The organism is Actinomadura keratinilytica (assembly GCF_039539665.1).
Lineage (GTDB): Bacteria > Actinomycetota > Actinomycetes > Streptosporangiales > Streptosporangiaceae > Spirillospora > Spirillospora keratinilytica.
Genome location: NZ_BAABDO010000031.1, coordinates 1 through 57,671 on the forward strand (window position 1 = coordinate 1; position 57,671 = coordinate 57,671).

General features: G+C 73.6%; 39 protein-coding genes, 1 other RNA gene and 3 pseudogenes (1 of these 43 running past the window's edge). 33 read left to right on the forward strand and 10 right to left on the reverse strand.

Annotated features, from left to right (window positions below; translation table 11 throughout):
• Both ABD879_RS13100 and ABD879_RS13105 read left to right on the forward strand, forming a co-directional pair.
• Positions 1-732 (forward strand): annotated as a pseudogene (locus tag ABD879_RS13100) (hypothetical protein); the annotation flags it as partial.
• Positions 733-981: 249 nt separating this feature from the next.
• On the forward strand, positions 982-5,820 hold the full coding sequence (locus ABD879_RS13105) for an NAD-glutamate dehydrogenase (RefSeq protein ID WP_345021033.1): 4,839 nt from the start codon (positions 982-984) through the stop codon (positions 5,818-5,820).
• A 90-nt stretch (positions 5,821-5,910) separates the two neighbouring features.
• Here the strand turns inward: ABD879_RS13105 and ABD879_RS13110 are convergent, their stop codons facing one another.
• Both ABD879_RS13110 and prfB read right to left on the reverse strand, forming a co-directional pair.
• Positions 5,911-6,879, reverse strand: coding sequence for a DUF8094 domain-containing protein (locus tag ABD879_RS13110; protein WP_345021035.1), 969 nt, complete (start codon positions 6,877-6,879; stop codon positions 5,911-5,913).
• 99 nt (positions 6,880-6,978) lie between these two features.
• Entirely contained in the window at positions 6,979-8,106 is a 1,128-nt protein-coding gene (prfB, locus tag ABD879_RS13115) for a peptide chain release factor 2 (RefSeq protein ID WP_345021037.1), read from the reverse strand.
• Between the two features lie 165 nt (positions 8,107-8,271).
• On the opposite strand from prfB, the gene ABD879_RS13120 reads away from it, so the two are divergent.
• A complete protein-coding gene (locus ABD879_RS13120) occupies positions 8,272-9,333 on the forward strand; it encodes a DUF8094 domain-containing protein (protein ID WP_345021039.1) in 1,062 nt (353 codons plus the stop codon).
• 86 nt (positions 9,334-9,419) lie between these two features.
• Here ABD879_RS13120 and ABD879_RS13125 read toward each other — a convergent pair whose 3' ends face one another.
• Positions 9,420-9,602 (reverse strand): hypothetical protein, encoded by a 183-nt coding sequence (locus tag ABD879_RS13125; RefSeq protein WP_285492261.1) that lies wholly within the window; start codon positions 9,600-9,602, stop codon positions 9,420-9,422.
• A gap of 1,927 nt (positions 9,603-11,529) precedes the next feature.
• Here ABD879_RS13125 and ftsE point away from each other — a divergent pair.
• The 6 genes from ftsE to ssrA all read left to right on the forward strand — a co-directional run bounded on the left by ftsE (position 11,530) and on the right by ssrA (position 17,860).
• Positions 11,530-12,219, forward strand: coding sequence for a cell division ATP-binding protein FtsE (gene ftsE / locus ABD879_RS13130; RefSeq protein WP_285492260.1), 690 nt, complete (start codon positions 11,530-11,532; stop codon positions 12,217-12,219).
• A 169-nt stretch (positions 12,220-12,388) separates the two neighbouring features.
• Positions 12,389-13,294, forward strand: a complete 906-nt coding sequence (gene ftsX / locus ABD879_RS13135) for a permease-like cell division protein FtsX (protein ID WP_345021041.1) — start codon at positions 12,389-12,391, stop codon at positions 13,292-13,294.
• 90 nt (positions 13,295-13,384) lie between these two features.
• Positions 13,385-14,638, forward strand: a complete 1,254-nt coding sequence (locus tag ABD879_RS13140) for a S41 family peptidase (RefSeq protein ID WP_345021043.1) — start codon at positions 13,385-13,387, stop codon at positions 14,636-14,638.
• 4 nt (positions 14,639-14,642) lie between these two features.
• Positions 14,643-15,116, forward strand: coding sequence for an SsrA-binding protein SmpB (smpB, locus tag ABD879_RS13145; protein ID WP_345021045.1), 474 nt, complete (start codon positions 14,643-14,645; stop codon positions 15,114-15,116).
• A 9-nt stretch (positions 15,117-15,125) separates the two neighbouring features.
• Positions 15,126-17,150, forward strand: coding sequence for a penicillin-binding transpeptidase domain-containing protein (locus ABD879_RS13150; RefSeq protein ID WP_345021048.1), 2,025 nt, complete (start codon positions 15,126-15,128; stop codon positions 17,148-17,150).
• A gap of 336 nt (positions 17,151-17,486) precedes the next feature.
• Positions 17,487-17,860, forward strand: a transfer-messenger RNA (tmRNA) gene (ssrA, locus tag ABD879_RS13155).
• 573 nt (positions 17,861-18,433) lie between these two features.
• On the opposite strand, the gene ABD879_RS13160 is transcribed toward ssrA, so the two are convergent.
• Positions 18,434-19,672: an MFS transporter gene (locus ABD879_RS13160; RefSeq protein WP_345021050.1), complete on the reverse strand. Its 1,239-nt coding sequence runs from the start codon at positions 19,670-19,672 to the stop codon at positions 18,434-18,436.
• Positions 19,673-19,716: 44 nt separating this feature from the next.
• On the opposite strand from ABD879_RS13160, the gene ABD879_RS13165 reads away from it, so the two are divergent.
• Together ABD879_RS13165 and ABD879_RS13170 are read left to right on the forward strand one after the other, a co-directional pair.
• Positions 19,717-19,917, forward strand: coding sequence for a hypothetical protein (locus ABD879_RS13165; RefSeq protein WP_345021052.1), 201 nt, complete (start codon positions 19,717-19,719; stop codon positions 19,915-19,917).
• A 49-nt stretch (positions 19,918-19,966) separates the two neighbouring features.
• A complete protein-coding gene (locus ABD879_RS13170) occupies positions 19,967-22,081 on the forward strand; it encodes a WD40 repeat domain-containing serine/threonine protein kinase (protein ID WP_345021054.1) in 2,115 nt (704 codons plus the stop codon).
• A 38-nt stretch (positions 22,082-22,119) separates the two neighbouring features.
• On the opposite strand, the gene ABD879_RS13175 is transcribed toward ABD879_RS13170, so the two are convergent.
• Positions 22,120-22,836, reverse strand: a complete 717-nt coding sequence (locus ABD879_RS13175) for a GntR family transcriptional regulator (RefSeq protein WP_345021056.1) — start codon at positions 22,834-22,836, stop codon at positions 22,120-22,122.
• 253 nt (positions 22,837-23,089) lie between these two features.
• Between ABD879_RS13175 and ABD879_RS13180 the strand changes: the two genes are divergently transcribed.
• From ABD879_RS13180 to ABD879_RS13230, 11 genes and pseudogenes are all read left to right on the forward strand, one after another.
• The gene (locus ABD879_RS13180; protein ID WP_345021058.1) at positions 23,090-24,274 is read left to right on the forward strand and encodes an ABC transporter substrate-binding protein; all 1,185 of its coding nucleotides are present in this window, start codon (positions 23,090-23,092) and stop codon (positions 24,272-24,274) included.
• A gap of 32 nt (positions 24,275-24,306) precedes the next feature.
• Complete coding sequence (locus ABD879_RS13185) at positions 24,307-26,070, forward strand: ABC transporter permease (protein WP_345021060.1); 1,764 nt, start codon at positions 24,307-24,309, stop codon at positions 26,068-26,070.
• Positions 26,063-27,196 carry an ABC transporter ATP-binding protein gene (locus tag ABD879_RS13190; RefSeq protein WP_345021062.1) on the forward strand — a complete coding sequence of 378 codons (1,134 nt, stop codon included), beginning with the start codon at positions 26,063-26,065 and terminating at the stop codon, positions 27,194-27,196. The genes ABD879_RS13185 and ABD879_RS13190 overlap by 8 nt, the downstream gene beginning before the upstream one ends.
• Positions 27,197-27,262: 66 nt before the next feature.
• Positions 27,263-28,342 (forward strand): isocitrate/isopropylmalate dehydrogenase family protein, encoded by a 1,080-nt coding sequence (locus ABD879_RS13195; protein ID WP_345021064.1) that lies wholly within the window; start codon positions 27,263-27,265, stop codon positions 28,340-28,342.
• A complete protein-coding gene (locus tag ABD879_RS13200; protein ID WP_345021066.1) occupies positions 28,342-29,049 on the forward strand; it encodes an aspartate/glutamate racemase family protein in 708 nt (235 codons plus the stop codon). Before ABD879_RS13195 ends, ABD879_RS13200 begins: the two co-directional genes overlap by 1 nt.
• Entirely contained in the window at positions 29,046-30,320 is a 1,275-nt protein-coding gene (gene otnK / locus ABD879_RS13205; protein ID WP_345021068.1) for a 3-oxo-tetronate kinase, read from the forward strand. The genes ABD879_RS13200 and otnK overlap by 4 nt, the downstream gene beginning before the upstream one ends.
• Entirely contained in the window at positions 30,317-30,967 is a 651-nt protein-coding gene (gene otnC, locus ABD879_RS13210) for a 3-oxo-tetronate 4-phosphate decarboxylase (protein ID WP_345021070.1), read from the forward strand. The genes otnK and otnC overlap by 4 nt, the downstream gene beginning before the upstream one ends.
• Positions 30,964-32,025: an Ldh family oxidoreductase gene (locus tag ABD879_RS13215; RefSeq protein ID WP_345021072.1), complete on the forward strand. Its 1,062-nt coding sequence runs from the start codon at positions 30,964-30,966 to the stop codon at positions 32,023-32,025. Before otnC ends, ABD879_RS13215 begins: the two co-directional genes overlap by 4 nt.
• A pseudogene (locus ABD879_RS13220) lies at positions 32,025-32,368 on the forward strand (putative quinol monooxygenase). The gene ABD879_RS13215 and the pseudogene ABD879_RS13220 overlap by 1 nt, the downstream one beginning before the upstream one ends.
• Positions 32,369-32,408: 40 nt before the next feature.
• Positions 32,409-35,099: an aconitate hydratase AcnA gene (gene acnA / locus ABD879_RS13225; protein WP_345021077.1), complete on the forward strand. Its 2,691-nt coding sequence runs from the start codon at positions 32,409-32,411 to the stop codon at positions 35,097-35,099.
• 299 nt (positions 35,100-35,398) lie between these two features.
• Positions 35,399-35,806 (forward strand): cysteine dioxygenase, encoded by a 408-nt coding sequence (locus ABD879_RS13230; RefSeq protein ID WP_345021078.1) that lies wholly within the window; start codon positions 35,399-35,401, stop codon positions 35,804-35,806.
• Here ABD879_RS13230 and ABD879_RS13235 read toward each other — a convergent pair.
• The gene (locus ABD879_RS13235) at positions 35,746-37,992 is read right to left on the reverse strand and encodes a hypothetical protein (RefSeq protein ID WP_345021081.1); all 2,247 of its coding nucleotides are present in this window, start codon (positions 37,990-37,992) and stop codon (positions 35,746-35,748) included. The two genes, ABD879_RS13230 and ABD879_RS13235, sit on opposite strands and share 61 nt — an antisense overlap.
• A gap of 143 nt (positions 37,993-38,135) precedes the next feature.
• On the opposite strand from ABD879_RS13235, the gene ABD879_RS13240 reads away from it, so the two are divergent.
• The 8 genes and pseudogenes from ABD879_RS13240 to ABD879_RS13275 form a co-directional block, all read left to right on the forward strand.
• The gene (locus ABD879_RS13240) at positions 38,136-39,029 is read left to right on the forward strand and encodes an EI24 domain-containing protein (RefSeq protein ID WP_345021083.1); all 894 of its coding nucleotides are present in this window, start codon (positions 38,136-38,138) and stop codon (positions 39,027-39,029) included.
• A 52-nt stretch (positions 39,030-39,081) separates the two neighbouring features.
• Positions 39,082-40,278 (forward strand): hypothetical protein, encoded by a 1,197-nt coding sequence (locus ABD879_RS13245; RefSeq protein WP_345021085.1) that lies wholly within the window; start codon positions 39,082-39,084, stop codon positions 40,276-40,278.
• 117 nt (positions 40,279-40,395) lie between these two features.
• Positions 40,396-42,516, forward strand: a complete 2,121-nt coding sequence (locus tag ABD879_RS13250) for an acyl-CoA dehydrogenase family protein (protein WP_345021087.1) — start codon at positions 40,396-40,398, stop codon at positions 42,514-42,516.
• 41 nt (positions 42,517-42,557) lie between these two features.
• Positions 42,558-44,270: an MmpA family trehalose lipid delivery protein gene (locus tag ABD879_RS13255; RefSeq protein ID WP_345021089.1), complete on the forward strand. Its 1,713-nt coding sequence runs from the start codon at positions 42,558-42,560 to the stop codon at positions 44,268-44,270.
• The gene (locus tag ABD879_RS13260; RefSeq protein WP_285492230.1) at positions 44,270-44,401 is read left to right on the forward strand and encodes a hypothetical protein; all 132 of its coding nucleotides are present in this window, start codon (positions 44,270-44,272) and stop codon (positions 44,399-44,401) included. The genes ABD879_RS13255 and ABD879_RS13260 overlap by 1 nt, the downstream gene beginning before the upstream one ends.
• Before the next feature lie 43 nt (positions 44,402-44,444).
• Positions 44,445-45,257, forward strand: coding sequence for a glycosyltransferase (locus ABD879_RS13265; protein ID WP_345021092.1), 813 nt, complete (start codon positions 44,445-44,447; stop codon positions 45,255-45,257).
• Complete coding sequence (locus tag ABD879_RS13270; RefSeq protein ID WP_345021094.1) at positions 45,254-46,567, forward strand: glycosyltransferase family 4 protein; 1,314 nt, start codon at positions 45,254-45,256, stop codon at positions 46,565-46,567. The genes ABD879_RS13265 and ABD879_RS13270 overlap by 4 nt, the downstream gene beginning before the upstream one ends.
• Before the next feature lie 57 nt (positions 46,568-46,624).
• A pseudogene (locus ABD879_RS13275) lies at positions 46,625-49,738 on the forward strand (alpha-(1->3)-arabinofuranosyltransferase domain-containing protein); the annotation flags it as partial.
• Between the two features lie 1,069 nt (positions 49,739-50,807).
• Here ABD879_RS13275 and ABD879_RS13280 read toward each other — a convergent pair.
• A complete protein-coding gene (locus tag ABD879_RS13280; RefSeq protein ID WP_345021096.1) occupies positions 50,808-52,067 on the reverse strand; it encodes an acyltransferase family protein in 1,260 nt (419 codons plus the stop codon).
• 186 nt (positions 52,068-52,253) lie between these two features.
• On the opposite strand from ABD879_RS13280, the gene pgfA reads away from it, so the two are divergent.
• Together pgfA and ABD879_RS13290 are read left to right on the forward strand one after the other, a co-directional pair.
• The gene (pgfA, locus tag ABD879_RS13285) at positions 52,254-53,387 is read left to right on the forward strand and encodes a cell envelope lipid trafficking protein PgfA (protein ID WP_345021098.1); all 1,134 of its coding nucleotides are present in this window, start codon (positions 52,254-52,256) and stop codon (positions 53,385-53,387) included.
• A 97-nt stretch (positions 53,388-53,484) separates the two neighbouring features.
• Positions 53,485-54,600, forward strand: coding sequence for an NAD(P)H-dependent flavin oxidoreductase (locus ABD879_RS13290; protein WP_345021100.1), 1,116 nt, complete (start codon positions 53,485-53,487; stop codon positions 54,598-54,600).
• 41 nt (positions 54,601-54,641) lie between these two features.
• Here the strand turns inward: ABD879_RS13290 and ABD879_RS13295 are convergent, their stop codons facing one another.
• Both ABD879_RS13295 and ABD879_RS13300 read right to left on the reverse strand, forming a co-directional pair.
• On the reverse strand, positions 54,642-54,899 hold the full coding sequence (locus ABD879_RS13295) for a hypothetical protein (protein WP_345021101.1): 258 nt from the start codon (positions 54,897-54,899) through the stop codon (positions 54,642-54,644).
• On the reverse strand, positions 54,896-55,204 hold the full coding sequence (locus tag ABD879_RS13300; protein WP_345021102.1) for a DUF6247 family protein: 309 nt from the start codon (positions 55,202-55,204) through the stop codon (positions 54,896-54,898). Before ABD879_RS13300 ends, ABD879_RS13295 begins: the two co-directional genes overlap by 4 nt.
• A gap of 256 nt (positions 55,205-55,460) precedes the next feature.
• Between ABD879_RS13300 and ABD879_RS13305 the strand changes: the two genes are divergently transcribed.
• Positions 55,461-56,054 carry a class I SAM-dependent methyltransferase gene (locus ABD879_RS13305; RefSeq protein ID WP_345021104.1) on the forward strand — a complete coding sequence of 198 codons (594 nt, stop codon included), beginning with the start codon at positions 55,461-55,463 and terminating at the stop codon, positions 56,052-56,054.
• Here ABD879_RS13305 and ABD879_RS13310 read toward each other — a convergent pair.
• Positions 56,041-57,671, reverse strand: the 3' portion of a protein-coding gene (locus ABD879_RS13310; RefSeq protein WP_345021106.1) for an NACHT domain-containing protein. It continues 391 nt past the right edge of the window; only the last 1,631 of its 2,022 coding nucleotides appear in the window; its start codon lies beyond the right edge, outside the window — the gene reads right to left on this strand; its stop codon occupies positions 56,041-56,043. The genes ABD879_RS13305 and ABD879_RS13310 overlap by 14 nt on opposite strands.

The window sequence follows — 57,671 nt, forward strand, 5'->3', positions numbered from 1 at the left end:
CGCGCGGACGGCGCCGCCGACGGCCCGGCCGACCGCACCGGCGACCGCGACCCGGTGTCCGGGCGGACCCAGGCGATCGGCGCGGTCGGCGCCGAGCGGGCCGACGACCGCGACCGGGAGCCCGAGCGGCTGCCGACCCCCGCCGAATGGGCCGCGCAGAACACGCTGCCGCCGAACGGCGCGCCCGACCGGCCCGCCCTGCCGGCCGCGCTGCGGGACCGCCGCAGGCTGGCCGCGCTGGCCGGGGCCGCCGCCGCGATCATCGCCATCGTGATCACCTCGGCGGTGCTGGCGTTCAGCGGCAACGACAAGACCGGCAAGACCGTCGGCGACCACAACCAGGGCCCCACGCCCGCCGGCGTCGTCCCCTCCGCCGTGAACGACGACGACCGCCCGACCAACACGCCCACGTCGGAGGAGACCGCGTCGCAGGAGGAGCCGTCGTCCGCGCCCACCGGCTCGGGGGCGCCGACGGACGACATGTCCGGGGGGCCGTCCGGCACGCCCTCCACGACCCCGACGACCGACGCCCCGGACGACGACGGGCCCTCCAGCCCGTCGACCGACAAGCCCGGCACCGACGAGCCGGGCACCGGCGACCCCGGCACCGACCCCGGCACCGGCGAGCCCGGCACGGGCACCCCGAGCAGCCCGTCCGATCCCGGCTCGGGCGGCACCGGCGGCAGCGGCGGCGGCAGCGGCGGCGGCAGCGGCTCCGGCGGCGACAGCTGATCGTCCGGCCGCCTGCGGGCGGCCGGACCGGCGTGCGAAATCGCGGTGAAGACGCGGTCACAGGGCATCGAAACGGCGGAGACGTGGGGAAGGCCACGGCCGTGTCCTGGGCGCTCGGGTCGGCTTTGCGGCTTTTCCTGGTTACGCTGACGCAGTGAGCGGCGCCACAACGAGGTGGCGACGTTGCTCGTGGGGGGACGCCCTCCCACGCCCCCTGCCCGGGGGAAAGAGTCTCGATGGGGAGAGTCGATGGGCGGCAAGCTCGATCAAGCCAAGGATGATTTGCTGCGGAAGGCGGCGCAGACCTGGGCGCAGGGCCCGGGGAGCAAGGGGATCGACCTCGACGACGCGGTCGAATACCTGCGCCTCTACTACCGCCACGTGGCACCCGAGGACCTGCTGGACCGCGATCTGGTCGATATCTTCGGCCCCGCCATGGCGCACCGGCTGCTCGGCGAGGAGCGGCCGCAGGGGCGGGCCAAGGTGCGGGTGTTCACCCCCACCGTGGAGGAGTACGGCTGGGACCCCGGCCACACCGTCGTGCAGGTGGTCACCGACGACATGCCGTTCCTGGTCGACTCGGTCACGATGGAGCTCAACCGGCACCAGCTGACCACCCACCTGATCGTCCACCCGCTGCTGGGCGTCGACCGCGACGTGGCCGGGCACCTCAAGGCATTCCGCCGCAAGCTCGACAACGCCACCGACCTGGACGAGTCGTGGATCCACATCGAGGTGGACCGCACCAGCGACCGCGCCGTCCTGGAGCAGCTGGAGAAGGACCTGCTGCGCGTGCTGAACGACGTGCGGGTCGCCTTCGAGGACGAGCCGAAGATGCGCGCCCGGGCCGGCGAGATCGCCACCAGCCTGCGCTACGACCCGCCGCCGCTGCCGGAAAAGGAGCTGGACGAGGGCGTCGAGCTGCTCGACTGGCTGGCCGACGGCCACTTCACCTTCCTCGGCTACCGCGACTACACGCTCACCGACGACGGCACGGCGCTGCGTCCCGAGCCCGGTACCGGCCTCGGCATCCTGCGCGCCGACAAGCGGGAGTCCGACAGCTTCGCCGCGCTGCCGCCCGAGGTGCGCGAACGCGCCACCGAGAAGCAGCTGCTGGTGCTGACCAAGGCCAACTCCCGGTCCACCGTCCACCGGCCCCTGTACCTGGACTACATCGGCGTCAAGAAGTTCGGGCCGGACGGCGAGGTGATAGGCGAGCGCCGCTTCCTCGGCCTGTTCACGCACGTGGCCTACAGCGCCTCGATCGCGCACGTGCCCGTCCTGAAGCGCAAGCTCGCCGAGGTCCTGGAACGCGCCGAGTTCACCCCCGACAGCTACGACGGCCAGGACCTGATCGAGATCCTGGAGACCTACCCGCGCGACGAGCTGTTCCAGATCTCCGTCGACGACCTGCTGTCGATCGCGCTCGGCGTGCTGCGGCTGCGCGAACGCCGCCACCTGAAGCTGTTCCTGCGCAAGGACACCTACGGCCGCTACATGTCCTGCATGGTGTACCTGCCGCGCGACCGGTACACCACCCGGGTGCGGCTGCGCATCCAGGAGATCCTCAAGAACGCCTTCGAGGGCGTCTCGGTCGACTACAGCGCCAACGTCACCGAGTCGGTGCTGGCCCGGCTGCACGTGGTGGTGCGGGGCGAACGCGGCCGCCCGCTGCCCGACGTCGACGTCGAGGAGCTGGAGGCCCGGCTGGCCGCCGCCACCCGCTCGTGGGCCGACGACCTGGCCGACGCCATCGTCGAGCAGTGCGGCGAGGAGCGCTCCGGCGTGCTGGCCCGCCGCTACGGCGACGCCTTCCCCGAGGGCTACAAGGCCGACTTCCCGGCCCGCACCGCCGTGGCCGACCTGCGCCGCCTGGAGGAGCTCACCGAGGACGGCCAGACCTCCATCAACCTGTACGAGCCGTACGGCGCCGAGCCCGGCGAGCGGCGCCTGAAGCTCTACCGGCAGGGCCCGCCGATCTCGCTGTCGCGGGTGCTGCCGCTGCTGCACAACATGGGCGTCGAGGTGATCGACGAACGGCCGTACGAGATCCGCCCGGCCGACCGGCCCCGCGCCTGGATCTACGACCTCGGGCTGCGCTACGACCCGCCGGAGGGGGTGCCCGAGGAGGACATCAAGGACCTGTTCCAGGACGCCTTCGCCGCCCTGTGGCGCGGCGACATCGAAAACGACGGGTTCAACGCGCTGGTCCTGCACGTCGGCCTGAACTGGCGGCAGGCGATGGTGATGCGCGCCTACGCCCTGTACCTGCGGCAGATCGGCACCACGTTCTCCAAGCGCTACATCGAGCAGGTGCTGCTGCGCAACGCGCAGATCACCCGGCTGCTGGTGCGGTACTGGGAGAGCCGCCTGGACCCGGCCCTCGCCGGCGGGGAGGACGAGCGCAGCGAGGCCATCCACGAGGAGCTGAGCGGCCTGCTGGAGGAGGTCGCCAGCCTCGACGAGGACCGCATCCTGCGCGCCTACCTGGCGATGTTCGAGGCCACCCTGCGCACCAACCACTTCCAGCGCAAGCCCTACCTGTCGATCAAGTTCGACCCCTCGCGCATCCCGGACCTGCCGCAGCCCCGCCCCACCTACGAGATCTTCGTGTACTCGCCGAAGGTGGAGGGCGTGCACCTGCGGTTCGGGTCGGTGGCGCGCGGCGGGCTGCGCTGGTCGGACCGCCGCGAGGACTTCCGCACCGAGATCCTCGGGCTGGTCAAGGCGCAGGCGGTGAAGAACACCGTGATCGTCCCGGCCGGGGCCAAGGGCGGCTTCGTCGGCAAGCAGCTGCCGCCCGCCTCCGACCGCGAGGCGTTCATGAACGCGGGCATCGCCTGCTACCGCGACTTCATCTCCGGGCTGCTGGACATCACCGACAACCTCGTCGACGGCAAGGTCGTCCCGCCGCCCGACGTGGTGCGGCACGACGGCGACGACCCCTACCTGGTCGTGGCCGCCGACAAGGGCACCGCCACGTTCTCCGACATCGCCAACGAGGTCGCCGCCTCCTACGGCTTCTGGCTCGGCGACGCGTTCGCCTCCGGCGGCTCGGTCGGCTACGACCACAAGGCGATGGGCATCACCGCCCGCGGCGCCTGGGAGTCGGTGAAGTACCACTTCCGCTCCCTCGGCAAGGACGTGCAGAACGAGCCGTTCACCGTCGTGGGCATCGGCGACATGTCCGGCGACGTGTTCGGCAACGGCATGCTGCTCAGCCGGCACATCAAGCTGGTCGCCGCGTTCGACCACCGGCACATCTTCCTCGACCCCGACCCCGACCCCGAGCGCTCCTACGCCGAACGCGAGCGGCTGTTCAAGCTGCCGCGCAGCTCGTGGGCCGACTACGACAGCTCGGTGATCTCCCGCGGCGGCGGCGTGTACCCGCGCACCGCCAAGTCCATCAAGATCACCCCGGAGGTGCGCGAGGCGCTCGGCCTGGACCCGGGCGTCACCGCGCTGACCCCCTACGAGCTGATCCACGCCGTGCTGTGCGCGCCGGTGGACCTGCTGTGGAACGGCGGCATCGGCACCTACGTCAAGGCGTCCACCGAGAACAACGCCGACGTCGGCGACAAGGCCAACGACCCGGTGCGGGCCAATGCCTCCGAGCTGCGCTGCAAGGTGATCGGCGAGGGCGGCAACCTGGGCGTCACCCAGCTCGGCCGGATCGAGTTCGCCCGCCGCGGCGGCCTGGTCAACACCGACTTCATCGACAACTCCGCCGGGGTGGACACCTCCGACCACGAGGTCAACATCAAGATCCTGCTCGACCAGGCGGTGCGCGACGGCGAGCTGACCGGCAAGCAGCGCGACCAGCTGCTGTACGAGATGACCGACGAGGTCGCCGCGCTGGTGCTGCGCGACAACTACGCGCAGAACGTGGTGCTGGCCGCGTCCCGGGCGCAGGCCCGGTCCATGCTGCACGTCCACACCCGCTACATGCGCAAGCTGGAGCGCGACGGCCGGCTCAAGCGGCGCCTGGAGTTCCTGCCCGACGACAAGGCGCTGGCCGAACGCCGCCAGGCCGGGCACGGCCTGACCGGCCCGGAGTTCGCCGTCCTGCTGGCCTACGCCAAGCTGTCGCTGGACGCCGAGCTGAACTCCTCCGACCTGCCCGACGACCCGTACCTGGAGTCCTGGCTGGTCGACTACTTCCCGACCCCGCTGCGCGAGCGGTTCCGCTCCTACATGGACCGGCACCCGCTGCGCCGCGAGATCATCACCACCGCGGTGGTGAACGACCTGGTCAACAACTCCGGCACCACGTTCATGTTCCGGGTGAACGAGGAGACCGGGGCCTCCCCGTCCGACGTCGCCCGCGCCTACCTGGTGTCGCGCGAGGTGTTCGACATGCCGCGGTTCTGGCGGACCGTGGAGGGGCTGACCCACCAGGTCGACGAGTCCACGCAGATCAGGATGCGGCTGGAGGCGCGCAAGCTCACCGAGCGCGGCGCCCGCTGGCTGCTGCACAACCGGCGGCCGCCGTTCGACATCCGGGAGACGATCGACTTCTTCGCCGACGGCGCCCGCACCCTGGGCGCGCTGCTGCCCAAGGTGCTGGTCGGCCTGGACCTGGCGGCGTTCGAGCAGCGCCGCGACGGCTTCGCCGAACGCGGCGTGCCCGACGAGGTGGCCGAGGCGACCGCCATGATGGTGCCCGCCTTCTCCACCTTCGACCTGGTCGAGATCGCGCACGACACGGGCCGTCCCGTGGAGGAGGTCGCCGAGGTCTACTTCGACGTCGCCGACCGGCTGCAGCTGTCCCGGCTGCGCGAACGCATCATCGCGCTGCCGCGCGACGACCGGTGGCGGTCGATGGCCCGCTCCGCGCTGCGCGACGACCTGTACGCCGCGCACGCCGCGCTGACCCGCGACGTGCTGATCACCAGCGAGTCGGGCACCCCGCCCGAGCAGCGCCTGGCGCACTGGTCGGAGAAGAACAGCGTTGCGGTGCGCCGCGCCCAGCAGACCCTCTCGGAGATCTGGGAGAGCGACACCTTCGACCTGGCCACCCTGTCGGTCGCGCTGGGCGCCATCCGCACCCTGGTCACGGCCAGCGCGCTGCCGACGACGGAGGCGTGAGCTCGGGCGAGGCAGGTGACCGTCGGGCGCCGGTGCGTCTCCACGGCAGCGGTCGTCGACGAGGGGACCCGCACCGGCACCCGACGGTGATCAGGAGGCCCTCGCCGCGACGGCCTTGCGGTACATGCCGCCGACGGCGGCGTGCCCCGAGGCCGGCACGGTGGCCAGGTACTGCACCAGGACGGTGGCGTCCAGCCGGGTGCGGGCCGCCTTGGCGGGGGCCAGGCCGGTCAGGTCGCCGGTGACGGCGAGCTTGCCGAGCCGGGCCGCCCGGTAGCTCTCGTGCTGGCGCAGCACGTACCACACCAGCGCGCCCCCGTCCTTGGTGCGCAGCGCGTACACCGGCGACGAGTCGGGGGTGAACCGGGTGTGCAGCCGCACGCCGTTCTTGCGCAGCCCCACTTGGGCCTGCCGCAGCGCGTCGTAGGACTGCGTGGTCTGCGGGCCCGGCGCCAGCACCCCCGCGCCCGGCGCCTGCGGACCGCCGCTCAGCAGCGCCGCGTGCGCCGCGCCGATCCGGGACGGGCTGACCGCCAGCCCCGACGCGCCCGGCGCCACCGCCTGGGCGTACCCGTCGCCGTCGAGCCGCACCCGGGACATCTCGTCGCCGCCCGGGTGCGGGGACGCGGCCAGCAGCCACGGCGCCCCCGCCGCGGCCTGCGTGAACACCAGCGCGTGCCGGGTGGTGCGGGGCTGCTTGGCGCCGGGCGGCGTCGCGGAGGTCACCGTGTCGGCGGCGAACCACCGCGGATACCCCTGCATGCGCGGGATGTAGAACACCGACTGGACGAACCGCACCGGCGTGAACGGACGCCGGGCGGCGCGGCCCAGCCGGAACGCGGCGCGGTCCATGGCGAGCTGCGGGTCGGTCTCGACGGCGGCGAGCGCGTCGCCGTCCAGCCGCTGCCCCGCCTTGTTGGCGGCGTCGGCGTACCGCGCCAGCACGCGCTGCGCCTCGTCCTTGCTCAGCGCCGGAGGCGGCGCGGACTCGCCGCCGCCGCACGCGGCGGCGAGCAGCAGGACCGGGACGGGCAGGACGACGGCTGCGCGGACGCGCATGGCGGGCCCCCATGAGGACGAGTGCAGAACCGCCCGCCATCATCGCAGAGTGACCGCGAGGTCACGCAGCGAATCCGAAAGCCGTCCGAAATGCGGGGGCTACTCGGCGGCGCCCTCGGCCTCGGCCTCGCGCTGCCGCAGCCAGCGGATCTCGGCCTCGATGAACTCGTCGATCTCGCCGTCCAGCACCGCGGCCGGGTTGCCCGCCTCCACGCCGGTGCGCAGATCCTTGACGATCTGGTACGGGTGCAGCACGTAGTTGCGGATCTGCGTGCCCCAGCTGGTGGTGGTCTCGCCGCGCAGCGAGGAGATCTTCTCCGCCTCCTCCTGCCGCTTGCGCTCCAGCAGCTTGGCCTGCAGCACGCTCATCGCGGTGGCCTTGTTCTGCAGCTGGCTGCGCTCGTTCTGGCAGGACACCACGATGCCGGTGGGGATGTGGGTGATCCGCACCGCCGAGTCGGTGGTGTTCACGCCCTGGCCGCCGGGCCCGGACGACCGGTACACGTCGATGCGCAGGTCGTTCTCGTCGATCTCGATGTGGTCGCTCTGCTCCACCACCGGCACGACGTCCAGGCCCGCGAACGAGGTCTGCCGCCGCCCCTGGTTGTCGAACGGGGAGATGCGCACCAGCCGGTGCGTGCCGTGCTCGCCGCGCAGCGTGCCGTAGGCGTAGGGGGCCTTGACCGTGAACGTCGTCGACTTGATCCCGGCCTCTTCGGCGTAGGAGGTCTCGTAGATCTCCGTCGGGTAGCCGTGCCGCTCGGCCCAGCGCAGGTACATGCGCTGCAGCTGCTGCGCCCAGTCGGCCGCGTCCACCCCGCCCGCCTGGGCGTTGATGGTGATCAGCGCCTCGCGCTCGTCGTACTCGCCCGACATCAGGGTGCGCACTTCGAGCTGCTGGATCTCCTTGCCGAGCGCGGCCACCTCGTCGTCGGCCTCGCGGCGGGTGTCGGCGTCGTCCATCTCGGCGGCCAGCTCGTACAGCGTGGCCACGTCGTCCAGCCGCTGCCGCAGCCCCTCGACCCGGCCGAGCTCGCTCTCCAGGTACGACAGCCGCCGCGTCACCTTCTGCGCGCGCTCCTGGTCGTTCCACAGCTCGGGGTCGGCGGACTGCTCGCGCAGCTCGGCGATGTCGCGCCGCATACCGTCCAGGTCGAGGACCTGCTCGATGCCGGTCAGCGTCGAGTCGAGCTCCTTGAGCCGCTCTTGCGGGTCGATGGCTGCCACACTGAGAGCTTATCGCCGTCGCGGCAGTGCCCCGGGCGGCCGCGCCCGTCCGAGCAGGGGATTCGATCAACGCATTCGATCAATAGGCTGTGGATGGCAGAATCACGGATCAGCATGGCGGATCGGATCAGCGGAACGGACCGCTCGGAACAGCCGGGGGCAGGCGTGGCGGCGAATGCGGTGTGGGGGTCGTTTCGCGCCGCCTCGGTCATCGCCGCCGTGACGCTGGCGGCGGCCGGCTGCGCGGGCAGCGAGCCCGAGGCCCGGCCCACCGTGCTGGTCACCGCCACCACGCCCGAGCCCGAGCCGCTGACCCACCAGGTCGCCGAACGCGAGTTCCGCGCCTTCGTCACCAACGACGACGTCGCCCGCGCCGCCGGCGACGAGCGGCTGGCCCTCACCTGGACGTCCGACGGGCAGTCGCAGCTGACCGCCGCCGAGTTCCGCAAGGCCGCCTACGACGGCGACCCGGTGAACCGCTACCAGTACGGCGAGCCCCAGCTGATCGTCCCGAAGCTCAAGACCGACATCTACCCGCACTGGTTCGTGGCGGCCGTGCCCCGCACCGTCCAGGGCAAGCCCGAGAGCACCCGCACCGCGCTCATGGCGTTCATCCGCCGCGGCCCCGGCGACCGCTGGCGGCTCAGCCTGACCACCGAGCTGCTGCCCAAGACCAAGCTGCCCAAGATCTCGGTGGACGACGACGGCTACGCCACCGCGCTGAGCACCACCGACGACACGATGCTGATCCGCCCGCGCGAGGTGCCGGGCATCCAGGCCACCCTCGCCTCCGAGGGCCCCGACAGCGTGGCCCGCAAGGTCATGCGGACGGGCAAGTACACCTCCGGCTACTACACCCAGGTGCGCAAGGCCGTGCGCAAGGCCAAGGAGAAGGACCTGACCCTCCAGCTGGTGACGGTGGCCACGTCGTTCCCGATCTTCCCGCTGCGCACCGCGGACGACGGCGGGCTCGTCCTTTACTCCCTGGCCCGCAACGGCCAGCTGACCGCCGACGACGCCGGCAAGGGCGCCACGCCGCCGGTCCCGCCCGAGGCCGCCCACCTGCTCGACGGCACGGACGAGGGCAGCGACATCACCACGTCCGAGGTCTTCCAGTTCGCCGCCACCGACCCGCCCCGCACCAAGAAGGGCAAGGCCAAGGCCGACATCATCGCCCAGGCGGGCACCATCACCAAGGCCGGCACCCGGCCGTCGCGCACGTCCTGACCGCTACCTGTGGCGATCGCCGCGCCCCGCCGCCCCGGTCACCCGGGCTGTGAAAGTTGCGCACGGCCCGGCGGGCAGCGGGGGGCTCAGTACATCCGCTGCAGAGCCAGCGCCAGGAAGAACAGAAGGACCAGGACCGCCAGGATCACCGTGGGGGAGAAGGGGCCGCCGTGGCGGTGCATCTCGGCGCGGGCGTTCCGGCAGGTCGGGCAGCGGCCCTCGACCACCGGACCCGAGCAGCGGGCGCAGATCAGATGTTCGCAGCTCATTCGGCTGCCTCTCTCGCTGGAATGCGTACCTGTCGCTTGAGAACCAAAGCACTCGTTCGCCAGCATTCAGCCTATCCCGACTGTAAAGTCCCTTAGCGTGCCGGGGCGTGGACCGGTCGAGGCGATCGATCTCCGCCCCTACACTGCACGGGGGCCGATCGGTCCGGACTCCCGGACCGGGAAGCCCTCCATCGAAGGAGCCGGGCCGCCGGGAACCTCGCACCCCCCGGACACCGGTCGGCTCCGCCCCCCCAGGGGCTCCAAGGGGCCTGCGGTCCCCATGACAGAGGAACTGCCGGAACGAGGTGGGAGTGTGCCGATGGCCTACGACTACACCTCGACGGCCTCGCGCAGAGCCCCCGCACCGCATGGCACCGCCACGGCATCCGAGCCGCTGCCGTCCAGCGCCGAAGGTGTGGCGAAGTCCTCAACAGACCGCGGGGAAGCGCGAAAGCGCGCCGACGGCACGCACCCCTCGCCTTCCCCGAGTGCAGAGCCACGTGCTCCCAGCGAGCGGCCAGCGCCGGTTGAGCTGCGGCTTCGTGACCGCGCCGACCGGGACGCAACGGACGTCCCAACGGGACGCTCTCCCGTGGAAGCGGGACGACGTGCCGGTGGCGTGCGACCTCGGCGGTCCTCCAGCGCCGTGTCGCCGTCCGTCGGCGGAGGTGTGGCGAAGGCAGCGGGGCGCTCCGCCGACGAAACGAGAGAGCGTGTCGGGAGGCATGCCGACGGCATGCAATCGTCGCTCTCGCCGAGCACCGCGGCCGTTCGGCTGTTGCAGTCCGGCGCTGCTATGACGGCCGTTCCGGCGGGGTGTCCTTTCGGAGGGGGAGAGCCTGGCGATGGGGTGCGTCCGTGGTTGCGCCCGAGCGCAGTAGCGGTTGAGCTGCGGGTCCGTGGTGGTGCTGGCTGGGGTGTGACGGACGTCCCGACGGGTCGTTTTGCCGGAGAAGCGGGTGAGCGTGCCGCTGGCGTGCGACCGTGGCTTTCTCTAGGCGCAGCGGCTGTTCGGCCGTTGTCGTCCAGCGCCGAAGGTGTGGCGAAGTCCTCAACAGGTTGCTCCCCGGGGGAAAAGGGACGGCGCGCCGATGGTGTGCGTCCGTGGCCGTTGGGGTGCGTCGGTGGGGATGTGATGGAGCTTCCAGGGGGGCGTCCCCCTGGGGGAAAGGCGGGGCGAGTCGGGGAGCGCGCTTCCAGCGTGCGGCCGAGGCTGGCTCCGAGTGCAATGACGGGGGTCCTGGGGGGGCGTCCCCCTGGGAGTGTGGTGGAGAGGGCCGTGGAGCATGCCCCTGGCGTGCGTCCGTGGCTGTCTCCAGGTGCGGTGGCGGTTGGGCTGCGGGCCGGTGGTCAGGGTGTGACGGGCCCAACGGTCCGTGCTTTTGCCGACCTGTCTCCGAACGCTGTGGCGGATGGGCTGCTGCTCGCTACTGAAGGTCCAACGGGGGTTCCAGGGGGTCGCCCCCCTGGAAGAAAGATGAAGCGAGAGAGGGAGCATGCCTCCGGCATGCGACCATGGTCGCCCTCAAGCGCAGCGGTGGATGGGCCGTTGCTGCTCGTCGCAGAAGGTCCAACGGGGGTTCCAGGGGGTCGCCCCCCTGGAAGAAAGACGAAGCGAGAGAGGGAGCATGCCCTCGGCATGCGACCATGGCTCGCCCCGAGCGGAGTATCATCTCGCCCCAGGCGGGTTGACGAACGGGCCGGAGGGCGGCACGCTCGTCCGGCATCGGCCGGTGACCCGAGGGCGCGGAGTGCACGCTGCGGCTCCACGGCTCCGCCGGGTCGGTGGCCCGCGGGGGCCGGATGCCTCCGCTCACGAACCGCTACCGACAAACTACAGTCCGCTTCATGCGGCGACAAGATGGAAGACGCGATTCCTCCCGTTCGTGACCGCGCGGGTCCCTCGCAGGAATGGTGCTGAACCGCCGTGATCCACTTCGATAACGTCACCAAGGTCTACAAGAGCCAGAACAGGCCCGCACTGCAGCATGTGAACGTCGCCATCGAGAAGGGGGAGTTCCTCTTCCTGGTGGGTCCCTCGGGTTCCGGCAAGTCGACCTTCCTGCGCCTCATCCTGAAGGAGGAGCGTCCCACCCAGGGGCACGTGCACGTGGCCGGCAAGGACCTCAACCGGCTCAGCAACTGGAAGGTGCCGCACCTGCGCCGCCGCATCGGCTGCGTGTTCCAGGACTTCCGGCTGCTGCCCAACAAGAACGTCTTCGAGAACGTGGCGTTCGCGCTGGAGGTCATCGGCAAGCCGCGGCGCTTCATCCAGAAGGTCGTGCCCGAGGTCGTCGACCTGGTCGGCCTGGAGGGCAAGGCCCACCGGATGCCGCACGAGCTGTCCGGTGGTGAGCAGCAGCGGGTGGCCATCGCCCGGGCGTTCGTCAACCGGCCGATGATCCTGCTGGCCGACGAGCCGACCGGGAACATCGACCCGGCCACCTCGATCGGCATCATGAAGGTGCTGGACCGTATCAACCGCACCGGCACCACCGTCGTCATGGCCACCCATGACGCCGCCATCGTGGACGCCTTCCGCAAGCGCGTCGTGGAGCTGGAGGACGGCCGGGTCGTCCGCGACCAGTCGCGGGGCGTGTACGGCCAGGCGTACTGACGGGCCGGCGCGGTGAACCTGGCGCGGGCCCCGGGCGTACCTTCCGTCGCGTGGGAGCGGCCCGCTTCCGACCGACGAGACCGACCCACCCGGACCGACCGAAGAGACTGACAGAGCCTGACCGGACGCACGCTCCCGGCGGGGCACAGGCGATCAAGGACAGCGAGGCATGCGCGTACAGTTCGTTCTCCAGGAGATCTGGATCGGTCTCCGCCGGAACCTCACGATGACCGTCTCCCTGGTCATCACCGTCGCCATCGCCATGGCGCTCTTCGGTACCGGGCTTTTGGTGCGGGCGCAGGTCGAGTCGTCCAAGAGCTACTGGTACGACAAGATCGAGGTGTCGATCTTCCTGTGCGCCCAGACCAGCTCCAACCCGCAGTGCAACAAGCAGGACGCCACCGAGCAGCAGAAGCAGCAGATCAAGGCGGACCTGGAGAAGCTGCCGGAGGTCGCCAAGGTCGAATACGAGAGCAAGGCGCAGGCGTGGGAGCGGTTCAAGGAGCGCTTCTCCACCACCCCGGGGTTCGTGCAGAGCACCCGCGAGGGTGACATTCCCGACTCGTTCCGGGTGCGGCTGAAGGACCCGGAGAAGCACCAGACGGTGGCGCAGGCGATGCTCGCCCGCCCCGGCGTCGACCAGGTGATCAACGAGAAGCAGATCCTGGACCGCTTCTTCCGCATCCTCGGCGGTCTGCAGTGGGCCGCGCTGGTGATCGCGCTGATCCAGGTGATCGCGGCGGTGCTGCTGGTGGGCAACACGGTGCGGCTGTCGGCGTTCAACCGCAGGCGGGAGACCGGCATCATGCGGCTGGTCGGCGCGTCCAACACCTACATCCAGATGCCGTTCATCCTGGAGGGCGCGATCGCCGGCCTGATCGGCGGGCTGTTCGCCGCCGGGCTGCTGGTGCTGAGCAAGTTCATGCTGGTCGACCGGGTGGCGAGCCAGATGCAGTTCGCCAGCAACCTCGGCTGGGGGACGGTGGTGGCCGTCACCATCGTGTCGATCTGCTTCGGCGTGCTGCTGTGCGCAATCGCCTCGTTCCTCACCCTGCGCCGCTACCTGAAGATCTGACGGTGCCGGACCGCGGGCCCGTCCCGCCGCCACGCCGCCCCACCGACCGTCGGAGCCTTCCGCCGGAGGCGCGATGCATAAACTGACCGCATGTTCCGGTTGACCGGTCGCGGGCTGCGCGTATCGGCCGTCGTGGTCGCGGTGGTGTGCGCCTATGCCGCCGGAATGATCACCGGTGGCGGGCCTCCCCCCGAGCGGCGGGCGCGCGGTTCGGCCGGGACGTCGCTGCTGGACGAGGCGGCCACGCGCATCGGCCGGGCGGCGGCGCAGCCGGTCGACCGCGGCAAGCTGGACCGCGCGGCCATCGACGGCATGCTGCGCACCCTCGGCGACAAGTGGGCCCGCTACTACTCCGCCAGCGAGTTCGACGACTTCCAGGGACGCATGAACGGCCGTTACAGCGGTGTCGGGCTGTGGCTGGGCACAGGCGACGGCGGGGGCGCGCGCAGCACGTCCGCGCCGGGCGGATCCGGCGACCGGCGCGTCCGGGTGGCCAGCGTCCAGCCCGGGTCGGCGGCCGAGCGGGCGGGCGTACGGGTCGGCGACGTGATCACCAAGGTGGGCGGCGCCGACGTCACCGGCTGGGACGCGGGCCGCGTCGCCGCGGCGCTGCGCGGCCGGCAGGGCACCGGCGTCGACCTGAGCGTCGACCGCGACGGCGAGGAGCGGCGGTTCCACCTGGTGCGCAGCCCCGTGGCCGGAAGCGACGTCACCGTCGCCGACCTGGCCGACCGGGCCCGGATGATCCGCATCGGGGCGTTCACCCGCGGCGTGGGCCGCGCGGTGCGCGGGGCGCTGACCGGCGCGTCCGGCCGACCCCGCGGCGGCGTCCTGCTGGACCTGCGCGGCAACCCCGGCGGGCTGCTGGACGAGGCGGTGGAGACGGCCTCGGCGTTCCTGCCCGGCGGTCCGGTGGTCACCTACGAGCGGCGCGGCGAACGCGGCATGATCACCGAGCGGCGCGACGTCACCCGGCCCGGCGACGCGCAGACCCCGCTGGTCGTGCTGGTCGACGCCGGCACCGCCAGCGCCGCCGAGGTGGTCGCGGGGTCGCTGCGCGACCGCGACCGCGCGGTGATCGTAGGATCCCGTACTTACGGGAAGGGGTCGGTGCAGGAACCCATCCGGCTGGCCGACGGATCCGCGATCGAACTCACGGTCGGTCGCTACCGGACGCCCAGCGGCCGTAACCTCGACGGCGTGGGGATCGACCCGGACGTGGCGGTCTCCGCAGACCGTCCCCCCAAGGAGGCCGAGCGGCGCGCCCAGGAGGTGCTGCGCGGGCTGCTCGCCACGCTGCCCGAGCCGCGCTCGGGCGACGTGCTGGACAAGGACCGAGGCTGATCACGTGCCACGCGAGACAGGGCGCAAGCTCATCGCGCAGAACAAGCGCGCCCGCTACGACTACCACATCGAGGACACGTGGGAGGCGGGCCTGGTGCTGATGGGCACGGAGGTGAAGGCGCTGCGCGCCGGCCGTGCCTCGCTCGCCGACGGCTACGCCCACGTCAGAAACGGGGAGGTGTGGCTGGAGAACGTGCACATCCCCGAGTACCTGCAGGGCACCTGGACCAACCACGCCCCCCGGCGTCCGCGCAAACTGCTGCTGCACCGGCGCGAGATCGACAAGATAGCCGGTAAGGCGGACGAGGCGGGGTGGACGCTGATCCCGCTGTCGCTGTACTTCAAGGACGGCAGAGCCAAGGTCGAGATCGGCCTGGCCCGTGGTAAGAAGACCTACGACAAGCGGCAGGCCATCGCCAAGCGCGAAGCCGACCGGGAGATGCGGCGGGCGGTCGCGGCACGGTTCAGGAGACGGTGAAGGGTGTCGATGAGCAGCCCGGGTCGGAGCAGTAGCGCGTCAGACGGGTTCGGGCGGCACGGCGGCGGACGCTGGGGCCGGCGGCGGCGTCCCAGGCCGTCCGCGCCGCGCCGGGTGGTGTCGGTGGCGGGATGCGGCCTGCTGGTCGCGTCCGTGACGTCGGGCTGCTTCGCCGAGCCGTCCGCGATGCCGACCGTGCGGGACTTTCTGATCGCCTGGGAGGTCGGCAACTACAAGGCCGCGGCGCGCAAGACCATCGGCGCCGACCGGAAGGCGGTGGCCGAGCAGCTCGGCCAGCTGCGCCGCCAGCTGGACGCGGCGTCGCTGCGGCTCGGCCTCGGCCTGCCCACGCAGCCGGGCGGCACGCCCGCCAAGGCCATCACCAAGAACGGCGACAACGCGGTGGCCCGGTTCGCGGTGAAGATCGACCTGGGCGAGAACGGCCAGCCGTGGACCTACGAGGGCCGGATGCGGCTGCGCCGGGTGGACGGCGACTGGAAGGTCGTCTGGGACCCGTCCATCATCCATCCGCGGCTGCGGCAGGGCATGCGGCTGGCCGTGCTGACCGAGGTGTCGGCGCGCGCGCCGATCTACGACTCCGACGACCGGCGCATGCTGCGCAACGTCCGGACCGACATCGTCGGCGTCTATCCCGGGCAGCTGCGCGACCCGGAGAAGACGCTGGAGCAGCTCACCAAGGTCACCAAGATCGACGGCGGCCGGAAGCTGGACACCGAGCGGCTGGTCGGCCGGGTCAACTCGGCGCCGCCGGAGCGGTTCCTGCCGCTGCTGACGCTGCGCCACCCGCAGGGGGTGGCGATCGCCCAGCGGATGCCGCAGAACTCCGGGCTGCGCGTCCAGACCATCTGGGCGCCGATCCAGTCCAGTGCCGCGCCCGAGCTGGTCGGTGAGCTCGGCCCCGCCACCGCCGACCGGCTGCAGCAGGTGGGCGCCCCCTACCAGCCGGGCGACACGATCGGCGTGAGCGGGATCCAGCTGCTGCTGCAGCGGTGGCTGGCCGGCACCCCGACGGTCCGGGTGGTCGCGCAGGACCCGTCCGGCCGCAACGTCCAGGAGCTGCGTTCGTGGGTCGGCCAGGAGCCGCAGCCCGTCCGCACCACCCTGGACTCCAGGTACCAGAACAGCGCGGACCAGACGCTGGCCAGGGTGCCCGCGGCGGCGTCCATGGTGGCCCTGCGCCCCAGCACGGGCGAGGTGCTGGCGGTGGCCAACAACAAGCTGGCCGGCGGCCGCAACCTGGCCATGGAGGGCCAGTACCCGCCCGGGCTGACGTTCTCGATCGTCTCGGCGGAGGCGCTGCTGCAGCGCGGCCTGACCAAGAACACCCAGACCGAGTGCCCGGCGACCGCCACCGTGGGCGGCCAGACGTTCAGCAACCCCGGCGGCCGGGCCCGCGGCAAGAAGAGCCTGCAGCTGAACTTCGCCTACTCCTGCGCCACCACCATCGCCCAGCTCAGCACCCGGCTGGACACCGCGACGCTGATGGCCGAGGCCAAGCGCTTCGGCCTGGGCCAGGACTGGGGCCTGACCGTGCCCGCGTTCACCGGGACGGTGCCGACGCCCCGCAACGACGCCGAGAAGGCCGCCGTCGCGATCGGGCAGGGCGGGGTGCGCGTCAGCCCCCTGGCCATGGCCCTGGTCGCGGGCGCCGTGGAGACGGGCAGCTGGCGGCCCCCGTACCTGCTGCGCTCCCCGCAGGACCCCTCGTCGCGGTACCCGGCGCAGGCGCTGCCGTCCGTGGCCACGTCCGACCTGAAGGACCTGGTCCGCCGGTCGGTGTTCCAGGGGACCGCGCGGGACGCCGAGGTGTCCAGCGGCGGCAAGGTGTCGGGCGTGTACGCGACGGCCACCTACACCGAGAACGGCAAGGAGAAGGTCGTGTCGTGGTTCGTTGGCTCCCGCGCCGACACGGCCCTGGCCATCGCCGTGGAGGGCCACTACAACGCGGCCCAGCTGGCGTCCACCTTCTTCCGGGGAGGCATCCCGGCGACGTCCGCCGGGGCGGCCCGCTGACCGCCGCCGTTACGGCCGTCTGGACGCCCGTCGCGGCTTTGTTGGGTCTTTACCCGGGAGTCGCAACCATCCGCGGGCTCCCGGTCGTCTTTACAGGTGACTGAGACACCGCTTGGGGGGTTGCGGACTCAGTCGCCGTGATGAGACCAGAGCCTCGTCTCGGGGGAGGCTCTGCCGTCCGGACCGGCCCGACCCTGCCGGTCAGCCCCGGTGGGCGCGATAGCGTCGCCCACCGGGGCATCACGCTGCCCGCGGGGAATTCCCTTGGCGCGAGGCGCGTTATCCTTGTAACGTCAGTCGACGGGACGTCCGCCGTCCCGGTTGACAACTGAACATGGGGGTGACCGGTTTCGACTTCGGTCGGTCGAAGCAGGGGAAGCGGGCCGAGGGTTGCGGTCGTGACCTCGTAAATCCCAGTGACCGCAAACCAATAACTGCCAACCAGAAGCAGTCCGAGTTCGCCCTCGCCGCCTGAGCGAGGCCGAACTCTGTCGGCCCGGGAGCGTCTCCGACCCGGGATCCGGCATCATGAGGAGACTCAACCTGCGCACCCGGTCGCGGGGTGCGTAGGGACATCCAACAGCGACTGAGCCCGTCGGCGACTCGCCTGCGAGAGCGCCGGGGCCGAGAAAAGCGCCTAGCAGGCTGCGCCCGGAGAAGCCCTGCCTCATCACCGAAGGACGCGGGTTCGATTCCCGCCACCTCCACTTCGCGGGCGACGTGTGGTCGCGGCCCCTGCGGGGTCGCTTCCCGCGGCTCGTTCCGGATTCCTCCCAGGGGGGCGACCCCCTGGAACCCCCGTTGGGCCCTGTGCTCGGTGAGCTGTGCTCGCCTCTGCGCAGGGCCTGTTGTGTGTTCGGGGGCGGTGTTTGCGGCTCCGTGTTCGTTCCGGGGGGCTCTTGGGGGCTTGCGTCGGATCCTAGGTTGTGTCCGCGGTCACGTGCCCGCCTCCAAGGCAGCCGCCCTGCTGACACCGCACAGCGGTCGAGAACCACGCCAACCGCCCCGAAGCAAGACGCGGCACCGCCACCCCGACGCCAGGCCCGGCCCGCCGCCACCGGGCCGGACCACCCCGGCCACCGCTGATCCACCGGACGCGCCGCTGTGCCTTGTGAGGGTGGCCCTCGGAAACCGCTGTGGGCCCTGCTCGGAGAGCAGGGCCCATCGTGTTTTGGGGGACGTGCGGTTGTGGGGTTCTGGCTTCTCTCGGGGCGCTTCTGGGAGGTCGCCTCGGGGTGGTGGGCCCCGGGCCGTCGGGGTGGGGGACGGCCCGGGGAGCGCAATCAGGAGTGGACGGCCGCCGGGGTCTGTTCGGCGGTTGCGGTCTCCTGGCGCATCGACGTGAAGGAGATCGCGGCCGCGCCGAGGGCGCCGATGAGGGCGAACGCGTAGAAGCCCCACGGGTAGGCGAGCCCGGCCGACAGCAGGGAGCCGCCGAGCAGCGGGCCGCAGATCGCGCCGATGCGGCCGACTCCGGCCACGGCGCCGAGGCCGGTCGCGCGGCTGGCCACCGGGTAGGCGCGGCTGACGGCGGCGTAGACCAGCACCTGGGCGCTGAACACGAAGCAGCCCGCGAGGAAGACCGCCGCGTACAGGCCGACGCTCGGCAGCTTGATGCTGAGCAGCGCCAGGAACACCGCCGCGGCGCCGAACCAGCCGATCGTCGCCGGCCGCACGCCCCGGCGGTCGGCCACGTATCCGGCGAGGAACAGGCCGGCGATGGCGCCGAGGTTCAGGGTGAGCAGCAGGCTCAGCGCGGCGCCGAGCGGGTAGCCGGCCTGGCGCATGATCTCCGGCAGCCAGGTGTTCAGGCCGTACACCAGCAGCAGACCCATGAAGGAGGCCACCCAGAACGCCAGCGTCGTGCGCAGCAGGCCGCCCCGGAACAGGGTGCCCACCGTGGCGGCGGTGGCCGGCTTCGCCTCACCGGACGCGCGGGCGGCCAGGAACGAGGTGGACTCGGGCAGGTACCGCACCATGAGCGGCACCAGCACCAGCGCGGGCAGGGCGCCGATCACGAACATGGAGCGCCAGCCCAGCGCCGGGATGACCGCCATGCCCAGCAGGGCGGTGAGCACGGCGCCGACGTGGTAGCCGGTCATGATCGTGGTGGTGGCGCTGCTGCTGCGGCCCCGCCGGGCGTGCTCGCCGACCAGCGTGATCGCGGTGGGCAGGCAGCCGCCCAGGCCGAGACCGGCCAGGAAGCGCAGCAGGCCGAACACCGCGGCCGACGGTGCGACCGCGCACAGGACGGTGAACACCGAGAAGGCGATCACGGAGGCGATCAGCGCTTTGCGGCGGCCGACGATGTCGGTGATCGCACCGATCGCCAGCGCGCCGATGGTCATGCCGACCAGGCCCACCGTGGAGACCGCCGACGCGGTGCCCGGGGTCAGGTCCCAGACGTGCTCGCGCAGCAGCACCGGCAGGACCGTGCCGAGCACCACCAGGTCGAAGCCGTCCAGGAGCACGGCCGCCCAGCAGAGCGGCAGCGCCCAGGCACGAGCGGGGTGGGACGCCATGAGCGACCTCCTGTGAACTGCCTCACGGGAAACGGGTGGCGTCCATGCTTGCGGCAGGTCAGCGCGTTGCCGCGGATCTTTTTCCGCTGAATGGAAGGGAATTGCTGACGATCAGTAACGTCTCGGTCGCAGCAGCTCGGCGGGGCGAGCACATCGAAGCCTTTGCCGATGCCCCGGTGCGGAACATCCGGTCCGGTGCGAATGCCCGCGATGTGTTTGCGGAACGTCAGCGGCCGGTGGTGTGATTTATCCCGCCCGGCGACGGGGGTGGTTGCCGAGGAAGGGAACAGGGGCGTGGAAACCGGAGCGGTGCTCGCCGGCAGATACCGGCTCACCAAGCGGCTCGGCCAAGGCGGCATGGGAGAGGTGTGGGCCGCCGAGGACACGCAATTGCGGCGGCAGGTCGCGGTGAAGATCGTCCTGGGGAACATGCACGGCTCGGCCACCGTGGTCGCCCGGCTGCGCAGGGAGGCCGAGAACGCCGCGCAGCTGCAGCACCCGGGGATCACCGTGGTGCACGACATCGGGGAGCACGACGGCCACCCGTTCTTCGTGATGGAGCTGCTGGACGGCACCGACTTCACCGAGATCCTGGCCCGCCACCCGCGCGGCCTGCCCGTCGACCGGGTCCTGGAGACGGGGGCCGCGGTGGCCGACGCGCTGGCCTACGCGCACCGCCGGGGCGTGGTGCACCGCGACATCAAGCCCGCCAACCTCATGGAGCTCGCCGAGGGCGGCGTGAAGATCTGCGACTTCGGGATCTCCCGGTCCGCCGAGGCCACCGGGCTCACCGCCACCGGCGGGATGCTGGGCACGCCCGCCTTCATGGCTCCCGAGCAGTACGAGGGGCGGCCCGCCGACGCCCGCACCGACCTGTACGCCTTCGGCTGCACCCTGTACGCGCTGCTGACCGGCGACGCGCCGTTCAAAGGCGAGACGGTGCCCGCGCTGATGCGCCAGCACCTGACCGTCGCACCGGTGCCGCCGTCCCGGCACCGCCCCGACGTCCCCGCCGAGCTGGACCGGCTCGTCCTGTGGCTGCTCGCCAAGAACCCCGCCGACCGGCCCGCGTCGGCCGAGGAGGTGGCGGCGCGGCTGCGCGCTCTGGCCTCCGGCTCCGCGTCGTCCATGGAGCAGCCGCCGTCCTGGTCGCCGACGCCGAACCCGAGCCCGGCTCCGACGCCTCCGCCGGTGAATCCGGCCCCCGCCGCCCCGTACCCGGGTGTCCACCCCGCTCCCGGCGCCCAGACCCCGCAGCCGTGGCCGATGGGCGCCGCCCCCGCCCCGAACGTGCCGCCGGCCGCGGCGGCCGGGCCCGGGCCGGGCGGCCCGCACGCCCAGCCCGCCGCGGGCGTCGGGCCGGTGCCTCCGCCGGTGGCCGGGATGCCGCAGGGCGGTCCGCCGCCGCGCCGCAAGACGGGGCGCCGCGCGTTCCTGCTCGGCGGGTTCGTCGTCGTGGCCGGCGCGGCCGCGGGAGGGATCCTCTTCGCTGCCGACCGCGTGCTCAACGCCGACCAGTCGGAGAACACCATCCTCAAGGGCCACACCGACGACGTGCACGCGGTGGCGTTCAGCCCGGACGGCCGGACCCTCGCCTCGGGCGCCAAGGACGGCACGGTGCGGCTGTGGGACGTCGCCGGCGAGCGCGCGGTCGCCGTCCTGGACGACTACGGGGAAGAGGTCCACTCGCTGGCCTACAGCCCCGACGGCAGGATCCTGGCCGCCGGCGGGATGGGCGACGGGGTGCAGCTGTGGGACACCAGAACCAGGAAGGCTGGCGCCCTCCTCAAGGACAAGAGCATCGACATCTCCTCCCTGGCGTTCAGCCCGAACGGCAGGATCCTGGCCGCCGCCGACAGCGGCAGCCCCTCCATGAGGCTGTGGGACATGTCCACCCGGCGGGTGCGCGCCGAGCTGGAGGGCCTGGCCTACAACGCCGAGTCGGTGGCGTTCAGCCCGGACGGCAAGATCCTGGCGATCGGCAGCAACCAGAACCCGGTGACGCTGTGGGACGTGGCGAGCGGGCGGAACATCGCCGAGCTCGGCACCCACGACGACGGCGTCTTCGCGGTGGCGTTCAGCCCGGACGGCAAGACCGTGGCGTCCGGCGGAGGCGACAAGAAGGTGCGCCTGTGGAGCGTGGCGCGCAAGCGCATGATCGGCACCTTCGACGACGCCGCCAACTGGATCAAGTCGCTCGCCTACAGTCCGGACGGCAAGTACCTGGCCGCCGGTGACTCCGACGGCACGACGTGGGTGTGGGATCTGGCCACCAACCGGCCCACCACCTACAAGGTCCGGGTGATGACGGTCGACGCGGTGGCGTTCAGTCCGGACGGCAAGACCCTGGCCACCGGCCACGTCGACCACACGGTGCGGCTCTGGAAGATCGGGTCCGGCACCGAATGAGGCGCCCCCTGCGCTGATCCGGGGAGGCGCGGCCGGGCTCAGGCGTCCTGCAGCAGGGCGGCGGCCGGTCCGGCATCCCCGTCCGCGGCGAGGGCCGTGCGGAGCCGGCGGGCCGCCTGGACGCCCAGGCTGGTGTCGATGTGCTCGCGCATCACCGCGGCGGCGCCCTCGGCGTCCCCGCCGATGACGCAGTCCAGCAGCGCCTGGTGCTCGGCCGCCTTCTTGTCGCGTTCGGCCTGGCTGCGTTCGACCTCCAGGGCGAGCCGCCGGTACCGGTCGGCCTTGTCCCACAACCCGTCGAGGGTGCTGATGAGCAGGTCGTTGTGGGAGGCGCGGTAGATCGCGGCGTGGAAGCGGCGGTGCGCGACCAGCTGCTCGACCGTGGGCTCGCCGGGCAGGGGGCGCAGGCCGTGGGCGGACTCGCGCAGGGCGCGGATGTCGTCCTTGGTGCGGCGTTCGGCGGCCAGCGCGGCCGCCAGCGGGTCCAGTGAACGCCGGATCTCCAGCAGGTCCCGGGCCTCCTCGGCGGTCAGCGGCGTCACCCGGGCGTCCCGGTGGGCGTCCAGGTCCACCAGGCCGTCGCTTTTGAGGCGGCGCAGCGCCTCGCGCAGCGGGGTGGTGCTGATGCCGATGTCGCGCGCGAGCTTCGCCTGGGGGATGACCGACCCCGGGGGGAGCTCGCCCGACAGGATCCGCTCCCGGACCTGCACGTAGGCGAACTCGGCCTTGGTCATGGGCTCCGTCGGCTGGCTCATGGGCCCCCCATCGCGTCGGTCACCCTTATAGCCTACACCACCCTTGTCGCGTCCGGATCGGCCGCGTCGAACGTCCGAACCATCCCGCCTGTCGAGCGCACACATCCTGGTCCGAGCGTAACCGGGGAAGCGGGCCGACCAAAAAAATCATGCCCGGGGGTTGACGTCATAGGTTATAACGAAGCAGAGTGGCGGCCATCACACCTCGCCATCCCACCAGACGGGTCCGCCCTGACCGAGGAGGGAAACCCACATGCCTGCTTCGTCGATCCGGTGGCCGCTGCGCCCCCGGGGCCGGCTGACACGGCCCCGCCGCACCCGCCTGGCGCTGAGCCTGGGAGCCGCGGCCACGGCCATGGGGCTGCTGGGCGCCTGCGGAGGCGGAGGATCGCACCCGGCCAACGTCGTGGCGACCGGGCAGGCGCCCTCGTACTACCCGGCGGACTACAGCCAGGTCATCGAGGCGTCCAAGCGCGAGGGCGGCACGCTCGCCATCTACTCCAACACCGACCAGGAGAACTGGGCGCCGATCTTCCGCGACTTCCGCCGCAAGTACCCGTGGATCACCAAGATCTCCGCCAACAACCTCGACAGCGACGAGGTGTTCCAGCGGGTGCTCAGCGAGCAGGCCACCAACGGGTCGCCCGCCGACGTCCTGGTCTCCAACGCCGCCCAGGGGTGGGCGGAGTTCGCCGCCAAGAAGGGCACGGTGATGGAGTACAGGTCGCCGGAGGCGGACAAGCTCCCCGACTTCGCGACCCTGCTGCCCAACGTCTACACGATGTCCGTCGATCCCCTGGGCATCGCCTACAACAGCTCGATGCTGCCCAAGGAGCCGACCGGCATCCAGGACCTCGCCGACATGGTCGCCGGCGACCAGGGCAAGTACCGCAACAAGATCACCACCCGGGACGTGGACGGGGCGTTCGGCTTCACCGTCTCCCACGCCTTCACCACCGCCCGCCCCGGCTCCTGGGCGTCCCTGCAGCGGATCCTGCCGCTGGCCCGCCCCGAGACCTCCTCGGGCACCCAGCTGGAGAAGATCATCTCGGGCGAGTACTACGCCGGGTTCTTCATCAGCGCCGCCCCCGCCTACCCGATGATCGCCAACAGCGGCGGCCTGCTGAAGCTCGCCTTCCCCAAGGACGGCACGGTGGTGCTGCCCCGGGGCATCGGCATCAACGCCAAGGCGCCGCACCCGGCCACCGCCAAGCTGTTCACCGACTTCGTGCTGTCGGAGGAGGGCCAGCGGGCCCTCGCCGAGGGCGGCCTCACCTCCTACCGGGAGGGCGTGGAGTCCCGCGAGGACCGGCGCACCTACCAGGAGCTCGTCCGCCAGGTCGGTGCGGGGAACCTGGTGTTCGTCAAGTACACCCACGTGGCCGACGACCAGGTCAAGGCCTTCGTCTCCCGGTGGAACGGCCTGCTCGGGCAGTGACCCGGGCGAAGGGAACGCATCCGATGACAACGATGACCGAACCGTCGCGCGCGGCCGGCCCGCCCCCCGGTGACGCGGTGCCGGACGCCCCCGCCTACCGCAGGCCGCTCGGCCTGGGACGCGAGCAGTGGCTCCAGTACGCGGCCCTGGCGGCGCTGGCGCTGCTCGTGGTCGCCCCCGTGGTGCCCATCCTGTACCAGTCGCTGCTCGACCGGCCGCTGTACGAGGCCGGCGGGGTGGTGAGCCTGGACAACTACGTCCGGCTCTTCACCGAGGCCGGGTTCGGCGAGGTCGTGCTGAACACCGTCTACTTCTGCCTGCTCACCACGTTCATCACGCTGCTGATCGCGGTGCCGATGGCGGTGGTCGTGGTGCGGACCGAGCTGCCCGGCGGCCGCCTGTTCGCCGCCGCCATGCAGTGGCCGTTCTTCATCTCCTCGCTGATCCTCGGCTTCGGCTGGATCACCATGTACGGCCCGGCCGGGTTCGTCAGCGTGCAGGTGCGGCAGCTGCTCGGCTTCGTCCCGTGGAACCTGTACTCCATCCCCGGGATGGCGCTGACCGAGGCGGTGGCGCTCGCCCCCGTCGCCTACACCTTCTGCGCCAACGCGCTGCGGCAGAGCGACGCCTCCCTGGAGGCCGCGGCGCAGGTGTGCGGGGCCGGCCCGCTGCGGATCCTGACGTCGGTGGTGGTGCCGCTGCTGCGCCCCCCGATCGTCTACAGCTCCATCCTGGTGGTCAGCGTGTCCATCGAGACGCTGAGCGTCCCGCTGCTGCTGGGCCAGCCGGTCGGCATCGAGGTGTTCTCCACCTTCCTGTACCGGCACGGGCTCAAGTCGGTCGATCCCGACTACGGGGTGCTGGGCGCGGCGTCGGCGCTGGTGCTGCTGGTCACGGCGCTGCTGGTGATCCTGCAGGCCAAGCTGCTGCGGGACGCGCAGCGGTTCGTCTCGGTGCGGGGCAAGGCCACCCGGCTGCGCAGGCTCGACCTGGGCCGGCTCAAGTGGGTCAGCATCGCGGCCATCATCCTCTACGTGGTGCTGGGCGCCCTGGTGCCGATCGGCGGGCTGATGTTCCGCTCGTTCACCCTGGTGTTCACGCCCCTGCAGTCGCCGCTGAAGACGCTCACCACCGCCAACTACGAGCGGATCTTCACCTACGAGGCGTACGTCCAGTCGATCCGCAACAGCCTGATCATCGCCGCCCTCGGCGCGGTGCTGGTCGCCGCCCTGGCGATGGTGGCGGTGATGGTGTCGCGCCGTTCGGAGTTCCGGTTCGCCCGCACCGTGGAGTACCTGGCGCTGGCCCCGCAGGCGATGCCCGGCATCATCGTCGGCATCGGCCTGTTCTGGGCCCTGGCGTTCGCGCCGCTCGGCATCGGAGGGGCGCTCCAGGGCACCCTGTGGGCCGTCCTCATCGGCTTCGGGGTGCGGGCCCTGCCCGGCGCGTTCGGGTCGATCGCCCCGCCGCTGATGCAGATCGGCCGCGAGCTGGACAACGCCGCCCGCGTCTCGGGCGCCGACTGGGTCCGCACCTTCGTCCGGGTGCTGGCCAGACTGCTGCGCCCCGCGTTCGCCGGCGCCCTGATCCTCGTCTTCGTGACGATGCTCAAGGAGTACACGCCCGCGGTGTTCCTCGGCTCCGCCGACGCCAATGTCATCGGCACCACGATGCTCGAGCTGTGGGTCCAGGGGAACACCGGCTCGGTCGCGGCGCTGGCCACCCTGCAGATCGTCATCACCGCGGCGGTCGTCGCCGTCGCCGGGCTGCTCATGAGAGGGCACAAGGATGCCTGACGTCACCATCTCGCACCTGTCGAAGAAGTTCGCCGCCACCACGGTGCTGCACGGCATCGACCTGACGATCAGAGACGGGGAGTTCTTCACCCTCCTCGGCCCCAGCGGCTGCGGCAAGTCCACCACCCTGTCCTGCGTCGCGGGGCTGGAACGGCCCACCACCGGCAGCATCGCCGTGGGCGACCGGACGATGGTGGACACCGCCTCCCGCACGTTCGTCCCGCCCGAGGGACGCAACCTGGGCATGGTGTTCCAGTCGTACGCGCTGTGGCCGCACATGACGGTCGCCCAGAACCTGGCCCTGCCGCTGCGGATCCGCAAGGTCGACCGGCGGCGGCAGACCGCGCTGATCGGCGAGGCGCTGGAGAAGGTCGGCCTGGCCGACATGCGCGACCGCTACCCGCACCAGCTGTCGGGCGGCCAGCAGCAGCGGGTCGCGCTGGCCCGCGCGCTGGTCTACTCGCCGACGGTGCTGCTGCTGGACGAGCCGCTGTCCAACCTGGACGCCCAGCTGCGCGAGCAGGCCCGCGCCTGGCTCAAGCGCCTGCAGGAGGACCTGGGCATCACCACCGTCTACGTGACGCACGACCAGGAGGAGGCGCTGGCGCTCAGCGACCGCATCGCCGTGATGTCCGAAGGGCACCTGGTGCAGGTCGGCAGCCCCACCGAGATCTACCAGGAGCCGGCGACCGCCGGGGTCGCCGCGTTCGTCGGGCGCTGCAACTTCCTGACCGGGAAGGTCGCGGCGGCGTCGGACGGGCGCACCGAGGTCGTCCTGGACTGCAACGGCCGGCGGGTGCGGACCCGCGCGGCGAAGGCCGGCGTCGAGGCCGGGCAGCGCGTCACCGTCGCCGTCCGGCCCGAACGCATCAAGGTGCTGACCGCCGACCGGCAGCCGCCGCCGGACGCCAACGTCCTCACCGGCACCGTGCTGTCCAGCAGCTATGTCGGCGCGCGCTTCGAGTACGACGTGCGGCTGGGCGACCACGCGGTGCAGGTCGCCACCGGGCGCCCCGGCCTGACCGGTGAGATCACCCTGGCCGTCGACCCCGAGGTGTGCCTGCTGTACCCGACCACCGACGTCGTCACCCCCGACATCGAGGCCCTCACCACCGTTTCCGGTTGACGAGCCCGGGCCGGCCCGCGACCGGCCCGAGCCGCCACGAACCAATACGGAAGGGAAATTCACCACGTGACCACCAAGACCTACCGTCTCGGCGTCCTGCCGGGCGACGGCATCGGACCGGAGATCGTCCCCGCGTCCGTGCGGATCGTCGACGCCGCCCTCGCCGCCGCCGGGGCGGGGGCCGTGGAATGGGTCGACCTGCCGCTCGGCCGCGCGGCCATCGACGAGCACGGCGACGCCGTCCCCGCCGCCACGCTGGAGGCGCTGGCCGACCTGGACGGCTGGCTGCTGGGCCCGCACGACAGCGCCGCCTACCCCGAGCCGCACCGCTCCAAGCTCAACCCGAGCGGCACCATCCGCAAGCACTTCGACCTGTTCGCCAACATCCGCCCGGCCAAGGCGCTCGACGACGCCGACGCCATCGTGCCGGGCACCGACCTGGTGGTCGTGCGGGAGAACACCCAGGGGTTCTACGCCGACCGCAGCACCTACCGGGGCACCGGCGAGTACATGCCGGCCCCGGACGTGGCCATCGCGATGGGCATCATCACCCGCCCGGCGGTCGAGCGCATCGCGCGGCAGGCGTTCGAGCTGGCGCGCCGGCGCCGCCGCAAGGTCACCATCGTGCACAAGGCCAACGTGCTCAAGCTCACCACCGGCCTGTTCCGCGACGTGTGCCGCGAGGTGGCCGCCGACTACCCCGACGTCGCCGTGGACGACTACCACATCGACGCGATGACCGTGCACCTGCTGCGCCGCGCCGCCGAGTTCGACGTGCTGGTCACCGAGAACATGTTCGGCGACATCCTGTCCGACCTGACCGGGGAGATCGCCGGGTCGCTGGGCATCGCCCCGTCGATCAACGCCTCGCACGACCGGGCCATGGCGCAGGCCGCGCACGGCTCGGCGCCCGACATCGCCGGGCAGGACAAGGCCAACCCCACCGCGATGATCCTGTCGTCGGCGATGCTGCTGGAGTGGCTGGGCGGCCGGCACGGCGACGAGGCGCTGCGCGACGCCGCCGCGCTGATCGAGAAGGGCGTGGCGGCGACCGTGCAGGCCGGCACCAAGACCGCCGACATGGGCGGCACCGCCGGGACCCGCGAGTTCGCCGAGTCCGTCGCGACCACCGTCGAGCGGCTGTGATGGCGGCGGAGCGGACCCCGGCCACGGTGGCGGTCGTCAACGCGGCGGCCGCCTCCATGGCCCCGGCCACGCGGGGCCTGCGCGACGGCTTCCCGGAGGCCCGGATCTGGCACCTGCTGGACGACCGGCTGGTGACCGACGCCGACGCCGCCGGCGGCATGACCCCCGAGCTGTGCCGCCGCATGCTCGCCCTGATCGACCACGCCGTCCGCGGCGGCGCGGACGCCGTCCTGCTGTCGTGCTCGATGTACGGGCCGGCCGCGGAGCTGGCCCGCGGCCTGCACCCGGTGCCGGTGATGGGCTCGGACGAGGCGATGTTCGGCGAGGTCGCCGCCCGGCGGCCGGCCCGGGCGGCGGTGATCGGCTCGCTGGACTCGGCCGTGGCCGACTCGGTGCGGCGCCTGGAGGCGGTGCTGTCCCGCGGTGCCGGGCCGTCCGGTGCGGCGCCGACCCGGCTGGTGGGGGTGACCGCCGCCGGGGCGGCCGGCGCGGCGGCCGCGGGCGACCGCGACCGGCTGCTGGAGTCGCTCACCGCCGCGGCCGACGCGCACGCCGGGTCGGTGGACCTGTTCGTGCTCGGCCAGTACTCGCTGACCCCGGTGCACGCCGAGCTGGCCGAGCGGCTGCCCGTCCCCGTGCTCAGCCCGCCGCTGATGGCCGCCAAGGCGCTGCGGCGGCGGCTGCTCGACCCGGCGGAGGCGCCATGAGCGCCGCGTCGCGGCGGGGGCCGCTGCTCGGGTGCATCGCCGACGACTACACCGGCGGCACCGACGTCGCGGCCGCGCTGCGGCGGGCGGGAGCGCGCACCGCGCTGCTGTTCGGACCGCCGGGCGCGGACGCGCCGCTGCCGGAGTGCGACGCGGTCGTGGTGGCGTTGAAGACGCGGACGGCGCCGGTCGCCGAGGCGGTGTCGGCGTCGCTGGCCGTGCGCGAGTGGCTGGCCGGGCACGGCGTGCCCCGGGTGTACGTCAAGTACTGCTCGACGTTCGACTCCACCGACGAGGGCAACATCGGCCCGATCGTCGACGCCGTGCTGGACGCCTCCGGCACGGCCCAGACGGTGGTGTGCCCCGCCGCCCCCGAGCACGGCCGCACCGTCTACCAGGGGCATCTGTTCGTCGGCGACCGGCTGCTGTCGCAGACGTCGATGCGGCACCATCCGCTGACCCCGATGACGGACCCGGACCTGGTGGCCGTGCTGTCCCGGCAGACCCCGCACCCGGTCGGCCTGCTGCCGCTGCCGGTGGTCCGCCGGGGCGGGGCGGCCGTCCGCGATGCGCTGGAGGAGCTGGGGCGGCGCGGCGTCCGCCATGTCGTGGCTGACGCCACCTGCGGCGAGGAGCTGACCGCCCTGGCCGAGGGCACCGCGCACCTGCCGGTCGTCACCGGCGCCGCCGGGCTGGCCCGCGCGGTGGGGCACCTGCTCACCGGCCCGGACGCCGCCGGAGCGGACGCCGCCGGAGCGGGCGTCACCGGGCCGGAGCGGGCGCGGTTGCCGCACGGGCCGGCCATCGTGCTCAGCGGCAGCTGCTCGGCGGCCACGCTCGAGCAGGTCGAGCACGCCCGCAAGGTGTTCCCGTCCTACCGGCTCGACCCCGCGGCCCCCGGCGACCCGGCGGCCGGGGTGCGCGCCTGGCTGGACGACCACGCCGGGCGCGGCCCCGTCATGGTGTACTCCTCGGCCGCCCCGGGCGAGCGCGGCGACGCCGGGGCGGCCGAGGCGGTGGAGCAGGCGCTGGCCGCCGCCGCCCGGCACGCGGTGGACCTGGGCGTCCGCCGCATCGTCGTGGCCGGGGGAGAGACCTCCGGCGCGGTCGTGCGGGGCCTGGGGATCGGCTCGGTCGTGGTGACCGGCGAGGCCGACCGCGGCGTGCCCTGGTGCCTGACGACCGGCGAGCCCCGCCTCGCACTGCTGCTCAAGTCCGGCAACTTCGGCCGCGGCGACCTGTTCGTCCGGGCCCTGGAGGAGACCGAGTGACAGTGATCGGTGAAGAGATCGTCGCGCTGGGCGCGTCGCTGTTCGCGCGGCGGCTGACCCACGGCCGCACCGGCAACATCAGCGTCCGCGTGGACGAGGGGTTCCTGGTCACCCCGACCGGCGGCTCGCTGGCGTCGCTGACCGCCGAGGACCTGGCGCTGGTCGGGCTCGACGGAACGCACCTGTCCGGCCCGCGCCCGTCCAAGGAGGCGTTCCTGCACGCCGCGGTGTACCGGGCCCGGCCCGGCGCGGGCGCCGTGATCCACACGCACAGCACCCACTCGGTCGCCGTGTCGTGCCACGCCGAGGTCGACCCCGACGACGCGCTGCCGCCGCTGACCGCCTACTACGCGATGCGGGTGGGACGGCTGCCGCTGCTGCCCTACCACGCCCCTGGCGACACCGCGCTGGAGCCGCTCGCCGAGCGCACGGCCGCCACCGCCCACGCCTTCCTGCTGGCCAACCACGGCCCGGTGGTCGCCGGCGCCGACCTGGCCGGAGCCGCCGACGCCCTCGAGGAACTGGAGGAGACCGCCCGCCTATGGCTGCTGCTGCGCGACCAACCGACCCGGCCGCTGACGCCCGAGCAGGCGGCCGACCTGCAGGCCCGGCACGGCACAGGCACGCCCGCCGGGAGCCGCCGATGACCGTCCCCGCCTCCGACCTGGTGGAGCTCGGCACCGGCATCCTCACCGCGGTCGGCGTCCCGCGCGACGACGCCGCCCTGGTCGCCGACAGCCTGGTCACCGCCGACATGTGGGGCCACCCGTCGCACGGCATGCTGCGGCTCGGCTGGTACGTCGAGCGCATCCGCTCCGGGGCGATGCGACCGGTGACCGAGGTGGCGACCGTCGTCGACGGCGGGGCCGTCGCGGTGCTGGACGGCCGGGACGGCGTCGGCCAGGTGATCACCGCCCGCGCGGCCCGCGAGGCCGTGCGCCGGGCCGGCGAGCACGGCGTCGGCGCGGTCGCCGTCCGCGGCGGCAACCACTTCGGCACCGCCGCCTACTTCACCCGGATGATGGCCGATGAGGGCTGCGTCGCGATCCTCACCACCAACGGCAGCCCCGCGATGGCGCCGTGGGGCGGGCGGGCCAAGACGGTCGGCGCCAACCCCTGGTCGATCGCCGTGCCCGGCGGCGTCGTCCTCGACATCTCCAACACCACGGTCGCCCGCGGCAAGATCTACGCGGCCCTGGAACGCGGCGAGACGCTGCCTGACGGCTGGGCCATCGGCCCCGACGGCACCCCGGCCACCGACCCGCGGACCGCTCTGGACGGCCTGGTGCTGCCCATGGCCGGGCACAAGGGCTACGGCATCGCGTTCATGATGGACGTGCTGTCGGGCGTCCTGACCGGCAGTTCCTATGCCACCGGCGTCGCCGGCCCCTACGTGCCCGACCGGCGCAGCGGCTGCGGCCACCTGCTGATCGCCCTGCGGGTGGAGGCGTTCCTGGACCGGGGGGAGTTCGACCGGCGGCTCGGCGACCTCATCGGCCTCACCAAGGCGGTGCCGCTCGCCCCCGGCTTCGAGGAGATCTTCCACCCCGGCGAGATCGAGGACCGCAACGCCGCGGCCGCCGCCCGCGACGGCGTCGCGCTGCCCGCCAAGACCCGCCGCGACCTGGACCGCCTGGCCCGCTCGTGCGGCATCGACGCGGCGGCCGTGCTCGGCCCGCCCGGCCCCCGGGAGGCCGGAGCCTGATGTTCGTCGTGATCGTCACGCTCCAGGTGCGGCCCGGCAAGGCCGCGGAGTTCCTGGCCGGGATCCGGGCCAACGCGCAGGCCGGCCGCCGCGAACCCGGATGCTGCGGTTCGACGTGCTGCGCACGGCCGAGGACCCGCACCGGTTCGTCCTGTACGAGGTCTACCGCGACGAGGCGGCCTTCTACCAGGAGCACCGCTCCGCCCCGCACTACGCGGCCTGGAAGGCCGTGGCCGCCGAGTGGCTGGCGGAGGACGGGCACGTCAACACGTTCTGCGTCCCGGCGTTCCCCGAAGGCGTCCTCATCGGCGAGGGCGTATCCGGCGGCCCCACCCCCAACTGACCGTCCACGACCCGACAACCACCAGAGAGGCAGGCAGACCATGAGCTCCGCCCCCACCGCGACGGTCGCGTCCGAGCACGACGCGTTCGGCACCCGCGCGACATTGCGCGTGGGGGATCGGCGGCTGCTCTTCCACCGCGTCGCCGACCTCGCCCCCGCGCACCTTCCGTACAGCCTGAAGATCGTGCTGGAGAACCTGCTGCGCCACCAGGACGGCGCCGACTCCGCAGCGGCCGTCCGGGCGCTCGCGGACTGGCGGCCGGACCGGGCCGGGCAGCAGGTGCTGGAGCTGCGGCCCGCCCGGGTCTTCCTGCACGACACCAACGGCGTGCCCGCCCTGGTCGACCTGGCCGCCATGCGGGACGCCATGGCCGGCCTGGGCGGCGACCCCTCCCGCGTCAACCCGCTGATCCCGGCCGAACTGGTGGTGGACCACTCGGTGATCGCCGAGGTGTTCGGCCGTCCCGACGCCCTGGCCCGCAACACCGAGATCGAGTACGAACGCAACCGCGAGCGCTACCGGTTCCTCAAATGGGGGCAGAAGTCGCTGCGGAACTTCACCGTCGTCCCGCCGGGCACGGGCATCATGCACCAGGTCAACGTCGAGCACCTGGCGCGCGTGGTGATGGTGCGGGACGGCTGGGCGTTCCCCGACGTCTGCCTGGGCACCGACTCGCACACCACCATGGTCAACGGGCTCGGCGTCCTCGGCTGGGGCATCGGCGGCATCGAGGCCGAGGCCGCGATGCTCGGGCAGTCGATCGCCATGCCGCTGCCGCCCGTCGTGGGCGTCCGGCTGCACGGGCGGCTGCCGCCCGGCGCCACCGCCACCGACCTGGTGCTGACCATCACCGAGCTGCTGCGCGGGCACGGCGTGGTCGCCAAGTTCGTGGAGTTCCACGGCCCGGGGGTCGCCGCGCTGCCCGTGGCCGACCGGGTCACCATCGCCAACATGAGCCCCGAGTACGGCTCGACCTGCGCCCTGTTCCCCATCGACGAGGAGACCGTCCGCTACCTGCGCTTCACCGGCCGCGACGCCGACCAGGTCGCCCTGGTGGAGGCGTACGCCAAGGAGCAGGGGATGTGGCACGACCCCGAGGCGCCGACCGCCTTCACCGAGGAGGTCGAGCTGGACCTGTCCGCGGTCGTGCCGTCCATCGCCGGGCCCCGCCGCCCGCAGGACAGGGTGCCGCTCACCGCCGCCAAGTCGGCGTTCCGGGCTTCGCTGCCGCCCGGCCCGGCCGACGGCGCCGCGTCCGGCGTGCCGGTGGTCCTGGACGGGACCGAGCACCGCCTCGGCCACGGCGCCGTCGCTCTCGCCGCGATCACCTCCTGCACCAACACCTCCAACCCCGCCGTGATGGTGGCGGCCGGGCTGCTGGCCAGGAACGCCGTCGCCAGGGGGCTGACCAGGCGGCCCTGGGTCAAGACCACCCTGTCCCCGGGGTCCAGGGTCGTCATGGACTACTACGCCAAGGCCGACCTCACCCGCCACCTGGAGGCGCTCGGCTTCCACCTCGCCGGGTTCGGCTGCATGACGTGCATCGGCGCGTCCGGGGCGCTGGTGGACGAGGTGTCCCGGGCGGTCCGCGACCACGGCCTCACCGTGGCCGCCGTGCTGTCGGGCAACCGCAACTTCGAGGGGCGCATCCAGCCGGAGGTCGCGCTGAACTACCTGGCGTCCCCGCCGCTCGTCGTCGCCTACGCCATCGCCGGGACGATGGACATCGACCTGCTCACCGAGCCGCTCGGCACCGGCTCCGACGGCCGGCCCGTCCACCTGCGCGACATCTGGCCGAGCGACGCCGAGATCCGCGAGGTCGTCGCGTCGTCGCTGGAACCGGAGATGTTCGCCCGCCGCTACACCGACGTGTTCGGCGGCGACGAGCGGTGGCGCGGCCTGGACGCGCCGGAGTCGGACACCTTCCCCTGGGACGAGGCGTCCACCTACATCCGCCGCCCGCCCTACCTGGACGGCCTGACCCGCCGCCCGAAGCCCGCCGAGGACATCGTCGGCGCCCGCATACTGGTGAAACTGGGCGACTCGGTGACCACGGACCACATGTCGCCGCCCGGGGCCATCCCACCGGCGAGCCCCGCCGGCCGGCACCTGTCCGGGCTCGGCGTCACCCCCGACCGGTTCAACACCTACGCCTCGCGCCGCGGCAACCACGAGGTCATGATGCGCGGCGCCTTCGCCAACGTCCGGCTGCGCAACCAGGTCGCCCCCGGCACCGAGGGCGGCTACACCCGCGACTTCCTCAACGGCGGCAAGGTCACGTCCATCTACGAGGCGGCCCTGTCCTACCGGGACGCGGGGGTCCCCACGGTGGTCGTCGCCGGGGCCGCCTACGGCACCGGGTCGTCGCGCGACTGGGCCGCCAAGGGGCCCGCCCTGCTGGGCGTCAAGGCGGTCATCGCCGAGTCCTACGAGCGCATCCACCGCTCCAACCTGGTCGGCATGGGCATCCTGCCGCTGCAGTTCCGGCCCGGCGAGGGCGCCGACGCGCTCGGCCTGACCGGGGAGGAGACCGTCACCGTCACCGGCCTGGCGGCCCTCAACGACGGCGTGGTGCCCCCGTACGTCACCGTCAACGCCGGGGACGTCACCTTCAAGGCGCAGGTGCGGCTCGACACCCCCCGCGAGGTCGAGCACTACCTGCACGGCGGCGTCATGCCCTACGTGCTGCGCGCCCTCCTGGCCTCGTCGCCCGCCCCCGGCGGCGCGTGACCGCCACCCCTCCCGCGGGGGCGGGCGGGGCCCGGCGGGGTCAACCCATAATTCCGACTGGCATGGTCCGAAACCCGGTATGCTGGTCGCCATGCGTCCCGGAGCCTCCCTCTGGTCGCGCCTGCACGTCGACTTCCGGCGGCAGGCCAGCGACCTGTGTCGCCGCGCCGAGCGTTGAGCCGAGCCGAAGCGACGAGGAAAGGGACCAGAACACCATGACCGCGAGCACGACCGCGCCCACCACTGGGCCCACCACTGGGCCCACCACTGGGCCCGCGACCGCCGGCAAGCTGGCCGAAATGGCCAGTGCATTGGCCGCCGATCCGAGCGACTGGCTGTGGCGCGTGCGGCTCAACCCCGACGGGCGCTGGTACGAGCGCCTGCACCAGGACGAGGACTACGAGGTCTGGCTGATCAGCTGGCTGCCCGGCCAGTCCACCGGCCTGCACGACCACGGCGGCTCGCGCGGCGCGTTCGCCGTCGCCCTGGGGGAGCTGGAGGAGGACGACCTGGGCGGCACGCGGCACGTCGGCACGGGGCAGACGCGCGCGTTCGGCCCCGACTACATCCACGACGTGCGCAACACCTCGACGGCGCCCGCCGTGAGCGTGCACGTGTACTCGCCGCCGCTGTCGGTGATGAACCGCTACGAGCGCACCGACTCCGGCCTGAAGCTGCTGGCCGAGGAGCGCGCCGAGCAGTGGTGACCCGGTGACGCGCTCCGGCTCCGCGTCCGCCGCCGGCGATCGAAGCCGGCGGCGGACGCGGAGCACCGCGCGGGCGCGTCCTCCCGGACTTGTGAGGCGTCAGAGCGGGTGGTGCCCGCCGTGACGGCCGCGCGCAGCCGCCAGCGGCCGGAGCCGCTGGTGCTGACCTGGAGCAGCGTCCACGGCTGCAGGTCGATCGGCGCGTCGCCGTCGGCGGCCGGTGCGAGCCCTTCGGTGAGGCGGTGCACGGCGAAGCCGCCCTTCCCCCGGAAGGACGTCTCCAGGCGCGCCGCCGGGCCGGTGTAGAACAGCACCGCCGGGTGCGCGCCCTGCACGGAAAAGACGCCGAACGGGTGCACATGGTCCGTGCCCGGCCCGTCCAGCAGGTCCGGGGTGCCCGGTATCTGCCGCAGCGGCAGGACCTCGATGGTCCAGGCGCCGTCCGCGCGCACTTCCAGAACGGCTCCGGCCGGGACGGCGAACGAGCAGCCGGAGGCGAGCGCGGCCGGCTGCGGTCCCCGCCGCTCGACGGGCACGACCTGCCCCACGCTGTGCCGGAGGGCCAGGTCGGCGCCGCGCAGGAGCACCTCGTCGGCCCCGCCTTCGGTGAGGATGCCGATGCCGGGCGGCCCCTCGTACCTGACCACGTCGCGTCCGCGGCCGGAGACCGTCCGGTCGAACGCGCGGGCCGTTTCCGGGCCGCCGAACGCGACCGTCCAGGCGCCCGCCGCCTTGACCCGCAGCCGCGCCCCGCCGTCGACGACGAGCCGGGCGGACGCGCCACCGGGGACCGACGCCAGCGGCTCCCCCGCGCGCAGGCCGGGGCGGCCCGCGAGGACGCGCATGCGGGCGGCGCCGTCGTTGGCGATCTCGGCGAGCACGGGCTGCGGTGCCGACGTCTCCTTGATCGTGAGGGACCGGTCGCCGGTGCCGGTGCGGACGGCGCGCCTGCCGTAGAGGAAGTGGTCGGCGGGCTCGAAGCCCGGCCGGCGGGGCGGCGTCTCCGGGACGCCCAGCCAGCGGCGCAGGTCGTCCGCCACCCGCTCCGGGTCGCTGACGCGCAGCGAGATCCGGCGGTACCGCTCGCCGCGCCGGGGCAGCAGGGGGCGGTCGGCCAGGCGCCGGTCCGTGCCCCGGCTGATGAGCCAGATCCAGTTGCCCCATCTGCGGCGCCGTCCCGGCAGGCGCACGCCGGTGCGGAGCAGAAGGTCGAGGTTGAGCGGTTCCCGGAACGGCGTCAGTTCGGCGTGCCCGTCCGCGCCCAGGCGGCCGCCGGTGTTCTCGCCGGTCGCCCGGACGGCGGCGATGTCCGCGCGCCGGATCCGCGCCGCCTTCCACAGCAGCACGCTGTCACGGATGACGATCTCGTCGTCGCGCACCCGCAGCCTCGGCCGCAGCAGCAGCATCCGGCCGATCTGCACCGCCGGCGTGACGGGCACCGCCAGCGCGGCGGCGAAGAACAGGTTGAACAGCAGTTCGTCGAAACCGGCGGGGTCGTCGTGCAGCAGCAGCTCGGTGCCCGCCCCGGCGGAGCCGATCGCCGCCGGCAGCACGAACGGGTAGGCGAGCGCCCAGCCGTAGGTCCGCGCGGGCGCTCGGACGATCTTCACCGGCACCGCGGACGGTCCCCGGGCGCTCCAGCCCCAGCGGTCCGCGGTGAACAGTTCGCGCGCCCAGGTGCGCAGGGCCTCGGCCGGGTCGACGGCCCGCAGGCGCCCGGGCAGCTCGGCCCACGGCGTCCGCACGGCCAGGACCGCCGCGCCGACGAGACCGATGGCGCCGAACAGCAGCCCGAACACCAGTGCCGAGATGGCCTCGCCCCGCTCCGGGGAGCCGTCCGCCGCGTACACGGAGTCGGGTGCCCCCACGTCGAGGGCGGGGATCCGGTCGCCGCGGGCGACGGCGTCCGCGTCCACGCCGCGCAGCCGGACGCCGGAGGCGCCGTCCTGCGGGGCGCCGTCGGGAGTGAAGGTCCCGTACCAGTGGCATCCGCCGCGGCCGCAGCTCTGCGAGTCGGCGACGAACACGCCCGCGCGTCCGTCACCGGCCGCGGCGCGGTCGGCCGCGCGGTCCTCGCGGACCGCCTGACCCAGCCCGAACACGGAGAACGCGAGCGCGGTGAGCACCACCGCCCACGCCAGCGAGGGCGAGAACGACTCAAGACGGCGGTCCAGGGCGCCGGACATGCGCATCACCCTCAACGACGCGGGGAGATGTGATTCACACCATGATCGCATAAGTCCACCAGGCGCGCCTCCGCGGGCGCGGGTCGGCGGCCCAGCGCGACGCCCCGATCGCGGAGTGATCCCAAGGCCGCTAATTTGGGGGCGTGGTTCAGCCGTACGAGCAGCACGGGCCGGGCGCAACCCCCGGCCGGACGGGGCGACCGGTGCCGGCGGGCCCGCACGGCCCGGCGGCACCGCAGGTGCCGATGGGCCGGATGGACACGCCGGGCGGCGCGGAGGCGCCCCGCCCGTCGTGGTTCAAGGACCTGTTCAACGGGGTCGGCTACCTGTTCCGGGGGCTGGCCTGGGTGGCGCGGCGTCCCGCGCAGTGGCTGTTCGGACTGATCCCGGCGTTGATCGTCCTCGCGGCGTACGCGGCGGGGCTGATCGCGCTGGTGTGGAACCTGGGCGACATGGCCGGGTGGGTGACGCCGTTCGCCGACGACTGGTCGTCCGGGCTGCGGGGCGCCGCGCGGGTCGTCGCCGGTGCGGCGATCGTCGGGGCGGCGCTGTTCCTGGCGGTGGTGACGTTCACCGCGGTGACGCTGCTGGTGGGCGACCCGTTCTACGAGGCGATCTCGGTGCGGGTGGAGGAGTCGCAGGGCGGCGCCCCGCCGGAGCCGGACGTGCCGCTGCTCACCCAGATCGGGCGGGCGGTCGGCGACGCGATCGTGATGGGCCTGATCGCCCTGCTGTTCGCCGTGCTCTTCTTCGCCTGCGGGTTCCTGCCCGTCGTCGGCCAGACCGTCGTTCCGGTGGTGGCGGCGTGCGTGTCGGGCTACCTGCTGGCCGCCGAGCTGACCTCCGTGGCGCTGGGACGCCGCGGCCTGCTGCGCCGGGACCGGCTCGCGGTGCTGCGCCGGAACCGGCCGCTGGCGGTCGGGTTCGGCGTGGCGACGTTCGTCACGTTCCTGGTGCCGCTGGCGGCGGTGGTGTTGATGCCCGCCGCGGTGGCGGGCGCCACACTGATGGTGCGGGAACGGCTGATTGTTTCCTGAGTGTGACTGGGGGCCGGAGTGCCCGCAGTGATCTTCGCGTAACGTGTGCCGCATGTCCGATCAGGGGGAGCGCGACGCGCGCTGGACCGAGATGAGCGACGGTAGCGAGAGGGGAGAGCGCTCGGGCGCCACGCCGCCGGAGGCCGAGGACGTCAAGGTCGCGCCCATACCGGATGCCAAGCCCGCCGGGGCCGCGGCCGGGGCGGCGGCCGCCCGGGCCGGCGACCGGGCCGACCGGCCGGCGGACGAGGAGCAGGGCGAGCAGACCGGGCAGGCCGACCGGGGCGACCGGTGGGAGGGCGAGCTGTTCGACGGCTCCGGGCCGGACGCGGACGGCGCCGCCGATCCGCGGTACCAGGCGCCGACGTCCACCACCGCGACCCCCGCCAAGCCGGGCCGCCCGAGCAGCGGCAACTGGCAGATGCCCGCGTGGATGGCCGACGAGGCGGCCGCCGACGCCAAGCTGGGCGGCTCCACCGCGCCGGGCGGCGACGAGGAGGGCGGCCGGTCGCGGCTGGCGCTGTACGGCGGCGTCGGGCTGCTCGTGCTGGGGCTGCTGGCGGCGGGCGCCGTCTACTACGTCAAGCAGCGCGGCGACGACGACTCCGGCTCCGGCGAGGAGAAGGGGGCGGCGGCGCGCGGCGTGCAGGCGCCCGCGGTGTCGCTGCCCGCCGACCGCCCGCTGCGCCGCTTCCCCGGGCGGCCCAGCAAGGTGCTGGCGCAGGTCACCGACGCCCACGCGGGCCTGTCCTACCCGCGGCTGGCCAAGCCCTGGCAGGTGCCGACCAAGCAGAACAAGCTCGCGGTGTCGGGCTGGTCGGGGCAGCAGATCCTGGTCACCGAGCGCAACGGCGGGCGGATCTGGTACGGGCAGCTGCTCACCGGCACGCTCGCCCCGGCGCTGCGCGCCTCCTACGACGGGCCGTCGAGCGTCCGGTCGGTGGCGGTCCTGGCCGCCAAGGACATCGAGGCCACGTACTACCAGTTCCCGCACAAGACGGAGCCGCTGGCGTCGCAGGCGCTGCCGGTGGGCGGCCGCCAGGGCTGGCTGGTCGCCTCGTACCTGACCTACAAGCGGGCCGGGGTGCGCGCCACCGGCGAGGTGGTGGCGACCGCCGTGATCGACACCGGCAAGCCCGCCCCGGCGGTGGTGTTCGCGTCGCTGCCGAACACGCACCGCAAGATGTGGCCGGACGTCAACCGGTTCCTGTCCGGGATCAAGCCCGCGCCCCGCACCGGCACCGCCTGACCGGCGCCGCCTCACCGGCCCTCGGCCCCTTCGCCGTCTTCGGGGCGGTCTCCCTCTCGGCAACCGAATGCCGTTCTATTAGGCTGTGCGCCGCACGCCGAGCAGAAGGGGCCGGGCATGGCGATCGGGTTGACGGAGGAACACGAACGGCTGGCGGAGGCGGTCCGCGGGCTCGCCGGGCGGCACATCACGGCCAAAGCGGTCCGGGAGGCCGACGACGGCGGGTTCCGGGCGGCGCTCGCCGCGCAGGGGCTGCCGGGGCTGCACCTTCCCGAAGGGTACGGCGGCCAGGGCTTCGGCCTGCTCGAACAGGCCGTCGCGCTGGAGGAGCTCGGCCGGGCCCTCGCCCCGGGCGCGTACCTGCCGACCGTCCTGGCCTCCGCCGTCATCGCCGCGGGCGGCTCGGAAGCGGTCAAGGCCGAGCTGCTGCCGGGGCTGGCGGACGGCTCGCGCACCGGCTGCGTGGCGCTCGGCGGCCTCGGCGGGCCGCCGGTGCTGGGCGCGGCGGCCGCCGACGTGTTCGTCGTGCCGGTCGGGGACCGCTGGGCCGCGGTCGGCCGCGACCGGGTCGAGGTGTCGGAGCTGGAGTCGCTGGACCTGACCCGTCCCGTTGCGGCGGTCGCGCTCGCCGGCGCCGACGTGCCGGAGGAGCGCCTGCTCGCCCCGGACGTGGACGTGCACGCCATCGCCGTCGTCCTGCTGGGCGCCGAGGCGTGCGGCGTGGCGGGGCGCGCGCTGGACGACGCCGTCGCCTACGCCAAGACCCGCGAGCAGTTCGGCCGCCCCATCGGGCAGTTCCAGGGCGTCAAGCACCGGTGCGCCCGGATGCTGATCGCCGTCGAACGCGCCCGCGCCGCCGTGTGGGACGCCGCCCGCGCGCTGACCGGCGCCGACGCGCCCGAGCAGCGCCGCTACGCGGTCGCGGTGGCCGACGCGCTGGCCGCCGACGCCGCCGTGACCTGCGCCGAGGGCAACATCCAGGTGCACGGCGGCATCGGCTACACCTTCGAGCACGACGCGCACCTGGTCTACCGGCGGGCGCTGACGCTGCGCGCGCTGCTCGGCCGGGCGAGCGCGGCCCGGGCGCGGGTGGCCGAACTGGCGGTCGCGGGCGTGCGCCGCCCCGCCGACATCGACCTGCCCGAAGAGGAGGCCGCGCCGCTGCGCGAGCGGATCCGGCCGCGGATCGCCGAGATGGCCGCCATGGACCTCCCGCGGCAGCGCGCCGCGATGGCCGAAGGCGGCTGGGTCACCCCGCACCTGCCCACGCCCTGGGGCCGCGACGCCGGGCCCGTCGAGCAGATCGTCATCCGGCAGGAGCTGGCCGCGGCGGGTGTGCAGCCGGTCCCGCTGATGATCGCCGGGTGGGTGGTGCCGTCGCTGGTGCAGTACGGCACGCCCGCCCAGAAGGAGCGGTTCCTGCCGCCGACGCTGCGCGGCGAGATCATCTGGTGCCAGCTGTTCAGCGAGCCCGGCGCCGGCTCGGACCTGGCCGGGCTGTCCACGCGCGCGGAGAAGGTCGAGGGCGGCTGGCGGATCACCGGGCAGAAGGTGTGGACGTCGCTGGCCCGGGACGCGCAGTGGGGCATCTGCCTGGCCCGCAGCCACCCGGACCGGCCCAAGCACGACGGCCTGACCTACTTCCTGGTCGACATGGCCTCCGCGGGCATCGACGTCCGCCCGCTGCGCGAGTGCACCGGCGACGCCGTCTTCAACGAGGTGTTCCTGGACGGCGTGTTCGTCCCCGACGAGCTGGTGGTCGGCGAGCCGGGGGAGGGCTGGCGGGTCGCCCGCAACACCCTGGCCAACGAGCGGGTCGGGCTGACCAGCACCTTCCAGCTCGGCGGCGACCTGCCCCGCCTGGTGCGGCTGGCCCGCGAGCTGGGCCTGGCCGACGACCCGGTGGTGCGCGACGAGCTGGGCCGGCTGGCCTGCGACGAGCACGCGTTCACGCTGCTGGGCCTGCGCGCCACCCTCAAGCAGATCTCCGGCACCGACCCGGGCGCGACCGCCAACGTCCGCAAGCTGGTGGCGATGGAGCACGGGCAGCGCGTCACCGAGTACGGCTTCACGCTGCTGGGCGAGGAGGGCGCCCTGACCGGCGGGTGGAAGTCCGAGCTGCGCCGCCGCTGGACCCGCCACCTGCTGGCGTCCCGCGCGATGACCATCGGCGGCGGCACGACCGAGGTCAACCTGAACGTCATCGGCGAACGCATCCTCGGCCTGCCCCGCGACTGAACGGACAGCTCGGGCCGGTAGGCGTTAACGTCGGACGTCTGATGGCAGCGGGCGGACGGACGTGGCGGGCGGGGTGGCCCCTGCCCGCACTGACCGGGCTGGGGCTCGGGCTGCTCGTGCTCGGCCCCGGCCTGGCGCCCGGGTTCGTGCTGTCGTACGACATGGTGTTCGTGCCCGACCCCGGGTTCACGTCGTGGACGTTCGGCGTGACCGGGACGGTGCCCCGGCACGTCCCCAGCGACGCGTTCGTCACGGCGCTCGCCACCGTCCTCCCGGGGGACGCGGCACAGAAACTCGTCCTGCTCGCCGTCTTCGTCATGGCGTGCACGGCGGCGGCGTCGCTGGTCCCCTCGCCGCGCATACTGCCGAGGCTCGCGGCCGGGGTCTGCTACGCCTGGAACCCGTTCGTCGCCGAGCGCCTGCTGCTGGGGCAGTGGGCGCTGCTGCTGGGGTACGCGGCGCTGCCGTGGGTGGTGGCAGCGGCGGCGGACGCGGACGCACGGGGCGGCGGGCGCCGTCTGATACGCGCGTTGCTGCCCGCCGCGATCGGGGGGTTCGCCGCGCTGACCGTGTCCGGCATCACCGCGCTGGCCGTGGCGGCGGCGCGGCGCCGTGGCGCGGGGGTGCTGCGGGTCGTCGCGGCGCTGGCCGTGCTGAGCCTGCCCTGGCTCGTACCGGGGCTGCTGCGTGCCGGGGGCGTACCGGGGGACGGCAGTGCGGTGGAGGCGTTCGCCGCGCGCGCGGACACCCCGTTCGGGACGCTCGGCAGCCTGCTGCTGCTCGGCGGCGTCTGGAACGGCGAGACCGTGCCCGCCGCATACGGCAACGCCGTCACCTCAGGGGTGTGGCTGGCCGTCGTGCTGGTGGCGTTGTTCGCCTACGGACGATGGTGCGCGAACGCCGACGCCCCCTGGAAACGCGGTCTGGCGGGGGCGGCGGCGGTCGGTTTCGCGGTGGCGGCCCTGGGCGCCGTGGCGGCGCCCGTGCTGGAGGGGCTGATCGGACTGTGGTCCGGGTTCTCGGTGTTCCGCGACGGGCAGCAGTACGCGGCGCCCCTGGCCGTCGTCGTCGCCGTGGGGCTGGGCCTGGCCGCCGACCGGGCCGCGCAAGCGCGCTTGGACGCGGTCGCGGCAGGCGCGGTGCTCACCCCGCTGGTGCTGCTGCCGTCGCTGGCGTGGGGTGCCGCCGGGGAGCTGCGCGCCGTCGACTACCCGGACGACTGGGCGCGGGCACGCGACATCGTCCACGCCGACGAGCAGCCCGGCGCGGTGCTGCTGCTTCCCTGGGCCGCCTACCGGAGCCCGCAGTGGAACCACGGACGGCGCGTCCTGGACCCGCTGCCCCGCTACCTGCACCGCAGGGTCATCGCCAACGACGCGGTGACCGTGGACGGCACCACCGTCGCGGCCGAGGACCCGCGCACGGTCCGCCTCGACCCGCTGATCCGGTCGGGCGCCCCGCTGACCGAGGCGCTGCGCCGCGAAGGCGTCCGCTACGTCGCGGTCGACGACCCCGCCAACGCAGGCCCGCAGGAACGGCGGCTCGCCGGCGCCGAGGTCGTGCTGCGCGGCCGCGACCTGGTCCTGTACCGCATCGAGGGCGCGGCGGACGTGCCGGACGAGCGAGTGCCGACCGCGGCCGTCGCGGGCGCCTGGATCGTCACGGGTATCGCGATCGTCTGGTCATGTCTGGGCTCAGCCATTACTCTGGGCACCCCGCTACTCGGCCGTAACCCCCGTCGAAGGGTCGACTGATGCGCATCGCGATCTCCGCTCTGGTCGGCGTCCTGCTGGCAGCCGTCGCCTCGTTCGGCGCGGTGCAGCTGGCCAGCGCCTCCCAGAAGGACCCGGTCATCAAGCCGCTCTACAACTACGGTTCCCGCTGACCGCGGCGCGACCGCGGTCCGCCGCCCGCCGTCCGGAGGCCCCATGGCCGCCCCCACCTCCGGCCCCGCCGTCCTCGAGATCGTCGTCCCGGCCTACAACGAGGCCGAGCGGCTCCCGGCGGGGCTGTCGCGGCTGTGCGCCGAGCTCGCCGCCCTGCCCGTCGCCGCGGGCGTCATCGTCGTCGACAACGCCAGCACCGACGGCACCGCCGCGATCGTGCGCGGCTGGGACGGGCCCGTCCCGGTCCGGCTGCTGACCTGCGAGCGGCGCGGCAAGGGCGCGGCCGTGCGCGCCGGGATGCTCGCCACGCGCGCGCCCTACGTGGGGTTCTGCGACGCCGACATGGCCACCGAGCTGTCGGCGCTGCGCCGCGTGCTGGCGCTGCTGAGCGCGGGACGGCCGGTCGTGGTCGGGTCGCGCCGCCACCCCGAATCGGTCGTCGACGGGTACGGCCGGCCGCTGCGCCGCCTGGGCGCCGTCGTGTTCAACCGGCTCGTCCGCGACCTGGCGGGCGGGGTGACCGACACCCAGTGCGGCTTCAAGTTCTTCGCCGGCCCGCTGGCCCGCGCGGCCGCCGCCGACCTGCGCACGACCGGGTTCGCGTTCGACGTCGAGCTGCTCGCGCACTGCGTGCGGCGCGGTGCGCCGATCACCGACATCCCGGTGGTGTGGCACGACCGTCCGGGCAGCACGTTCTCGGTGCGCCGCCACTCCCTGGAGTGCCTGCGCGACCTGCTGCGCATCCGCACGGGCCCGGCGGCCCGCGCCCGCGCGGGCCGGGTCGGGCTGCCCGTGCCCGTCGCCCGCGCCGAGCCCGTCCCGCTGCCGACCGTCTCGGGCGCCGGACGCGGATGAGAGCCGATCTGGACGGCCTGCGGCTGGCGGTCGTCAACTGGCGCGACCCCCGGCACCCGGCGGCGGGCGGCGCCGAACGGTACGCCTGGGAGCTGGCGCGGCGGCTGGCCGCACGCGGCGCCCGCGTCCGCTACGTGACGTGCCGGGCCCCCGGGCAGCGCCGCCGCGAGGTCGCGGAGGGCGTGCGGTTCACGCGGCTGGGCGGCCGGTTCACCGTCTACCCGCTGGTGCTGGCGTGGACGGCGGTACGGCGCCGGTCCCTCGACGCGGTGATCGACTGCCAGAACGGCATCCCGTTCTTCACCCCGTGGGCGCTGCCCCGCCGGGTCCCGGTGTTCTGCGTGGTGCACCACGTGCACGACGCCCAGTTCGGCCTGTACTTCCCCGGGTGGCTGGCGCGGATCGGCCGGTTCCTGGAGGGGCCGGTCAGCCGGTGGACGTACCGCCGGCACGCCTTCGTGGTCGTGTCGCCGTCCACCCTGCGCGCGGTGCGGGACCGGTTGGGCTGGGACGGGGCGACGTACGTCGTGCCCAACGGCGTGGCCTCCGCTCCCGTTGCGCCGCCCGCCGATCTGCCCGAGCGCGGCGACCCCGAGCTGGTGTGCGTGACGCGGCTCGTCCCGCACAAACGGACGCGCCGCCTGCTCGACATGGCCGAACGCCTGGCCGCCTCCCACCCCGCCCTGCGCCTGCACATCGTGGGCGACGGGCCCGAGCGGGCGTCCCTTGCCGACGAGGTCGCCGCCCGGGGGCTCGACCACACGGTGACGCTGCACGGCTACGTTCCCGAGGACGTGAAGGCGGCTCTGGTGGCGCGCGCCGACCTGCATCTGAGCGCGTCCCAGGGCGAGGGGTGGGGGCTGAGCGTCATCGAGGCCGCGGCACACGGCGTGCCCACGGTCGCCTACGACGTCGACGGCCTGCGCGACGCGGTCCGCGACGGAGTGACCGGCTGGCTGGCCGCCCCCGGGGAGCCGCTGGCGGACGTCGTCGAACGCGCCCTGAAGGAGCTGGACGACCCGTCGCGGCGGCAACAGGTCGCCGACGCGTGCCGACGCTGGGCGGGCGAGTTCGACTGGGCGCGCACCGCCGACCGGATGGCCCGCCTGGTGACCTCTGCCGTCCGCGCGGGGACGGCGGCCACCGGCGACAAGCGCGCGCTTGTCATCGCCCATGATGGTGCCGTGCAGGTGGTCGAGGGCCCCGTCCGCGACATGCTCGTGGCCGAACACGGCGATGCGGTGCGGGTGCTGCGGACGGCGACCCCGCTGGAACGCCTCCTCGGCCACCCGGAGGACGGCTCTCCCTGACGACCTCGCCGCCGAAGCGACGAAGTGTGGGGATCCAGGACAGGAACGGGGGGCGAGATGGCCGTGGGTGAGGCGGACCCGGCCGCCACCGCCCCGCCCCCTGCGGCCGGGGCGGACGCCGGGGACGCGGCGGCGCGGCTGCGCGACCGGCTGCGCGCCGCCGTGTGCTGCCTGGCCCTGACCGCGCTGGCATTCTCCACCCGCCCCGGCATGATCCTCGCCGACACCAAGATCGACATGCCGGTGCGTCCGCTGGCGTTCCTCGGCCGGGCGCTGCACCTGTGGGACCCCGAGCAGCTCGGCCAGCTGCAGAACCAGGCCGTCGGCTACCTGTTCCCGATGGGGCCGTTCTACGCGCTCGGCGACCTGGTCGGCATGCCCGCCTGGATCACCCAGCGGTGGTGGCTGTCGCTGCTGATGTGCACGGCGTTCCTCGGCGTCCGCACGCTGGCCGCGCGGCTCGGCATCGGCACGCCCGGCGGCCGCCTGCTGGCCGGGACGGCGTACGCGCTGGCGCCCGGCGCGGTGGCGGCGCTGGGGCAGCTGTCGTCGGAGTACATGCCGGTGGCGATGCTGCCGTGGATCGTGCTGCCGCTGGTCGGCGCGGTGCGGGGCGGCGGCCGCATCCGCGCGGCGGCGCGGTCCGGGCTCGCCGTGGCGTGCTGCGGCGGCATCAACGCCACCGCGACGGTCGCGGTGCTGGTCGTCCCCGTCCTGTACCTGCTGACCCGGCCGCGCCGCGCCCCCCGCCTGCGCATCCTGGCGTGGTGGTCGGCGGCGGTGGCGGCGGCGTCCCTGTGGTGGCTGGTCCCGCTGCTGCTCACCGGCACGTACGGGTTCTCCTGGCTCACCTACACCGAGAAGGCCGCCACCACGACCGGCCCGACCGGGCTGGTCAACGTGCTGCGCGGCGCCGAACGGTGGATCAACTACCTGGTCGTGGACGGCACCGTGTGGTGGCCGCTCGGCAACGGCCTGGCGCTCGACCCGCTGCCGATGGCCTGCACCGGCGCCGTCGCGGCGCTCGGCCTTGCCGGACTGCTCGGCCGGCTGCTGCCCGAACGCACGTTCCTGCTGGTCACGCTGCTGACCGGACTGGCGATCATCACCGCCGGGCACGGCGGCGACCTGCCCGGCCCGTTCGCCGCGCAGCTGCGCGACCTGCTGGACGGGCCGCTGGCGCCGCTGCGCAACCTGCACAAGTTCGACGCCGTGGTGCGGCTGCCGCTGGCGCTCGGCCTGGCGCACCTGCCCGTCATGGCGGCCGCCGCGCGCCGCGGCACCGGCGGGGCGTCCGCCCTGCGGGCCCGCGCGCGGACCCTGCTCACCGCGCAGACCGCGGCGATCGTGGCCGTCGGCGGCATCGGCGCGACGGCGGTGCGGCACGGGCTCTCGGGGCCGGGCGAGTTCCCCGACGTGCCCGGGTACTGGCGGGACGCGGCGTCCTGGCTCAACGCGCGCGCCGGACGGCAGGCCGTGCTGGCGCTGCCCGGGTCGTCGTTCGGCGAGTACCTGTGGGGGCGGCCGATGGACGACATCGTCCAGCCGCTGCTGTCGGCGCGCTGGGGCGTGCGCCAGCTCGTGCCCGCCGGATCCCCCGGCTACACGCGCGCGCTGGACGCCGTCGACCTGCAGGTCAGGTCGGGGCAGGGCTCGCCCGGGCTGGCGCGGTTCCTGGGGCGCATGGGCGTGCGGTACGTGCTGGTCCGCAACGACCTGCGCCGGGAGACGCTGCGCGGCGCCTGGCCGGGGCGGGTGCGGCAGGCGCTCGACGCCTCGCCCGGGCTGCGCCGGGTCGCCTCGTTCGGGCAGCCGGTGGGCGGCGCGGCCGTCGACGACGCGGTCTCGGCCCTCGACCAGCCGGTGGCGCCGCTGGAGGTGTACGAGGTGTCCGGCGCCGACGACGTGGTCGCGCTCGCGGACGCGACCGACCCGCCGCGCGTGTACGGCGGTCCGGAGTCGCTGCTGGCGATGGCCGACGGCGGCGTGCTGCCGGACCGTCCCGTCCTGCTCGACGACGACGCCTCCGACCTGCGCGGACCCGCGGCGGTGAGCGACTCGCCGCGGCTGCTGCGGCGCGACTTCGGCGAGCTGCACCACACCTCGCAGACCCTGACCGCCGCCGAACGCGGCGAGGCGTCCGACGTGCTCGACGACGGCTGGCGGCGCTACGCCACCGCCGCCGAGTACACCGGGATCCGCAACGTCACGGCGTCGTCGGCGGCGTCCGGATCCGACGGGGTGCCGCAGGCGCACGACCCGTCCGCCACCCCGTACGCCGCCGTCGACGGCGACCCCGCCACCGCCTGGAAGACCGGCGGCTGGAACGGGCCGGTCGGGCAGTGGCTCCAGATCGACTTCGCCCGCGCCCGCGAGATCGGCGTGCTGACCGCCGCGTTCGTCCGCGACGACGAGCTCGGCCCCGCCGTCACGCGCGTCGCCGTGCAGACCGAACGCGGCGTCCTCGACCAGGCCGTCCGCCCCGACGGCACCCCGCAGCAGCTGCGCGTACCGCCGGGCACGACCCGCTGGGTGCGGCTGCGCATCACCGGCCTGGCCGCGACGCCCGCGTTCCCGGCGCTGACCCGCGCGGCCGTGGCCGAGCTGGCCGTGGACGGGCTGGCCGTCGGCCGCACCTACCGCCTCCCGGACGTCCCGGCGTCCACGTACGTGATGAGCCGCACCCCCGGAGGCGCGCCCGACTGCATGAAGGGCCCCCAGCGCTGGGTGTGCTCGGACGACCTCGGCGTCCGCGACGAGGAGGGCGGCGGCTTCGACCGCACGTTCACGGCCGCGGCGGCGGGCCGCACGCGGCTGTACGGCACGGCCGTGCTCACCGACCGGCGGCTCATCCGGCGGTACACCACGGCGCGCGGCGGCCCCTGGGTGACCGCCACCTCCGTCATCTCCGACCATCCCGCAGCCCAGCCGCGTTCGGCCTTCGACGGCGACCCCGCCACCGCCTGGATCGCCGATCCCGACGACGACGCCCCCGCCTACGTGCTGCGATGGCGCAAACCGACACGCGTCTCCACGATCACCCTGCGGCGGCCGCCCGGCGCCAACGGCCCGGTGCGCGTCCGCGTGGAGGGGTACGGCGGCCAGAGCCGCGAGGTGGTGACCGACGCGCAGGGCAGGCTGACGTTCGCGCCGATGACCACCGACCGGCTCACCCTGACGTTCCCCCGCGACGGGCGCCTGCAGCCCATCCAGATCAGCGAACTGCAGGTTCCGGGGCTGCGCGCGCTGCCCGACATCCGGTCGGCGCCGCTGCGGCTGGGCTGCGGCCTCGGCCCCGAGCTGCGGCTCGGCGGCGCCACGGTGCGCACGCGCGTCGAAGGCACCCTGGGCGACGTGCTGGAGGGCCGCCCCCTGCGGTTCACCGCCTGCGGGCAGGTCGCGCTGCGCGCCGGGGACAACCGCCTGGCGTCCGCGCCGCAGGACGCCTACCGCGTCGAGACCGCCGTCGTCGACGCCGGCGCCGCGCCGGTCGGCTCGGCGGCGGCGGTCGGCTCGGCGGCGGGCGCGGCGGTCGGCTCGGCGGCGGGCCGCCCCGTGCGGGTGCTCGAATGGTCGGCCGGGACGCGCCGCGTCCAGGTGGACGCCGACCGCCGCTCGTTCCTCACCGTCAACGAGAACTACAACAGCGGCTGGCGGGCCACCGTCGGCGGCACCGAACTGCGGCCCGTCCGGCTGGACGGGTGGAAGCAGGGCTGGGTCGTGCCCGCCGGGACGCACGGCGTCGTCCGGCTCGCCTACGAGCCCGACCGCGCCCAGCGGGTGTCGGTGCCGGGCGGGCTGGCGCTGCTGCCCGTCCTGCTGCTGCTCGCGCTGTGGCCGTCCCGGCGCCGCAGGCCCGACTTCGGCCCGCTGCCCGCCGGGCTGGGCTGGCCCGCCTGGGCGGCGATCGCGGCCGCGGCCGGGCTGGGCGGGCTGATCTCCGGGCTGCCGGGCGCGGCGGTCGCGCTGCCCGTCGCGCTGGCGTGCGGCTGGGCGCGCACCCGGGACGCGGCCTACGCCCGGGTCCTGGCGTCGCCGTGGGTGCCCGCCGTGCTGATGCTGGCCGGGACGGGATGCCTGATCGCCTCGGTGTGGCCGGAGATCACCGGCAATCCGGCGGCGCCGTCCGGCGCCCTGGACAGCCTCGTCCCGCAGCTGCTCGGCCTGGCCGTCGTCGGACGCCTGGCCGTCGAGCTGTGGCGGCCCGGCGCCCGCCGCCGCACCGGCGGCGCCATCCGGCTCAACTGGGCGGCACCGGACCGGCGGCCGCCCGGCTCCGATCCCTCCGACGGGCCTCCGCCCGCCGGTCCCACGCCCGCGCCACCCGCTGAACCGGACGCTCCACCAGGTAGTAGCTCGCCGTCGCCGCTGCGATGGTCGCCGCCAGCAGAAGCGGAAGATCGGGCAGCAGATCGCCGCGGAACACCCGGTCGCGCCACTCGTACCAACCGACGATGATCAGCATCTGCCACAGGAAGACGCCGTAGGAGACGCGGCCGAGGAAGCGCGTCACCGGGTTGCCCAGCGCCGCGCCGATCGCCGCGTGCCCGGGCGGCGCCAGCGCCACCGGCGCCACGAACGCCACCGCGCACAGGCCGTTCAGCACCAGGTCGAACAGCGAGGTCCACAGCGCGTCGGGCGTCACCAGGTCCAGCGGGCCCGTCACCGGGGTCGCGGCGATCACGTAGAGCAGGGCCGCGCCGAGCCAGCACGCGCCCCACGCGTCGGCCACCGCACGGCACACGTCCGCGACCGGGCGGCGCGTGTCCGTCCGCGCCCACACCGTCACCACGGCCAGGGCCATGCCGATCGCGAACCAGACGAAGAACCGCGGCACCCACAGGCCCAGCAGCGGACGCGGCTGCGGGACGAACATCGCCACCGTGTAGGCCAGGGACACGGACGCGTACGCGGCGAGCCCGTACAGCAGCCTGCGGGCACGCGCGTCGACGTCCCCGGCCGGGGCGCGCCGCGCGTACCGGCCCAGCACGGCCGCCGTCACCGGCAGCAGCGCATACCAGGCGACCTCCACCGACAGGCTCCACATCTGCCCCAGGTGCGGCGGACCCAGGCTCGTGCCCCACCACGGGTCCGGCAGGTAGGTGTGCGTGAGGGTGAGCAGGAACGTCCACGTGCCGGCGTCGCCGATGTGCTCTTTCGCCACCAGCAGCATGAAGCAGACGACCACGACCCAGTAGGCGGGCAGGATGCGCAGCGCGCGTTTGCGCAGATAGCCGAGCACGCTGGGGGAGGGGTGCCCGAGCAGTACCGCCGCCGCCCAGGGACGGTAGAGCAGCAGCCCCGACAGCGTGAAGAACAGCGGCACGCCCACCTGGCCGCCGTTGAACAACCAGGTGCGGCCGATGGCGCCGGACGTACTGGCCACGTGGTAGACGACCACGGCCAACGCGGCGACCGCGCGCACCCCGTCGAGTGTGCTCTGGTGCCCCGAGATCTGGGGCAGTCCGTCGTCGGACGGAAGGCGCTGCGCGGCGACCATGGCCCCGGAGCTTACCTGCCGGTAGCCTAACGGCGGGGCGTCCCCTCAGTTCGGCGACCGAAGGTCGCCGAACTGAGGGGCGTCCGAAATGCGGTTCGCGGCATCGGCCTATTAGACGGACCGTCCGACCGGTCCGGTAGGGTGACGCGCACCACGCCGGACCCGGCGGTCCTCCCGGAGGTGTACGTGCGACGACCCGTCGGAATGGCCCTCATCGGCCTGGGCGCGTTCTTCCTGACGCTGGGCCCGCTGGTCCGGTTCTACGTGGCCGACAAGGTCCTCGTCGCGCCGCTCAACCGCTACGCGGTGACGCGGCTGGAGGCGCGCAACGCCACCTACTTCGACACCTCCACCCTCAAGACCCGCACGGGCGCCACCCTGCTGGCCACCAACACGCTGCGCGGGGACGTGCGCGCCAACAACGGCAACGACGACATCGCGGTCTGGGACTCCACGACCAACATCGTCGACACCGCCGCCCCCGACAAGCCCATCCAGATCCAGGGCTACCGCATGGCGTTCGACCGCCGCACCTCCGAGCTGGTCAACTGCTGCGGCGTCAACGTCGACGGCGACAGCGGCGTCCGCATGTCGGGGTACGGGCTGCTGTTCCCGCTCGGGCGCGTCGAGAAGGTCGACTACCCCTTCTTCGACATGACGACCAAGCAGCTGGCGCCCATGCGCTACGACGGCGAGGACACCGTGCAGGGCATGACCGCCTACCGGTTCGTCCAGCAGATCCCCAACACCCGGACCTCGTCCCTGGACGTCGAGATCCCCGGCGACCTGCTCGGCCTCGGCAGGAACAGCCCGCCGCAGAAGGTCGACCGCTACACGCAGGCCACCAACACCGTCTGGGTGGACCCGCGCACCGGCATCCCGGTCCGGCACCGCCAGAACATCTACAGCACCGTGCAGACCCCCGACGGCCGCGGCCGCATGGTCACCGCGCAGGCCGACCTGACCACGATCGAACGCGACCAGCAGTCCCTGGTCGACCTGGCCGACGCCAACGCCCTGAAGATCTCCATCTTCCGCGGCTACCTGCCGTTCGGGTCCCTGGCCGCGGGCCTGGTCCTGCTGGTCATCGGCGGTCGGCTGGCCCTCACCGCCGCCCCGCGCCGCCCGACCGCGCCCCCGCCGCCGCGCCGCCCCGACGGCCGCTTCAAGACGGCGCCCGCCGCCCCCAGGCCCGGCGCCGCGACACCGTCCGCGGGCGACGCCGCCTCCGGGGGCGCCCCGTCCCGCGGCCCCGCCGCGCAGGACCCGCCGCGCCGCCCGCCGGGCCCGCCCGGCTCCTACGCCGCCCGGCATGGCTGATACCCGTTCTAAGAACGGCTTCCAACGCCGAGCAGTCAGAACAAATCGCAAATAGAACCTGTTGCAGTTTTGGTGTCCGGCGCCTATGGTCGAGGCTGTGCGGACCCGAGTCACCGAACTGTTCGGCATCGAGTACCCGATCTTCGCGTTCAGTCACTGCCGCGACGTGGTCGCGGCGGTGAGCCGCGCCGGCGGCATGGGCGTCCTCGGCGCCCTGTACTTCACTCCCGAGGAGCTCGAACTGGAGCTGAAGTGGATCGACGAGCACGTCGGCGGCAAGCCCTACGGCGTCGACGTGGTGATGCCCGCCAAGTATGAAGGCGCCGACGTGGGCGACGCGGCCGAACTGGTCGGCAGGCTGCAGAGCATGATCCCCGACCGGCACCGGCAGTTCGTGGAGGACCTGCTGGCCGAGCACGGCGTCGAACCGCTCGGCGAGGAGGGCGCGGGCAAGGTGCTGCTCGGCTGGACCGACGCCACCGGCCGTCCGCAGGTCGAGGTCGCCCTCCGGCACCCGATCGCGCTGCTGGCCAACGCCCTCGGCCCGCCGCCCGCCGACGTCGTCGAGCAGGCCCACCGGCGCGGCGTGAAGGTCGCGGGCCTGGCCTCCAACGCCCGGCACGCCCGCAAGCAGGTCGAGGTCGGCGTCGACATCATCGTCGCCCAGGGCACCGAGGCGGGCGGCCACACCGGCGACGTGGCCACCATGGTGCTGATCCCCGAGGTGGTCGACGCGGTCGGCGCCGACACCATCGTCCTGGCCGCCGGCGGCATCGGCAGCGGCCGGCAGATCGCCGCGGGCATGGCCCTGGGCGCCGACGGCGTATGGACCGGCTCCATCTGGCTGACCGTCGACGAGGCCGACACCCCCGAGCGGCAGCGCGCCAAGCTCCTGGCCGCCACCTCCCGCGACACCGTCCGCTCCCGCTCCTGGACGGGCAAGCCCGCCCGCATGCTGAAGACCGCCTGGACCGAGGCGTGGGAGAGCGAGAAATCCCCCGGCCCGCTGCCGATGCCCATGCAGTTCATGCTGATCTCCGACGCCCTGCGCCGCATCAACCGCTCCGGCGACGGCGAACTGGCCACCTTCCCCGTCGGCCAGATCGTCGGCTCCATGAACCAGGTCAAACCCGCCGCCCAGGTCGTCTACGAACTCATGGAGGAGTACATCGAGGCCGTCGAACGCCTCAACACCCTCACCAGCGCCGACTGACCCTCCGGCGGGGGCGCCGCAACCGCCCCGCCTCCCCTATGTCAGCCTGCCCAGAGGATGTCGATGATCCTCAGGCGTTCGGTCTCCTCAATGAGGAGGAAAGTGAGGATTCCTTCCTGGTTTTCACCGAAGAACGCGTGCCGCACGAGGGACTGACCCGGTGATGCGGGCACCGCGTCCCACGGGGACTCCAGGAGGTCCAGGATTCTTTCGAGCAGCGGGCCGTCCCGCACTTCTGTGGGCAGGCCATGCAGCTCATGCAGCGCACGACCGTGGAACCCGTCGAACTTGTAGGTCACAGCTTTCCGGCCCATCCAGGCACCTGGTCGGCGCCGAAGAACTTGTCGTCGCGGCCTTCCAGAGCGTCCCGGACCGCCTCGTCGTAACCGGGGCGCGCGTAAGCCATCGCCCTCAACCGCCACTGCTGCAGCACCTCGCGAATGCGCGCGAACTCGGTGAAGTCGTGCGCGGCCTCCAGTGCGGCGTCGTAGTCCGCCCGGAACGCATCGCGATACCGGTCGGGCAGCGCCTGGAAGATCGCGGACGGGTCGTAGCCGGGGTCGTGCGGCTGCTCGGGCGCGGGGTCCACGGGCTGAGCGGTCATGGCTGCCAGCGTACCCATCGGGGTGCTCTCGTCCTGGGCCGTCGGCGGCCTCGTCGTCACACTCTGGCGCCGAAGATACCAGCATAGATAGCGCTCTGAAGTCATATCGCTACTATCTGCGTGCGGCTCGCCCTCCCCGTACCGTCCGGACGTCACGGCGGATTCCCGTCAGCCGCTCATCCCATGGCGCCGTAGGGGTGCGGATCGGTCATCGCGGGGCATCGCTCCCCGAACTGGCCGCGTGTACGCTCGCGTGATGAGCCATGACGCGAGGGTCTTCCTGCGGGAGTTCCTCCGGGACCCCGCGCGCGTCGCAGCCGTCGCGCCGAGCGGGCGGCGGCTGTCGCAGGTCCTCGCCGGTGCCGTCCCCCGCCGCGGGGTCGCGCTCGAACTCGGGCCCGGCACCGGCGCCGTCACCGACCACATCCGGCACCGGGAACCGCGGCGGCACCTCGCCGTGGAGGTCAACCCGCGGCTCGCCCGGCTCGTCGCGCGGCAGTGGCCCGACGTCGAGGTCGTCTGCGCGGACGCCGCCGAACTCGGCCCGGTGCTGGACGCCTGGGGCGCCGCACGCGTCGACGCGGTCGTCAGCAGCCTCCCCTGGGCGCTGATGCCGGAGGCCCAGCAGCGCACCATCATGACCGCCGTGCAAGCCGCGCTCACCGACGACGGCTGCTTCACCACCTACGCCTACGTCCACGCGCTGTGGATGCCGCCCGCCCGCCGCCTGCCGCGGCTGCTGCGCACGGCCTTCACCCACGTCGCGGTCAGCCCGGTCGTATGGGCCAACGTGCCACCGGCCGTCGTGTACCGGGCGCGCGCCCCGCGCCGGGACGTCAGGGCTGATTAGCCGGGGCGGCCAGCGCCTCCCGCACGAGCTGGTGGCGGAACTCGTACGCGGCCCCCACCTGCCGCAGCGCCCCGCGCCGGTGCGCCTCCTCCAGAAACGCCAGCGTCCGCCAGGGCAGTCGGCGGCGCGGCACAAGGGCGAACCGCGCGAACGTGTAGTGCACCCACGCGATGGCCCCCACGTTGTCGACGCGGAACGCCAGCAGCCACACAGGGCCGTAGAAGAAAGCCCCCGACAGCCCGCAGAACAGGCCGAAGGCGGCCCCGTACCACGGGTCCACGGCGAACCCCACCACGCCGCCGGTCGTGATGCCGTAGGTGAGGCCGAACACCAACGCCACCCGGATGTCCTGGTACAGCAGCCGCCGGGGCGTCACCGTGCGGACGGTCGCGTCCGGCGCGGCCCACGCGTACACGAAACCGATGGGCACCCCCAGGAACAGCCCCGCGGGCACGCCGAACGCCAGCCCCTCCCGGATGCTGCACACGACCACCGCGATGGCGCCGACCTCAAGCCCGCCCATCACCGGAGCCCACAGCTTGCGCAGCCTGCCGAAGTACAGGGCCGACGGCGGTGGCAGCGTCCGGATCGCCGCGACCGCCATGGCCAGCGCGAACACCACCCCGATGGCCAGCCCCGCCCAGCGGCCCCACAGCAGGTTGAAACCGAGGCCGATCGCCGGGCCGACCGCGGCCGCGCCGAACAGCGCCGACAGCACCCGGTCCGGGCCGCGGGCCAGCCGCGACAGCTCCCACCAGCGGATCTGCTTCTCCTCCGGCGGCAGGGCCCCGGCGAGGTAACGCAGCCAGCGCTCGGCCTCACGACCGTCCCAGGGGCCGCGCTGATCGTCGTCAGGAGGCGGCCGGAACAGCGCCGGGATCAGCGCGTGCGCCAGATGCCGCTCGATGGCCTCCTGGGTGGGGAACGCGTTCGGGCGGATCAGCTCCGCGGGGTCGCGGTCGGGATGCTGGTACACGTCGCGGGCCAGCGACACCATCAGCGGACTGCGCAGCGTCTGCGCCAACCGGCCCTGCGGACGGCGGCGCACGCGCTCCAGCACGGGCACCCACCGCTGCGCCTGCGGGGGCGCGTAACCGTAGGTGAGGAACTCCAGGTTCAGATCGCCGACGGTGAGCGGCTCGATGGTGGCGTGCGCCGCGCCGGCCACGGTCATCCCGCTCGCCCGCAGCACCTCCTCGTACTCGTCCGTCCGGCAGGTGAGCACGATGTCGGCGAGGTCGGCGCGCTCGATCTCGTGCAGGGCCCGGGCGCGCTTGTCGGCGGGGATCTCGTCGAGCCCGTCCATGACGAACAGCAGCGCACCGCGCCGCTGCACCAACCGCGCGGGCATGTCCGGGCCGAACCGGGCCCGGTTGCGCAGAAAGGGGTAGTCGTCGGCGAGGCGGCGGGCCAGCCAGCTCCGCAGGCCCTCCACCTCCGGATTCCACGACGCGAGCGAGAAGTACACCGGCGCCGGATCGGCACCGCCGTGCGCGTGCCACCGCTCGGCCAGACCGCGGGTCAGCAGCACGGCCAGCGCGGACTTGCCGCTGCCGACACCACCGACGATCACCAGCCGCCGGGCGCCGGTGGCGGCGTAGGCGGCCACGACCTGCT

What these genes read in the sequence shown, in the direction of transcription:
- ABD879_RS13175 (WP_345021056.1), bottom strand. Translation starts at nt 22,836, where the DNA reads ATGAGCCAGCCGACGGAGCCCATGACCAAGGCCGAGTTCGCCTACGTG.
- ABD879_RS13250 (WP_345021087.1), top strand. Translation starts at nt 40,396, where the DNA reads ATGGCGATCGGGTTGACGGAGGAACACGAACGGCTGGCGGAGGCGGTC.
- ABD879_RS13160 (WP_345021050.1), bottom strand. Translation starts at nt 19,672, where the DNA reads ATGGCGTCCCACCCCGCTCGTGCCTGGGCGCTGCCGCTCTGCTGGGCG.
- ftsX (WP_345021041.1), top strand. Translation starts at nt 12,389, where the DNA reads ATGCGCGTACAGTTCGTTCTCCAGGAGATCTGGATCGGTCTCCGCCGG.
- ABD879_RS13260 (WP_285492230.1), top strand. Translation starts at nt 44,270, where the DNA reads ATGCGCATCGCGATCTCCGCTCTGGTCGGCGTCCTGCTGGCAGCCGTC.
- otnK (WP_345021068.1), top strand. Translation starts at nt 29,046, where the DNA reads ATGAGCGCCGCGTCGCGGCGGGGGCCGCTGCTCGGGTGCATCGCCGAC.
- ABD879_RS13125 (WP_285492261.1), bottom strand. Translation starts at nt 9,602, where the DNA reads ATGAGCTGCGAACATCTGATCTGCGCCCGCTGCTCGGGTCCGGTGGTC.
- ABD879_RS13235 (WP_345021081.1), bottom strand. Translation starts at nt 37,992, where the DNA reads ATGTCCGGCGCCCTGGACCGCCGTCTTGAGTCGTTCTCGCCCTCGCTG.
- ABD879_RS13185 (WP_345021060.1), top strand. Translation starts at nt 24,307, where the DNA reads ATGACCGAACCGTCGCGCGCGGCCGGCCCGCCCCCCGGTGACGCGGTG.
- ABD879_RS13305 (WP_345021104.1), top strand. Translation starts at nt 55,461, where the DNA reads ATGAGCCATGACGCGAGGGTCTTCCTGCGGGAGTTCCTCCGGGACCCC.
- ABD879_RS13110 (WP_345021035.1), bottom strand. Translation starts at nt 6,879, where the DNA reads ATGCGCGTCCGCGCAGCCGTCGTCCTGCCCGTCCCGGTCCTGCTGCTC.
- acnA (WP_345021077.1), top strand. Translation starts at nt 32,409, where the DNA reads ATGAGCTCCGCCCCCACCGCGACGGTCGCGTCCGAGCACGACGCGTTC.
- ABD879_RS13280 (WP_345021096.1), bottom strand. Translation starts at nt 52,067, where the DNA reads ATGGTCGCCGCGCAGCGCCTTCCGTCCGACGACGGACTGCCCCAGATC.
- ABD879_RS13255 (WP_345021089.1), top strand. Translation starts at nt 42,558, where the DNA reads ATGGCAGCGGGCGGACGGACGTGGCGGGCGGGGTGGCCCCTGCCCGCA.
- ABD879_RS13190 (WP_345021062.1), top strand. Translation starts at nt 26,063, where the DNA reads ATGCCTGACGTCACCATCTCGCACCTGTCGAAGAAGTTCGCCGCCACC.
- ABD879_RS13265 (WP_345021092.1), top strand. Translation starts at nt 44,445, where the DNA reads ATGGCCGCCCCCACCTCCGGCCCCGCCGTCCTCGAGATCGTCGTCCCG.
- ABD879_RS13300 (WP_345021102.1), bottom strand. Translation starts at nt 55,204, where the DNA reads ATGACCGCTCAGCCCGTGGACCCCGCGCCCGAGCAGCCGCACGACCCC.
- ABD879_RS13180 (WP_345021058.1), top strand. Translation starts at nt 23,090, where the DNA reads ATGCCTGCTTCGTCGATCCGGTGGCCGCTGCGCCCCCGGGGCCGGCTG.
- ABD879_RS13105 (WP_345021033.1), top strand. Translation starts at nt 982, where the DNA reads ATGGGCGGCAAGCTCGATCAAGCCAAGGATGATTTGCTGCGGAAGGCG.
- ABD879_RS13230 (WP_345021078.1), top strand. Translation starts at nt 35,399, where the DNA reads ATGGCCAGTGCATTGGCCGCCGATCCGAGCGACTGGCTGTGGCGCGTG.
- ABD879_RS13165 (WP_345021052.1), top strand. Translation starts at nt 19,717, where the DNA reads ATGCTTGCGGCAGGTCAGCGCGTTGCCGCGGATCTTTTTCCGCTGAAT.
- ABD879_RS13245 (WP_345021085.1), top strand. Translation starts at nt 39,082, where the DNA reads ATGTCCGATCAGGGGGAGCGCGACGCGCGCTGGACCGAGATGAGCGAC.
- ABD879_RS13200 (WP_345021066.1), top strand. Translation starts at nt 28,342, where the DNA reads ATGGCGGCGGAGCGGACCCCGGCCACGGTGGCGGTCGTCAACGCGGCG.
- ABD879_RS13150 (WP_345021048.1), top strand. Translation starts at nt 15,126, where the DNA reads ATGAGCAGCCCGGGTCGGAGCAGTAGCGCGTCAGACGGGTTCGGGCGG.
- ABD879_RS13215 (WP_345021072.1), top strand. Translation starts at nt 30,964, where the DNA reads ATGACCGTCCCCGCCTCCGACCTGGTGGAGCTCGGCACCGGCATCCTC.
- ABD879_RS13270 (WP_345021094.1), top strand. Translation starts at nt 45,254, where the DNA reads ATGAGAGCCGATCTGGACGGCCTGCGGCTGGCGGTCGTCAACTGGCGC.
- ABD879_RS13140 (WP_345021043.1), top strand. Translation starts at nt 13,385, where the DNA reads ATGTTCCGGTTGACCGGTCGCGGGCTGCGCGTATCGGCCGTCGTGGTC.